General features: G+C 56.3%; 58 protein-coding genes (1 of these 58 only partly in view). 22 read left to right on the top strand and 36 right to left on the bottom strand.

Going from position 1 to position 56,199, the window contains the following annotated elements:
• The 26 genes from B7X65_RS17945 to B7X65_RS17820 all read right to left on the bottom strand — a co-directional run.
• On the bottom strand, positions 1–106 hold the 5' portion of the coding sequence (locus tag B7X65_RS17945) for a type 4 pilus major pilin (RefSeq protein ID WP_293595664.1). 428 nt of this gene lie to the left of the window's left edge; the window shows 106 of its 534 coding nt (coding positions 1–106); it begins with the start codon at positions 104–106; the stop codon falls past the left edge of the window.
• Positions 107–140: 34 nt separating this feature from the next.
• Positions 141–1,214 carry a type II secretion system F family protein gene (locus tag B7X65_RS17940; RefSeq protein ID WP_293595663.1) on the bottom strand — a complete coding sequence of 358 codons (1,074 nt, stop codon included), beginning with the start codon at positions 1,212–1,214 and terminating at the stop codon, positions 141–143.
• A complete protein-coding gene (locus B7X65_RS17935) occupies positions 1,211–2,698 on the bottom strand; it encodes an ATPase, T2SS/T4P/T4SS family (protein WP_293595662.1) in 1,488 nt (495 codons plus the stop codon). The genes B7X65_RS17940 and B7X65_RS17935 overlap by 4 nt, the downstream gene beginning before the upstream one ends.
• Before the next feature lie 33 nt (positions 2,699–2,731).
• On the bottom strand, positions 2,732–3,370 hold the full coding sequence (locus B7X65_RS17930; protein ID WP_293595661.1) for a type IV pilus biogenesis protein PilP: 639 nt from the start codon (positions 3,368–3,370) through the stop codon (positions 2,732–2,734).
• Entirely contained in the window at positions 3,357–4,655 is a 1,299-nt protein-coding gene (gene pilO2, locus B7X65_RS17925) for a type 4b pilus protein PilO2 (RefSeq protein ID WP_293595660.1), read from the bottom strand. Before pilO2 ends, B7X65_RS17930 begins: the two co-directional genes overlap by 14 nt.
• A gap of 23 nt (positions 4,656–4,678) precedes the next feature.
• Positions 4,679–6,373 carry a PilN family type IVB pilus formation outer membrane protein gene (locus tag B7X65_RS17920; protein WP_096670342.1) on the bottom strand — a complete coding sequence of 565 codons (1,695 nt, stop codon included), beginning with the start codon at positions 6,371–6,373 and terminating at the stop codon, positions 4,679–4,681.
• Positions 6,370–6,792, bottom strand: a complete 423-nt coding sequence (locus B7X65_RS17915) for a TcpQ domain-containing protein (protein WP_293595659.1) — start codon at positions 6,790–6,792, stop codon at positions 6,370–6,372. The genes B7X65_RS17920 and B7X65_RS17915 overlap by 4 nt, the downstream gene beginning before the upstream one ends.
• Positions 6,789–8,111 (bottom strand): TcpQ domain-containing protein, encoded by a 1,323-nt coding sequence (locus B7X65_RS17910; RefSeq protein ID WP_293595658.1) that lies wholly within the window; start codon positions 8,109–8,111, stop codon positions 6,789–6,791. The genes B7X65_RS17915 and B7X65_RS17910 overlap by 4 nt, the downstream gene beginning before the upstream one ends.
• The gene (locus B7X65_RS17905) at positions 8,108–9,484 is read right to left on the bottom strand and encodes a TrbI/VirB10 family protein (protein ID WP_293595657.1); all 1,377 of its coding nucleotides are present in this window, start codon (positions 9,482–9,484) and stop codon (positions 8,108–8,110) included. Before B7X65_RS17905 ends, B7X65_RS17910 begins: the two co-directional genes overlap by 4 nt.
• Positions 9,484–10,347: a TrbG/VirB9 family P-type conjugative transfer protein gene (locus B7X65_RS17900; protein WP_293595656.1), complete on the bottom strand. Its 864-nt coding sequence runs from the start codon at positions 10,345–10,347 to the stop codon at positions 9,484–9,486. Before B7X65_RS17900 ends, B7X65_RS17905 begins: the two co-directional genes overlap by 1 nt.
• Positions 10,344–11,090 (bottom strand): type IV secretion system protein, encoded by a 747-nt coding sequence (locus tag B7X65_RS17895; protein ID WP_293595655.1) that lies wholly within the window; start codon positions 11,088–11,090, stop codon positions 10,344–10,346. The genes B7X65_RS17900 and B7X65_RS17895 overlap by 4 nt, the downstream gene beginning before the upstream one ends.
• Before the next feature lie 286 nt (positions 11,091–11,376).
• Positions 11,377–11,802, bottom strand: a complete 426-nt coding sequence (locus B7X65_RS17890; RefSeq protein WP_293595654.1) for a hypothetical protein — start codon at positions 11,800–11,802, stop codon at positions 11,377–11,379.
• Between the two features lie 81 nt (positions 11,803–11,883).
• Positions 11,884–12,525 (bottom strand): lytic transglycosylase domain-containing protein, encoded by a 642-nt coding sequence (locus B7X65_RS17885; RefSeq protein WP_293595653.1) that lies wholly within the window; start codon positions 12,523–12,525, stop codon positions 11,884–11,886.
• Entirely contained in the window at positions 12,522–14,621 is a 2,100-nt protein-coding gene (locus tag B7X65_RS17880; protein WP_293595652.1) for an ATP-binding protein, read from the bottom strand. The genes B7X65_RS17885 and B7X65_RS17880 overlap by 4 nt, the downstream gene beginning before the upstream one ends.
• Positions 14,622–14,709: 88 nt before the next feature.
• Positions 14,710–16,122, bottom strand: a complete 1,413-nt coding sequence (locus B7X65_RS17875) for a type IV secretion system protein (RefSeq protein WP_293595651.1) — start codon at positions 16,120–16,122, stop codon at positions 14,710–14,712.
• Positions 16,119–16,898: a hypothetical protein gene (locus B7X65_RS17870; RefSeq protein WP_141396385.1), complete on the bottom strand. Its 780-nt coding sequence runs from the start codon at positions 16,896–16,898 to the stop codon at positions 16,119–16,121. Before B7X65_RS17870 ends, B7X65_RS17875 begins: the two co-directional genes overlap by 4 nt.
• Positions 16,885–19,425 (bottom strand): type IV secretion system protein VirB4, encoded by a 2,541-nt coding sequence (locus tag B7X65_RS17865; RefSeq protein WP_293595650.1) that lies wholly within the window; start codon positions 19,423–19,425, stop codon positions 16,885–16,887. Before B7X65_RS17865 ends, B7X65_RS17870 begins: the two co-directional genes overlap by 14 nt.
• Positions 19,426–19,442: 17 nt before the next feature.
• A complete protein-coding gene (locus B7X65_RS17860) occupies positions 19,443–19,748 on the bottom strand; it encodes a VirB3 family type IV secretion system protein (protein ID WP_293595649.1) in 306 nt (101 codons plus the stop codon).
• A gap of 21 nt (positions 19,749–19,769) precedes the next feature.
• Positions 19,770–20,147: a hypothetical protein gene (locus B7X65_RS17855; protein ID WP_293595648.1), complete on the bottom strand. Its 378-nt coding sequence runs from the start codon at positions 20,145–20,147 to the stop codon at positions 19,770–19,772.
• 37 nt (positions 20,148–20,184) lie between these two features.
• Positions 20,185–21,183: an ATPase, T2SS/T4P/T4SS family gene (locus B7X65_RS17850; RefSeq protein ID WP_293595647.1), complete on the bottom strand. Its 999-nt coding sequence runs from the start codon at positions 21,181–21,183 to the stop codon at positions 20,185–20,187.
• 263 nt (positions 21,184–21,446) lie between these two features.
• Entirely contained in the window at positions 21,447–22,091 is a 645-nt protein-coding gene (locus B7X65_RS17845; RefSeq protein ID WP_293595646.1) for a DUF4400 domain-containing protein, read from the bottom strand.
• 2 nt (positions 22,092–22,093) lie between these two features.
• On the bottom strand, positions 22,094–22,711 hold the full coding sequence (locus tag B7X65_RS17840) for a hypothetical protein (protein ID WP_293595645.1): 618 nt from the start codon (positions 22,709–22,711) through the stop codon (positions 22,094–22,096).
• Positions 22,708–24,666: a conjugative transfer system coupling protein TraD gene (gene traD / locus B7X65_RS17835; RefSeq protein WP_293595644.1), complete on the bottom strand. Its 1,959-nt coding sequence runs from the start codon at positions 24,664–24,666 to the stop codon at positions 22,708–22,710. Before traD ends, B7X65_RS17840 begins: the two co-directional genes overlap by 4 nt.
• Entirely contained in the window at positions 24,667–26,526 is a 1,860-nt protein-coding gene (gene mobH / locus B7X65_RS17830; protein WP_293595643.1) for a MobH family relaxase, read from the bottom strand.
• Between the two features lie 223 nt (positions 26,527–26,749).
• Positions 26,750–27,418, bottom strand: a complete 669-nt coding sequence (locus tag B7X65_RS17825; RefSeq protein WP_293595642.1) for a FlhC family transcriptional regulator — start codon at positions 27,416–27,418, stop codon at positions 26,750–26,752.
• 29 nt (positions 27,419–27,447) lie between these two features.
• Positions 27,448–28,098, bottom strand: coding sequence for a hypothetical protein (locus B7X65_RS17820; RefSeq protein ID WP_293595641.1), 651 nt, complete (start codon positions 28,096–28,098; stop codon positions 27,448–27,450).
• A gap of 178 nt (positions 28,099–28,276) precedes the next feature.
• Here B7X65_RS17820 and B7X65_RS17815 point away from each other — a divergent pair, with 178 nt between their 5' ends.
• Entirely contained in the window at positions 28,277–28,990 is a 714-nt protein-coding gene (locus tag B7X65_RS17815) for a hypothetical protein (protein WP_293595640.1), read from the top strand.
• A gap of 157 nt (positions 28,991–29,147) precedes the next feature.
• Here the strand turns inward: B7X65_RS17815 and B7X65_RS17810 are convergent, their stop codons facing one another.
• The 9 genes from B7X65_RS17810 to B7X65_RS17770 all read right to left on the bottom strand — a co-directional run bounded on the left by B7X65_RS17810 (position 29,148) and on the right by B7X65_RS17770 (position 41,416).
• Positions 29,148–30,209, bottom strand: a complete 1,062-nt coding sequence (locus B7X65_RS17810; RefSeq protein WP_293595639.1) for a primase-helicase zinc-binding domain-containing protein — start codon at positions 30,207–30,209, stop codon at positions 29,148–29,150.
• Between the two features lie 269 nt (positions 30,210–30,478).
• Positions 30,479–32,845 (bottom strand): VWA domain-containing protein, encoded by a 2,367-nt coding sequence (locus tag B7X65_RS17805; RefSeq protein ID WP_293595638.1) that lies wholly within the window; start codon positions 32,843–32,845, stop codon positions 30,479–30,481.
• A gap of 52 nt (positions 32,846–32,897) precedes the next feature.
• Positions 32,898–34,028 (bottom strand): DUF3150 domain-containing protein, encoded by a 1,131-nt coding sequence (locus B7X65_RS17800; protein ID WP_293595637.1) that lies wholly within the window; start codon positions 34,026–34,028, stop codon positions 32,898–32,900.
• Positions 34,029–34,348: 320 nt separating this feature from the next.
• A complete protein-coding gene (locus B7X65_RS17795; RefSeq protein ID WP_293595636.1) occupies positions 34,349–37,267 on the bottom strand; it encodes an adenosylcobalamin-dependent ribonucleoside-diphosphate reductase in 2,919 nt (972 codons plus the stop codon).
• A 558-nt stretch (positions 37,268–37,825) separates the two neighbouring features.
• Positions 37,826–38,059: a hypothetical protein gene (locus B7X65_RS17790; protein ID WP_293595635.1), complete on the bottom strand. Its 234-nt coding sequence runs from the start codon at positions 38,057–38,059 to the stop codon at positions 37,826–37,828.
• A 65-nt stretch (positions 38,060–38,124) separates the two neighbouring features.
• Positions 38,125–38,649, bottom strand: coding sequence for a single-stranded DNA-binding protein (locus B7X65_RS17785; protein ID WP_293595634.1), 525 nt, complete (start codon positions 38,647–38,649; stop codon positions 38,125–38,127).
• A complete protein-coding gene (locus B7X65_RS17780; RefSeq protein WP_293595633.1) occupies positions 38,649–39,629 on the bottom strand; it encodes a hypothetical protein in 981 nt (326 codons plus the stop codon). The genes B7X65_RS17785 and B7X65_RS17780 overlap by 1 nt, the downstream gene beginning before the upstream one ends.
• A gap of 12 nt (positions 39,630–39,641) precedes the next feature.
• Positions 39,642–40,358 (bottom strand): hypothetical protein, encoded by a 717-nt coding sequence (locus B7X65_RS17775; protein WP_293595632.1) that lies wholly within the window; start codon positions 40,356–40,358, stop codon positions 39,642–39,644.
• Complete coding sequence (locus tag B7X65_RS17770; RefSeq protein ID WP_096670174.1) at positions 40,355–41,416, bottom strand: MoxR family ATPase; 1,062 nt, start codon at positions 41,414–41,416, stop codon at positions 40,355–40,357. Before B7X65_RS17770 ends, B7X65_RS17775 begins: the two co-directional genes overlap by 4 nt.
• 280 nt (positions 41,417–41,696) lie before the next feature.
• Here B7X65_RS17770 and B7X65_RS17765 point away from each other — a divergent pair, with 280 nt between their 5' ends.
• Positions 41,697–42,053, top strand: a complete 357-nt coding sequence (locus B7X65_RS17765) for a hypothetical protein (protein WP_293595631.1) — start codon at positions 41,697–41,699, stop codon at positions 42,051–42,053.
• A 277-nt stretch (positions 42,054–42,330) separates the two neighbouring features.
• Here the strand turns inward: B7X65_RS17765 and B7X65_RS17760 are convergent, their stop codons facing one another.
• Positions 42,331–42,462 (bottom strand): hypothetical protein, encoded by a 132-nt coding sequence (locus tag B7X65_RS17760; protein WP_255250065.1) that lies wholly within the window; start codon positions 42,460–42,462, stop codon positions 42,331–42,333.
• A 599-nt stretch (positions 42,463–43,061) separates the two neighbouring features.
• Between B7X65_RS17760 and B7X65_RS17755 the strand changes: the two genes are divergently transcribed.
• The 20 genes from B7X65_RS17755 to B7X65_RS17660 all read left to right on the top strand — a co-directional run bounded on the left by B7X65_RS17755 (position 43,062) and on the right by B7X65_RS17660 (position 55,727).
• Complete coding sequence (locus B7X65_RS17755) at positions 43,062–43,967, top strand: hypothetical protein (protein WP_293595630.1); 906 nt, start codon at positions 43,062–43,064, stop codon at positions 43,965–43,967.
• Between the two features lie 51 nt (positions 43,968–44,018).
• On the top strand, positions 44,019–45,776 hold the full coding sequence (locus B7X65_RS17750; protein WP_293595629.1) for an ATP-dependent helicase: 1,758 nt from the start codon (positions 44,019–44,021) through the stop codon (positions 45,774–45,776).
• 817 nt (positions 45,777–46,593) lie between these two features.
• Positions 46,594–47,079 (top strand): hypothetical protein, encoded by a 486-nt coding sequence (locus tag B7X65_RS17745; RefSeq protein WP_293595628.1) that lies wholly within the window; start codon positions 46,594–46,596, stop codon positions 47,077–47,079.
• Between the two features lie 76 nt (positions 47,080–47,155).
• Positions 47,156–47,350 (top strand): hypothetical protein, encoded by a 195-nt coding sequence (locus B7X65_RS17740; protein ID WP_293595627.1) that lies wholly within the window; start codon positions 47,156–47,158, stop codon positions 47,348–47,350.
• Between the two features lie 92 nt (positions 47,351–47,442).
• A complete protein-coding gene (locus B7X65_RS17735; protein ID WP_293595626.1) occupies positions 47,443–47,709 on the top strand; it encodes a hypothetical protein in 267 nt (88 codons plus the stop codon).
• Positions 47,710–47,721: 12 nt separating this feature from the next.
• Positions 47,722–48,297: a hypothetical protein gene (locus B7X65_RS17730; RefSeq protein ID WP_293595625.1), complete on the top strand. Its 576-nt coding sequence runs from the start codon at positions 47,722–47,724 to the stop codon at positions 48,295–48,297.
• 12 nt (positions 48,298–48,309) lie between these two features.
• Positions 48,310–48,702 carry a hypothetical protein gene (locus B7X65_RS17725; RefSeq protein ID WP_293595624.1) on the top strand — a complete coding sequence of 131 codons (393 nt, stop codon included), beginning with the start codon at positions 48,310–48,312 and terminating at the stop codon, positions 48,700–48,702.
• Between the two features lie 497 nt (positions 48,703–49,199).
• A complete protein-coding gene (locus tag B7X65_RS17720; RefSeq protein ID WP_293595623.1) occupies positions 49,200–50,039 on the top strand; it encodes a DUF6036 family nucleotidyltransferase in 840 nt (279 codons plus the stop codon).
• Positions 50,040–50,699, top strand: coding sequence for a site-specific integrase (locus B7X65_RS17715; RefSeq protein WP_293595622.1), 660 nt, complete (start codon positions 50,040–50,042; stop codon positions 50,697–50,699).
• Between the two features lie 436 nt (positions 50,700–51,135).
• Positions 51,136–51,354: a hypothetical protein gene (locus tag B7X65_RS17710; RefSeq protein ID WP_293595621.1), complete on the top strand. Its 219-nt coding sequence runs from the start codon at positions 51,136–51,138 to the stop codon at positions 51,352–51,354.
• A gap of 3 nt (positions 51,355–51,357) precedes the next feature.
• Positions 51,358–51,651 (top strand): type II toxin-antitoxin system RelE/ParE family toxin, encoded by a 294-nt coding sequence (locus tag B7X65_RS17705; protein ID WP_293595620.1) that lies wholly within the window; start codon positions 51,358–51,360, stop codon positions 51,649–51,651.
• Complete coding sequence (locus B7X65_RS17700; protein ID WP_293595619.1) at positions 51,651–51,950, top strand: hypothetical protein; 300 nt, start codon at positions 51,651–51,653, stop codon at positions 51,948–51,950. The genes B7X65_RS17705 and B7X65_RS17700 overlap by 1 nt, the downstream gene beginning before the upstream one ends.
• 8 nt (positions 51,951–51,958) lie before the next feature.
• A complete protein-coding gene (locus B7X65_RS17695; protein WP_293595618.1) occupies positions 51,959–52,222 on the top strand; it encodes a hypothetical protein in 264 nt (87 codons plus the stop codon).
• A gap of 43 nt (positions 52,223–52,265) precedes the next feature.
• Positions 52,266–52,418, top strand: coding sequence for a hypothetical protein (locus tag B7X65_RS17690; RefSeq protein ID WP_293595617.1), 153 nt, complete (start codon positions 52,266–52,268; stop codon positions 52,416–52,418).
• Between the two features lie 151 nt (positions 52,419–52,569).
• Positions 52,570–52,851 (top strand): hypothetical protein, encoded by a 282-nt coding sequence (locus B7X65_RS17685; RefSeq protein WP_293595616.1) that lies wholly within the window; start codon positions 52,570–52,572, stop codon positions 52,849–52,851.
• A gap of 13 nt (positions 52,852–52,864) precedes the next feature.
• Positions 52,865–53,095, top strand: a complete 231-nt coding sequence (locus B7X65_RS17680; protein ID WP_293595615.1) for a hypothetical protein — start codon at positions 52,865–52,867, stop codon at positions 53,093–53,095.
• Between the two features lie 423 nt (positions 53,096–53,518).
• The gene (locus B7X65_RS17675) at positions 53,519–53,674 is read left to right on the top strand and encodes a hypothetical protein (RefSeq protein WP_293595614.1); all 156 of its coding nucleotides are present in this window, start codon (positions 53,519–53,521) and stop codon (positions 53,672–53,674) included.
• A gap of 219 nt (positions 53,675–53,893) precedes the next feature.
• Positions 53,894–54,379 carry a toll/interleukin-1 receptor domain-containing protein gene (locus tag B7X65_RS17670; RefSeq protein WP_293595613.1) on the top strand — a complete coding sequence of 162 codons (486 nt, stop codon included), beginning with the start codon at positions 53,894–53,896 and terminating at the stop codon, positions 54,377–54,379.
• A gap of 331 nt (positions 54,380–54,710) precedes the next feature.
• A complete protein-coding gene (locus B7X65_RS17665) occupies positions 54,711–55,415 on the top strand; it encodes a YkgJ family cysteine cluster protein (protein WP_293595612.1) in 705 nt (234 codons plus the stop codon).
• A 9-nt stretch (positions 55,416–55,424) separates the two neighbouring features.
• A complete protein-coding gene (locus B7X65_RS17660) occupies positions 55,425–55,727 on the top strand; it encodes a hypothetical protein (protein ID WP_293595611.1) in 303 nt (100 codons plus the stop codon).
• Positions 55,728–56,199: the final 472 nt, after the last annotated feature.

The raw sequence follows: 56,199 nt of genomic DNA, 5'->3' as shown, positions 1-56,199 counted from the left end.
ACAATGCAACGCTAACGACGACAGCAAGAATGGACAGCGAGACGATGGTCTCGATCAGCGTCATACCGCCCTGCCGCGCAAATTTGCGATTTCGAACGAAAGTCATATAAATCCCTCTGGTTGGTTAAAAAAAAACGAAATTAAATCGCACTGCGTTGCATGATCTGCGCAAGTTGAAGCATCATTCCCATGAGCCCGGCTACGAGGAAGAGAATGAAGCCGCCGACAACGAGCATGGTCACGATGAACACCACGCCCATGAGGCTCTGAATCCGTTCTACTGACTCAGTAATCCACTCGTTCCCGATCAGGCGAAGGGCTTCCTGGAATCCAGATTTCGTGGAATAAACACGTATGTCCGCGTTGATTTCCCTGTCTGGGAACTCAAAACCAGTTCGCTCAAGCGAATCGCCGAGGTTGCGGCCAGATCTGAGCCCGGCCAAGGCACCGTCCATCCGCACCCTTGCCCATGCTGAGGCACCATCCCCAAGCTGCTGTATTGCCACCTCAAGGCGCACGCCGGCCTGAACCAGCGCAGCAAGGGCGATCAGCCAGGAAGAACCCTGCATCACGCGATAAATGCTGTAGGGTGCAAATCGGTCGAGCGCCACCCGAACGGGGGAATTCCAATTGGGCAGCGAGTAGAAGAACGCAACAACGCCTGCACAGAAGCCAACAATGAGCGCGGGGAGCCATGCCCTGACGAAAACAGACAAGTCGATCATTACGCGCGCGACACCGGTCCAGGAGTCGCCACGCGCGACCTTGGTAAAGGCTGGAATTATCTTGAAGCCAAAGTAGTAAAGCATCACGAATGCAAGAATCAGGATGAAGGCCGGATATGCGATACCTCCAACTACCGCTCCTTGAATCTGGGACTTTGCTTTTGCTACGGTCACCACGGAGGCCAGCGTGTCAGCCAGTGTTCCTGATTGCTCCCCCGCCATGATCAGCATATATTCCTCCGTGCTCACCCAAGTACGCACGGCATCTGCGAGCTTTGCTCCGTTCTCAAGAGACCGAATCCATTCACCTATCGCAATTGATTCCGCTGCTTTCGGCCGTCGCAAGCCCCTGATTTCCTCAAGGCCAGCGATCATCGGGATACCGTCTTTCAGAAGCTTTGCGAGCTTCCGCCACACGCGCTGACGAACCTTCGTTCGGAGTTTGAAGCGGAATCGGACGTAGCCTGCGTCAAAGTCCTCGAAGTTCATGCTTGCTCCAACAAGGCAGGATCCAGCTCAAGCCCCGCGTCGAGTAGTCCGACCACCAATTCCGCCTGGAACGGATCAATCAGGCCCGCGACAATCTTGTCCTTCGCTACATCGAGCATTGTTTTGCCTCCGGTCTCCTTCCAGTAGGCGTAGGCGCGGTCGCGGTCGCCCCGACGGATGTGCATCATTAGCTTCTGATCGGGCACGATAATTTCCGGCACAACCGTCCGTCCAATAACCCCCGTTTGTTCGCAATGCTTGCAGCCCGGTCCTGCCACGTGAACGTACTCACAAGAACCGAGTCCCATTACCCTCCGCTGCTGAGCGTCGGAATAGCGGTCCCAAACGTCCTGGATCGGAACCCGGCAATGGGGACAGATGACTTTCACAAGCCTCTGGCAAATTAGGCCTTTAACGATCGAAGGATCAGCCATCAGATTGGGTGGAATCCCGAGGCCTATCAGTCGGTCAAAGATTGCGAACACGTTGTTCGCATGAACAGTTGTCCAGACCTGGTGCCCGGTCATCGCGGCCTCAAAGGCAAGCTTGGCCGATGGGGGGTCACGCACCTCACCGATCATGATGACGTCAGGGTCTAGACGCATCGTCGACTTAATTGCGTTCTGGAATGCTTCTGACCTCTCGTCGGACGACGACACATTGGCCACGGGCGTTTGAACGATGCCCGGCATTGGATACTCGGGCGGATCTTCAACCGTGATGATGTGCTTTGCCCCCCTGCTTTCCTGTTGAATTGACAGGAGCACCCGTTGCAGGGTCGTCGACTTCCCCGAGCCGGTTGGGCCAGCGATGATGTTGATCCCCTCTGGCCGCGACTTCATGAATGCAATCAGTTCGCGCTGGTTCTCTGGGTATCCAAGCGCCGCAAGGTCCGTGGCCACGGTTTCGTCCTGATACAACAAGCGGAGCACCATCAGCATGCCATCGACTTGCGGAGTTGTCGCGATACGTATTCCGTCAAGGCCCGCCGGCAGATTGTCACGCTCGGATATCCGTCCATCCTGACGTTTGAGGACCTCAAATGTCGCCGCAGAAATGCCCGCCATCGACGTGTATATCGACGAGCAAAGCAGCTGACCCATGGCCCCTGGGTGCTGTTCGAGCAACTCAAGATCATTGTTGACTCGTATGAAGATCTTTGTTGTTCCCTTGTTTTGCACGCGAATGTGAATGTCGGACGCTTTCCGTTCAGTGGCCCGGCGAAACAAGTTGACCGCGATTGCCTGCATCTCGCTGAGTCCCAAGTCACGATTTGACTCGTCGTCCTTCTTGTCGAGCTTTCGCTGAATGTCATCCATCGAAACGTCGACCACCTCGAACTTCGCAACCTTTGCTCGCAAGAGCCTTACGTAGCTACAAACCGAGGCATGAAAAGTGTGTTGCTTCGAGACGTACAAGACCGCTGCGCGCTCGTCGAAGAACACTAGTTTTTCAAGGTCGGTTCCACTTGCTGGTGCGTTCATGGTTGACTCTCAGTTGATTTCAAGTGCAGCGATTTAGCGAATTCCGGGGATGTTTCCGCCGGCGTTGAACGGCATAGGGACGGAACCTCCCCCTGGCATCCCTATGGTCCCCTCGCGAGTTGCCAGCGGTGAGTTGCCAAATGCGAGGCGTTGGGGATTTGCGCCCTTCAGATCGGTTAGAACGACTTCGTTAAGAGCAATGGTCTGAACCCTGCGGTCACCGATCACGTCTCCCGCGCGCACCCGTTGCTCCAGGCCCCCTGGAAAGGCCAGCAAGGCCTCAAGCTTGCCCTTCAGTCCAGCGACTGAGATTACCGATGGCGTGCCGGTTGCGGTACCCAACGGACTGAAATTGCCACCTTTGTTGGCGGCAATCTCTTTCTGCTTCGCAGCGATCTTTCCTTGCATTTCGAGCTCACTCAGTTGCGCCGCGAGAAGCGTCATGTTCTCGTTGATCGTTTGAATCTGTGCCGCCTTCGCGGCGCTCAGTGGCGAGAAGGGTACGGCTGCAGCCGCGGGTTGGACGCGGCTTACTGCTTGTTCCGGTGCGCCGGGCTGCGCTTGTGCCGGCGACGGAGCTTGAGGCTGGGGTTGGGTTTGAGGTTGTGCAAATGCGAGCGCCGATGCAAACATGAGCGCGGCAACTGAAACCCGAGTCTTAGGACCTGACATATTGAACTCCTGAAAATTGAAACTGCATCACACCGGCCTTGTAGGTAAAGCTCAGTTTTTGAAATCTGAGGCCGGGATACGCCAGTACGGCCGCGGCCTGAACTGGATCGATATTGGTGGTCACTGAAACAGGCATCGCAGCCCAAGACGGAAGCGTGACCATCGCGGCAGGTGGAACCGCTTGCCCTGGCAGCGCTTGCGGCTGGACTGCCTCTTTTGGCGGATCAATTCGAACGGACATTCCGTAGCGGCTTGCCAAGTCGTAGTAGCGCAGCCTCACACCCTCTTGTGAAGGCAGCCTTTCCGCGAAGTCGTTTGAAGACGCGGCCGGAGCAGGAACGGTGATGCTGGCCGACATTCCGTCAGCAAGAAATTTGGCATCTGGTCGAACGGCCAGAAGATGGCTTATCCACGCGCGCTCATCGGCTTTGACCCAACGGACGGTCAAACTACCGCTCTCACAGTCGATCGAGGACAACTGCCAGTTGCCGGCACTAACACCGGTCTCCTTCAGCGCCTTCGAGCAGGCGTAGGCAAAATCAATCCCATAGGGCATCGCGGGCCACGGTTTCGGAGGCTCTTTAGGGGCCATCCTCTGCCCACGCGCGACTTCTTCCTCTTGGATCCGGAGCGCCTCCGCAGCGGCTGCCTTCTTCTTGGAGTATTCCTTCCAGGCGAAAGTCCCGCCAGCGGCCAAGGCAAGTATCAGCGCGGCTGGGATCAGCGCTTTTTTCCAGGCGATGGAGATTTCGGCCAACGCCCATTTCTTCCTTTGTGCCCAAAGGGCCTGCGGGTTGAAAAAGTACTCGAATTCATGTTCTTTTGAATTCGGGATGCTCCATTCGCCCGGACAGACAATCGTGTCCCAACCACCAAAAGAGACGTGTTGACCAAGAAGGACTCGAATAGCGTCCCGTTCGCCTACCCGGTCACCCTCCGCGAGAATCACCCCGTCCCGGACCTGCACGTACAGGAACGCGTCACCGGCGTCCCCTGGTACCCTGACAGCCGCAAGCAAACTGCGCCCAGCGCCTTTCGCCACAAGGACGTCAGCAATCACGGCCGCCGCAGCGAGCTGTCCGGCCTTAGCGCCATCTGATCGATTGGCGAAGCCAACGTGCACACTTTGGGTGCCACGGATCACTTTGAAATCTGCTTGCGCGGCCAGCGCCAGTGCAGTCAGCTCCTTGACACGCGCGGACCCTGTTTTCATCAACGGGTGCCACTGGAGGCCCGAGACTAGCTCCAGCCGCTTCTTACCCGAGCCAACCTGAATAATTCTCATATCGAAGTTCTGCTTGATTCGAGTTACTGCGAAATAATCGGCTGGATCAGCACGACAAGCAATGTCCGCTTGGTCGCGCCCTCACGGGAGCCGCCCAGCGCCACGTTATCGGGCGTGCCTACTCCACCGGAAACCGCCGAGAGGTTATCCTGGTCGTAACCCGCAACGACGAGAGTTTCTCCAGTCTGGATTCGTACGCGTTGAATGAAGTTGCTCGTGGAGATATCCGGCGCCTGAATGGAGCTGTTCCCCGAGGTGATCGTTGACAGCTTGAGGAGAGACGAAAGATCCAGCGAATACTGGAGCAACAGTTCCTTGCTGTCGATGATGTGCGGCACGAGGGTCATCGAGAAGCCGGTCTGGATGCTTCCTGGCGTCAGCGCTGTCGTGGCACCAACATTCGCTGTCTGCGTGGTCGAGCTCGAAGCAAGATAGGAGACGCGGCGGCCAACATTTACAGGAGCGGCCTGATTGTTCAGCGTGATTAGCGTCGCAGAGGTCAACTCGCGTACTCGGCCTTGCGTCGACAAAGCTGAGAACATTGCGCTTGACCCGGCCCACCGGCTTGTCGAAGATGCCGGTGCCGAGAGAATCATGTTCCCGGCCCCAGCGGCAAATGGGAACGCAGTTTTCATCGCGAGGGAATACGGGTTCGAAGCAGAGGCAAGATTCGAATACACCGCGTCCCAGTTGACGCCGTAGTTGTCCCCTTCATTGAGCTCCACTGACAGGACGCGCACTTTGACCGTAACCTGACGGTTCAGAGCCTGGTTCTGGCCATTGATGAACTCGCTGACCCGGGCGAGCACTGTCGGTGTGTCGGTGACGGTAATTGTTCCGGTAGCTGGCGATGCGATTACGCGGCCGCCGGTGCCGAGCATCTGTTTGATGCCAGTTTCCAGCGCTGACCACACCGAGAGTCCGGCGAATGCCACTCCGGTGGAATTTGCAGATGCGCCGCTTTGGGTTGCGCCGGTACCGGTGCTTGCTCCCGCAGATCCAGACGAGCCATTCGAGTTCGAAGAAGATTCCACCGTGCTGGACAGGCGGGTGTCCCCAGGGAGCGCAGCAATGCGAAACGTCTTCGAGTCCATCAAGAACAGTCGCAGGCTTGAAGAATCTGCCTTCCAGAAGATGCCGTAATAGGCTGTCACCTTGTTCATGAACCCGGTAAGGCTCCCGGAGTAGTTTGCAGAAAACGGTGAATTCACGCCGATCTGCCCATTGTTCGCGGGCGAAGACATACTGCCGGCACCACCGGATGGGTAAATCGCTGGAACAATACTTCCACCAGGCATCCCTGTTGGCATGCCGCCCGGACCTTGAGGAGCTCCCGGCATTCCAGGCATGCCAACCGTGGCAGATGCGACTGGAACATCTGGGGCGATTGAAACCGGGAAGCCCGTGAGCGACGAGATGACACTTGCGACCTCGTTCAAGTTCTGAAAACGCTGGTTGATCTCGATCATCGCGGCATCGGTTTGCTCGTTGGCGGCCCCTCTGTCTGCTCGCTCAATCTTTCGGAGGGCAACCCAGCTTTGCTCAGAGAACGTGATGTTCGAGAACTCCGGTGCCGGCGCTGGCCTTGTAATCAGCTGCAGTGCCTCAGCCTTGGAAGCCTCGACGGCAGGCTTAACTGCCGCAATTTGGGGGTTCAAGCTTGTTGCGCAGCCGGAGACAGCCATCGCCATTGCGAGGAAAAGGGGAGTGAGTTTCATTTTTGAGTCTCCGTAACGCGCACGATGTTGTTGCCGCGATAGAACGTCGCCTTCAGGTTCGCCCGATCGAGATTGGCGGAATCGATGACAATTCCGACCGCTTTGATGAAATCCGAGCTGATCAACACCTTGTTTACTGGGGTGAAGTCAGATGCCTCCCACACCAGTGACCACCCTGCAAGGGCGGCCATTTCATGCAGCTGTGTCGCAACTGACTTGGTCGGCAACAGGTACATGGTCGGATTGGCGTCGACCGGCAACGCCGCTACGGACGCAAATGGAAGGTCCTGTGCAGATTTGGCCGGTGCAGCACCCTTCGGGACATAGGGGGCATCAACAGTTTTGACTGGCTGGGCCACCGCCGCCAGGCCGACCGTCAATATGATTGCCGCCAACGCGGCCTTGCCTTGATAACTCATTTGCTGACTCCCGTAAAACGGATTACTCGGTTGCTGTAGACGGTGGCCTGGATGTCGTAGCCCTTTCCCTGCAGGCCTGAAACAACTTTTTCCAGGGCATCCTTCATGGATGCCGACTGCATGACTGCGTCACCATTGATCGGGGCATCCGAATGCGCGGGCGCGTCCCACACGACCTGGTAGTTCGTCGATGCGGCCCAGCGCCTGATCGTGCCGGCCACGGTGAGATCGGACGCCTTGAAGTTGAATCCGTCGGCAGGAACGTCGACCTGCACGGACACTAGCGGCGCCGGCGGTGCCGCCGCGGCTTGGGCCGGCGCCTGTTGCGACGACCGCTGGAGAATGGCCAGGGCCTGGTCGCGTGAAATGGCTCCTGACCTGACCAGTTCGTCCACATTGGCCTTGACGTAGGCATGTTTGTTGTCGGCGGCGGCCTCCGCCTTAGGCGTAGGCTGCGCGATTAGGGTTGGGCGCATCGTCTCAATCCGTACATCTGACGGCCATAGGCGATTCTTGGCCTCGCCCTGGACACCCGTCTTCACGACGATCCGATCGGCAGCTATGCCGGCCTTCAACATTGCGTTGCGCAGCGCCTGGGCCCTCGCCATGTCAAGGCCTTCTTTGTAGGATTCATCATCGCGCCCAACAATGGTGATCCGTGTCGCTTGCTTTAACGAATTCGCCAAATTGGTGATCTCTCGCAGCGCTGCGGGTCCTACTTTTGGTGAGCCGACCGGGAACCAAAGTTGGTGTTCTGAAACTTGACTCTCGCCACCCTTCCACGTCACCGAATCGCCCTTCAACGGAGTTGCGTAGCTGTTCGCTTCAAGGGCGTTGGAGCCAAGAAACGCCTGCGCCTTTCCAAGGGATGCGACGAGCTGGACACTTCGGTCTTTGGGGTAGCCCCCACCCGTGTATTCAGCTTTCATCCCATTCGGCGCGACGGCGCTAATCTGCGGTACGTCTGCGCGCCCAGCACCCCCATAGACGACCGTCGCTTGTGCGCGTCCAAGCTGCAGGGTAAATCGCCCACCAATCTCCGCGACCCGGATATAGGGCCCTTCCTGGGTCGGCACGAGCAACCCGATCTGGCCATCCTTGTTCTGGAAAATGGCGGGAATCGCTTCGCCGGCGCGGAACTGGAAGTACGTAGTTTTGCCGTCGTCAAAAACCTGAACCGGCGTTGCTCTAGAAGCCCCATTGGTCAGGTAGCTAAAGTCAAACTGACCTACCCGCTCAGGAGACGAGCCGATTGCTTGCGGCGCTACGGCAAGGAGCGCAGCTACCGCCGCGTTGAGCAAAAAGAACTGATACCTCATTGCGTCCTACTCCTCATATACGGGCCACTGAATTCCATGTCCTGCTTCACTTCAATGTTGATTCGGGTCCCCTGATCCACTGTGATGGTCGGAGGGATGTTCTTTTGGCGCTCGAGGACTGTCTTGGCCACGTCCACAAGTACCTCCCCTGCAGGAGACTGAGGAGCCTGTCCACCGTAGATGTTTACGTTGGAGGGCTGCGCAACTTTGTCTGCCGTCCAGGCAATGAACAGGCTGCTCACGAACATCTGGAAGAAGTGGTTGTCCACGTCACCGGTGATTCCGGATGCGCCGGCGAGATCTGAACCCTGAGCTGCGGGAAGGTCAAAGCCTTCGCCATTCGGCATGATGAGCCGCTGAAATGCAAAGAGGACTCGCTCCTGCCCCATCTTGATTCCAGAGCTGTATCGCCCTACAACACCAGTTCCCTTCGGAATGAGCAGGTGCCCGTTCCCGAGGCTGTCATAGATGTCGACAGTGGTGTAGGCAGTGATTTCCCCGGGAAGATCGGAGTTGAGTTTCCGACCAAGCACTGCAGGGATCACTTTTCCTTGGTGGAGTGTGAATCGTGAAGACGTACGGTAGCTCTTGATCGCCTTGTTGGTCTTCTTCTCTTCATCTGCATACTCACTCAGCCACGCCTTATCGGAGGCCCCTCCCCCGGCTGTGGGTGAACGTGTTTGGGCGGCCTTGAGCGCAGCAAGCTGCCCAGAGCTCATTGCCATCGCGGAACTCGGCGCACGTACCTGCGAGAGGCCCTCAAGGCCAGGCAATGCCATAGACGTTGGCGCGCGAGGTTTGTCCTGCGCCGCGGGAGCACCTGTTGAAGTGGAAGTAAATATCCCGTACCCTGATGCCCCTCCGCCAGCACTCTGCCCCTCGTTGTCGAAAACAATTGACTTTGAAGACCGCGAGCCGACCTCGGTCTCAACATCACGGTCCGACACCGCGCTGCCGGCACCGGACGCAACCACACGGGGTTTTACGCCAGTCGCTGCAAAGGCTCCTTCGGCAAGCGCTGCATCCGGGTTGTCCCTACGCAAGTTTGGAGGTACAGGGCTGTTCGTTGGATTGACCGGCGAAGAGTCCCCGGCCGGCCTTGTCCTGCGGGCCTCTATATCCGTGGCCTGCCGAGCCTTCCGCTCTTCCTCGTCGATTGCCGCGCGACTGCCGGAATCAGAGGGTTGCGAGTCAGCCTTCTTTTCAGCCGTAGGCTGAAGCGCCTGTTGTTTGGTCCCGCCACTGAGCAGCAGCGCGCTCACGAATGTGCCAATAAGTAGCACAAGGACAATAGCTCCCAGAGTTCCCTTTCTGATGGGAATCCCGGGCTTGGGATCATTGGGATCGATGATCGACTTTGTGCCGCTTGACATCAGCCACCCTCGCCCGAACCGATGGAAGTGCCAAAAAGACCGGTCCTCGCTTTGTTTTTGGTGACACGGACTTCGGCCTTACCCAACTTCAGGACGGCCACCTCGAGCAGCCGCTGGGCGACCATGTAGTCACCCTTGATGTGGTAGTTCACAAGCGCATAGTCCTGCCCCTCAATAACTGCGAAGAGGGCAGGAAGCTCTTGCAGATCCGCTGGCATCTTGAAATAGGTGAATCGCCCATCATCAAAGACCATCACAGGCCTAAATGCGGCACTTCCGCTGGTCGAGTAGCTGAAGCTGAGGCTCTCCGGCTTGAGGCCGTCGAGCTTGATGGGATCATTGCCGGCGCCGAGACCGAGAGACATTTCCCCTAGTGCCGCGGGCTGCGACGATTGCCTCCCACCCTTTCCAGATGGCAAAGGAGCCGCATCGAGCTGAGCGTCAGACTCCAACAGCATGGTGCCCGAGTAGAGCCACGACACTCGCTGGTACCACTTCTTCCCATCGCCCGTGGACTTCAAGACGAATTGATACGTGCGTTTGTCGGTAATCACCGACATCGACGTCTCAAGATCCTCGTACTTCGGCTTGACGAACAGGTTCTTGCGGTTCTTTGTTGGGGTCAGTTCCCACTGTGCCGTGTCACCCGCAGCAACGGACTGGAGTGTTTCGTCAGGTGCAAATTGAATGTGCGTTACAGCTTTTGGCTTGGTCAGGACAAGGAACGTGTTGTCCTCGTCATATCCAAACTGGACAAGTCGCGAGTCGCCCGTGAGCGGAGTTGCGATCAACTCTGCATGCGCCGAGGAGAATCCAAGACACAAGAGAGCTGTGGCCAGTGCCACTAATTGCTTGAATTTCATCGCGCAGCCCTTTCTTCGGCTTCATTGAAGAAAACCACATACATGCCGAGAGGATTGGCCAGTAAATCGGTTTGGTTCTTGGGGGGATCAAGCTGGTAATGCATCGTGAGGCGGAGACGCTTTTCTTTCGGCTCCGAGTCACGCCCGACCCGCTCAGTAGTGGTCAGGAATGCAAAGGCAATTCCCGTCTGGGAGGCATCAACTGAGGAAACCTTTACTTCGCGGATCAGCCCAGGCTCCCGCTGCAAGCGCTCAAAGACACGCTCGCGGACCCGAAATTCAGTGAATTGACCAATGGCCTTCTCGCGCGAACGAACGTTCGCATATTTGAAGAGTTCATTGGTACGTAGTGGGTCCAGTGTGTAGACAGCCTCGATCCAGCGCGAGAGCTCTGCCTGCACCACGGCGATGTTCGGAGTTACCTTTTGCACCTCAATAGGTTTGTTGACCACCCCTGTGCGGGCGTCTACTTCAACCAGCCATGGCCTCACCTCCTTCAATGGAAGCAGCACGGTCACGGCACCGACAGCCGTCACGGCGAGCATCAACGCGACGAGTGAGAGAATGAACATGCGGTTCGAGGAAACCATGCTGCTGCCGTAGATTTCCGCGAACTTGTTCGCGCCATCTTCAAACGCGGCCACTGGAGTGTTCGGGTGCGATTGGAGTGTTTTCGGTGTGCCGATGGCTATCACGTCGCGGTCCGGGGACGGCTTTCTTTGTAGCGCGGAAAAAATGCCCATTGAATTTGCCCTAAAGTACTGAGCAATGCTACGGACTCAGGGTCATTTCCATTCCCGCTCAACGCTGCAGAAACGGTGCATTGAGCCAAATTCTTGGCTCGTTTTGCTGGCCAATGGCGCAGGGGAGTAGTTACTACTTCCGAGGGTGACGCCAGCACCGTGTCGGTCTACCGCTTTTGCCTTGCTTCGGTCCGCTCACCGGCCGCCTACTACCCGGCGGGAGGCGCCCAATCGGGCACAAAAAAAAGCCTGCAGCGAAGCAGGCACTTGGTGGCGAAAGGGAGACCTAAAAAACTATTCGCCAGGCACCCTTAACTGCGGCCAAGGTCAGGAGGATCAAACCAAACCCACCCAGGCAGATAAGCACAGGGTGCTCATAAGCATATTTAGTCACGGAAACTTCTATGGCAAACAAGGGGTCCGAGTTCGTGAGATTCGACATCGCTACATGGATGGCTTCCCGTTCACTGAGAGACGGTTCACGTCCAAGCGCATCCTCCATTAAGGCAAAACGCTGCCGTTTGGGTAAGTCGCCGATCGCCTCGAGCCAATTTTCCAAGGTGTCCTCACCGGGCTCTTCGACTATGACCTCCGCTGCCGGCAATGCCCGGCCAGCAAAGGCGACCGCTGGGTCAATTGCCGACCACGCGCTCATCAACGCGAGTCTTTGCTCGTGCGGGAGCACCATGATCTGCTGCAGCTGATCGAGCATCGCAGCAGATCCAGGGGTTGGGTTCGTTGGGTTGTTGAGCATTGGCACTTTCAAGCGTGTTGATCCGTTCAAGAGGGTAGGCTATTCGCCGTCGAGAGCCAAAACGGATGTCCCGGCCGAAGAAGTCCGCTGCTTGCCCGAACTGGCAACTTGGGTTGACCCACAAGAGTCAAGGGATCCTGGCGACTCCTTCTTTCCTTGAACCACTCCCCAAGTTCGAAGCACATTCCAGACGAGCCCCGTATACCGCTTGTTGAAGCATGGAGTTGCAGAGTGGTACGCCCCAATCGCAAACCAGGTGTTCCCATACGCCTTTATCTGCTTTTTTAAATGCCATGCCGCGACGTAGCTTGCAATGCATCCGTCGAGCAGGTCATCGGGCGCGATTCCATGTGACTTCAGCTCCTTAAAGTGCATCGAATTGATCTGAGCCATCCCAACGTCAGTTGTTCCGTTTCGATTCTTGTTCATCGCCTTGGGGTTGAAGTTGGATTCAACCTTGAGAATCGCCCGTACGATCCACGAGTTCACTCCATGGAAATCACCGGCCTGAGAAACGCAATCATTCGGTTGAGTCGGCTGACTGGTCTGAAATGTTGCTGCCCGTGCAAGCTGAGCACCGGTCGGGCCGATGCCCGCAGGACCCATTGCAGATGCGTGCGGCGCCCAGAAAAAGACCTGCACAGCTGCAGCGCACGTAGTAACTAACTTTCCCAATTTCATCCTCGATCGCCTAAAACTGTTTGAATTGCAACGTCCACGTCGCCCCGACTAATAACGATCTGGTCCCCGTCAGTTTGGCTTATCGCCCTGTTGACAGCGTGCTGACAGATTGCCTCTGCATTGGCAATACTCTGATCGCCCATCAGCTGAACCAGTTCTTCAACGCTGAGATCCTGAGCCATAGCTACCTTGCGATGGGCCAGCCATTGTGTAAGGTGTGCCACGAGCTGCGTACCGCTTGGCCTGACAAATTCGACCTTCTCGGTGAAACGTCCGCCACGCAAGAGGGCAGGATCAATCTGATCGGGGTTGTTCGTTGCCGCAACCCAGAGCACGTCCCGCACCCGGTCGTTCACGCCCTCCATGAGGGTAAGCAGCTTGTTCGTTGCTTCCGTGTTCTGTGAATATTCCCGCGAGCGCAGAAGCTCATCGGCTTCGTCTATGAAGATGAGTGCCGGCCGCAGTTCCTTGGCCTTTGTATAGAGCTTCTCCAGCGCCTTCGAGTCGCGGGCCAAGTCGGCGCCAGTAGCAATCAAGAAGGTCCAGCCGACTTCCTTTGCAAGCGCCTTGCACGCGGCCGTCTTCCCGGTCCCCGGGGGGCCAAAGAAGAGCACGCCAGTCGGAAGGGACCCGCCCAGCCGCTCAACACGAACTGGATCCGCCAGGCGACTGGCGATCATCGCCAGCGCGTTCCTGGTGAAGTCTGGGAACACCATCTCGCTCAAGCTCTTTACATTCTCAGGTTTCGCACCACGCTGCCCCTGAATGCGGCGCAGAGCATTCATGAAATCATCAAAGGTCAACGGCTCCGTGCGCCCACCAGCACCGACCTTGTCGGCGAGGTACGAAGGCATTTCCTCCGTAACGGCGAGAATGCGTTTCACAGAAAAGCCGTTCCAGCGAAGCGCCACGCTTCGCAGCACGTCCGGTGATACTTGCGCCTTTGGGGTATGAGCCTTGATGCCGCTCTGGAGCAGGCCTACCCGGGCGTCCTGATCCGGCGGTGAAACCTCAATTTTGAAGTCGAATCGACCTTCACGAATAGCGGCGCCGTCGAGCCGGTCCATGTAGTTCGTCGCGGCAACGATCACCACCCGGTGCCTGCGCACGTCAACCAGTAGAGTCAGGAGCGAGTTGACGACGTCACTATCCTCCTTGTTCTGGCCGGCCGAATCGCCCCGGCTGGGAAGAAAGCTGTCGATTTCGTCTATGAACAACATACACGGCTGATTGCGGATGGCCTGGTCAAATGCCGCCTTGATCCGCACAGTGCGCTCCCCAACCCACTGGCTCGCCACATCAGAATGCGTGAGGGTGAGGAATGGCAGCTTCAGTTCCCCGGCCAAGGCCTCTGCGAGCACGGTCTTTCCGTTGCCCGGGTCGCCTCCGAGTAGGATGCCGTTGCGAGGCTTCACGCCTTCAGCCCGTGGGGCAGTGATTGCGTGTCCGGCAGAAAGGAGGCGCTTTTTGAGGTCTGTATTGCCGTGGATATCCTTGAACGTGATTTTCGGCACGATCACGCGCGCGACTTCTGGCACTGCGACCTCGCCAGCGTCGTTTTGGGCACGAACCCTAAGTTGAGAAGGCTTGGCCTTGAATCCATAGAGAAACTCGCTCTTAACGAGCCACCACGAGGCAATACCAAGGGCAATGACCGAAGCGAACGGCCAGTAGCGTTCATGCGGGCCATGGTCGGCCAGGGCGAGCCAGATGGCAAACGTTGCCCCATAGAACTTGACCACCCAGGCGCTTGCTGCCGAAAGCCCGACGGAGGCGGTCATTGGAATAGCAACCCCGGCTTCTCCACCGGACCCCAATAAGGCTGTGACGAAGCGGAGTAGATGGAAAGCCAGGAGAAATGCCACTGGGCCGGAGAGGAACAAAAGTCCTCGCGTAGGAAGAACTTGGCCTTTATCACCCAGGCTCCAATCAAACGTCGTCATCGTGCCTTGGAAGGCATTAACGACCCAGGTTAGCCAAATCCCAACAAGTGGAAAGACGACAAGCACCACCATCAAGGCGAAGGTAGCGAACATGCCAACTCGACCAGCCGACTCCTGAAGTGCGCCCATGAAGGAAAATTTGTTGTTTCTCATGTTATCCCGTTTCTGTTCTACCAAAAGTATCACAGAAGGCACGGCTGTCAATTGCCGTGACGGACACGCTCACTGGCATCGCTGAGAGTCATTTTTGTGGGGGCGCCGGTTGCTCCTTGGATGGTGCGTTCGCCCTGTAGGATTTTTGATACGCCCGATTCTGGGAGTTGTTGTTGAAACGAGTGGCGCCAGATGGAACTCCATTTCTCGCGTCACTTGCCCCGAGTGACGATGCGCGCTGCGCACCGACAGTGCTGTTGTAGGCTGATGAGACACCAGATTTGGCCCCTTGCCCGGCGGCACCTCCGGCATAGTTCGCAGCGCGTGCACCGGCACTCTGTGTGAGGCCCTTGATCCCACTAAAGCCAGCACCACCAGCACTGCCCTGCAGGAGCCCAGTGGCGATTGAGGGCACCTGGGCCATGAATAGCGCAGCCATCACGGCCAGCAACACCATAAATCCATAAAGCGTTACGTCGGCTGTCAGCGTGTCCATGGAAGCCGTTCCCGCCGAGTCTTTTGCAATCTTTGCCGCGACCTTGGCCAGCGCTTCAAACAGCTTCCCAGTGATCAGGAACATGAATGCTGCAACCAACTTCATCATGCACGCGCCCAAAAGGAATCGGAGCCAGGAATCGAAGACCCATGACATTGGCTTGAATATCAGAAAGGGGACCATGACGGGCGCAAGGCATACGACAAGTTCCACACTAACCATTGCCATAGCCGCGGTGGCCAGAAAAACGCATCCTGCAAGCAGAACCAGGAAAATGGTGACCATTTTCATGATGTTGACAAATATGAAGGATCCGACCATGTACATGATCTTCCCGGAGAGCAGGTCAGCGGCTGACCCATCCGTGGCCGAGCTCGTGTCAGCAATCAAATAGATGCTGTTGAAGATGAGCTTCGTGGAATCCCCAAGAAGGGAGGTTAGGGTACTCACATCGGCCCCCGTGACCGATGAGGCAAGCGAGTCCATCTGGCTTACGATCTGCCGAGCGCCTCCATAGGCTGGATCGATAATCGCAACGACCACACCGGCGCCAACGAAAATCGGAACCCATTCGCCAATCAACTCGCCAATTCCCTTCCCCCCTGCCATGGTCTTGAACGCACCCCACATCATCCCGATAAAAACGCCCAGCCCGAGGAGTTTGTCACCAAAGGACTTCATCGAAGCATTTGACTTGAGCTTCTGCAAGGCCTGATCTAGCGCCGACGTTATCTCCTGCGCCATCTGTTGCCCAGAAATTCCGCCGGTTGGGACTGTCTGCGCCACAGCCTGGGCGGCTTCCAACTCCGCACCCTCGGCCGGTGGGTTTTGTGCCGCCGTCAGGGTAGCCCCAAGGGCCAACGTCACACAAAGCAACGCGAGCAGAAGGCGTTTCCGCTTGCCGGCAGCTGCAACGTTCGCGGCGAACTGAGCAGCCTTGAAAGCAGCCCTGCCGACCAGCGAGGCAAACCAAAACCGGACTGGGCTTTCGTAAATAGTGTTCACCGCTGCATCATTTCAAGTTGCTGGGCCCGAATCGCCTTCTGTCGCTTCTGGACGAGGTCGAACTCATTTGTCGTCTTGAGTTTGTCGTTGGCAGCATCTACCTTCGCGTCCACGTCACTCTCAGCCCTTGCCATCATGGCGACCATGCGGGCATTCTGTTGGACCAGACGGTTCATCTGGTTGTTCAGTATCTTGATCGACTCGTGTTGCCCTGTTGCCGCCGAAATCGCGCTACCCTGCTCCTGAACGAACTTGTAGTCCTCGTCCACCTGCTCCATTGTTGAACGGGCGGTTTGGATCCTCAACTTTGCACGCTCGTTGCCAAGTCGCGCGTCATTTGCCGTTTTCAGTACGTAGTCCTTCCAGGACATATTCATGAGCTTCGCAGCCATCTGGTTCGAGTCAAGGTTTTGCAACTGGCTCGAAAGACTTCCGGTCAAACCATTGATGGACTGCTGGTAGTTGCGCAAGGTGTTGTAAGCCTTGTTGGCGTCAACAATGTTCCCCGCAAGCACCGCCGGGTCGACTCCCATGGTATTCAGCAATTGGTTTCGATACTGCTCGATTTGCACCATGTGTGCCTGAACTGTGGTCATCGCGGTTTCGGCCGAGTCAATCGAGACTTTCACGAGTTCCCCATTGTTCAGGAGCTGCGTGATCTCCGTGCCGCCGCCGAAGCCAGCGACTGTGCCGGTGTGGGCCGGCAGCGACATGGACGAAACGCCCATAAGAATCAGCAGATGGGCCAGGGGTGTTTTCAATTTATGCAGCAACATGTAGTACCTCTTTCACAAATTTCAGTTCCCAGCCGGGCCCGCCCCGAATGGATGCCTCGATCACGGCCTGCCGCATAGCGGGCTGGGTGGTTGCCTCGTTGATGGCAATGAGTAGCGGAGGCATTTGAGTGCTGACCAGCCGGGTGACTGATGGCTTCACCAGCAAGTAGTCACGCTTCGGAATCGCATGCGCGAGAAGATTGAGCTGGCTCTCATTGATGTCGAATACCTGGCTGTACAGGGCAGCCTGCTGGTGAACAGACGACTTGACTGCCGGCAGGAGGATCTGGCACGGGATGTTTGTAACGAAACTTCCAATGTTCGGGAGCCGAGCAAGTTCGTCCAGCGCTTGGGTCACGAACATCACAAATGCGCGCTTCTTGCGGAACGTCCTCAACCAGTCTTCCATCTTCGCTGCAAACATCGGGTTTGCCAGCATGTACCAGGCTTCCTCGATATAGATGAGCGTAGGTGTGGTCCCGTCCAACCTGCTTTCGATGTTGTAGAAGGCGTAGTCCATAAATGGACTGGCGAGCTGAGGAGTCTGCAGAATTCCGCCACATTCCATTCCCACCATGCTGGAAAGCTGGAAGTTGTCTTCGTCGTTGTCGAAGTACGGCGCATAGGCACCAGCGCCGGCATCATCGTCGTCGGTTCTGTCCACATAAGGCGCCAGCTTTGCGGCAAGTGTTTGGTCCGCACCGGCGATGAGCGCATACAAGGCTGAGAGGCGCCACCCAGACCGATGGGAACGGCGCAGCCCTTGAATCGCCGTAAAAATTGCCTGCCCTTCAGTTGCCGAGACCTCACTTCCACCGGCTGCAATGAGCACTTCGACCCACTGCCGCAATCTCATGTCGTCGTTCGCATCGAGCATGACGCGAACGGGGTTCATCCCGATCTTCCTGCCGCCCTTGCCACCGAGATCAATGTGCTTCCCGCCCAGGAGCACAGTGGCAATCATGAGCGAGTGGTCCTTGTCGAAGATGAACGTTTGGGATGGCGTGTACTTCTGAAACTGCGAAATCAGAAGGGTCAGAAGTGAGGTCTTGCCCGAGCCGGCGCCGCCGACGATCGCCGTGTGGCCAAGGTCCGTTTCGTGAGGATTGAAGTCGTAGGAGATTCCGTAGGGTGTGACGAACCGGCAGAGTGGAGGAACGTCGTAGCCAAGCAGGCGCGAGAAGAATGGGTGCGTCTTTTCCCCTGTCGAAATCGTCCTAATTGGAGCGAGATCGGCCAGATTCGCCGTCGATGCGAGCTTCCACCGCATGATGGCGTTGGCGTTCCCAGGCATCGATGTAAGGAGTGCGGAGATAAGCCCCTGGCGTTCCCGTATGATCGTGTACCCACTTGCGCGCAGATTGCTTGCCATCAGGTCGGCCGCATTCTCAGCCTCCTTCTGGTTATTTCCGAGTGCCAGCACCGTCATGTTGTAGTAGCCGTAACTCACATTAGAGGCGGTCAGCTCGACCAGTGCCTCCTGTGCATCGTCAGCAAGCTGCAAATTTCCGGTGTTTACCTTGTCGGAGACGGTATCAAGTAGGCGCTCAGCTGCCCTTGTGAGCACAGACTTAACTTCGCTGCGGTAGAACATCTCCGCGTCCTGAATGGCCTTCTCTGCGATCGTCCGATCCATGAAGCGATAGCACTGTATGAGCACATACTCGCAGTCCACCCCCATGAGGCGATCGACGTCTCCGCTGAACGCTTCCTGCGGCGTACCCGTGGTCGACAGTGCGGCTACAAACGTACTTTTGGTCGGCCCCTGGAACTCAATCTGATCGTGCCTTCTGATCAAGGTGTCGGTTGCAAGCGCTGTGTTGAGATAGGTCATGCCCTTGCTGATGCTCACCGGCCCCCGTGGCGATGCAAGATTTGCCCGTGCGTAGAGCTCACCGAGCATTTCGTCATCGCGCAAGCGCGAGAAACCCAAGTTCAGCTCAACGATCCCCGAGAAGGTATCAAGAACTTTCTCGAATTCGACGGTCATGTCGCTCAACTGGCTGCGCACCCTCGCGACTGCGCCTTTGTCGGTCAGTCGACGTCGAATGAGACCAGAAACGGCGGCGAGAAAATTCCCGTCATTCTCACTTACTTCGCTTCGAATCGCTTCGAAGAAGGCCTCGGAACGGTTTGGGAAGTTGAAGGACAGAAACATGCACTGGGTCACCGCGGCATTTCTTTGTTTCGTGCATGCCTTCTCCCACTGCCGATCGATGGCTTGGGCGATTGGGTTCGTGAAGTCACCGGACGGATAGCCAGTGACAAACCGGCGCTCCTGAATTGTCCAGAGAGTAATTCGGTCGTTCAGCGCCCGCAATGCAGTTTGGAGCTGGGAAATTCTTTGGTCAACTTCGAAATCCTGCTTTCCCTCAACGTCCGCGCCCTCATAGGTGTATCCAGCGAGCAGAGACCCGTCTTGGCAAAGCACGAGCCCAGGAGCGACCTGCGTGAACCAGGGCAGGAGCTCCGCAAACGAGCGCGCCGCTTTACGCGGCTTTGTGAATAGATCTTCGAAGGAAACCATGTACGCCTTTTGACAAATTAGAGGGGAAGTCCCCTACCCCAACCCTTCGGTCGGGATTTGGCGTCTTCGAGCCGGGGCGTTGCGTCATAGACGTGCCCCTCGCGCAGGTAGCGCATCAAGATCCCGATGAATTGATCATCACGTTTCGAGAGCCACCTTGCGATCAGGTAGCCAAGGAAGACGATGGGAATGCCCCAGTAGCTTTTGGCCACGATGAGAAAAGTGCCTACGAGCGCAAGACCCGCGAAGCTGCTCTTCTCAACCCCCATGATCAAACGAGGGCGGTGTAGCGACTGATGAAATGGGGACGAGCGGGAGGCCATGTTTCGGAGCGAATGCCCTACTTAGGACAAGCAGCTTGGAAGCTGAATAGTCCCGGTGCTCAACAGAATGGAGACCAGACCCTGGATGATGCCGAACACAATCGCTACACTGATCATGCGGCCCCAGTCCATCTTGGTGATCAAGCCGATGACCAATGTGGCAATGCAGACGACGATGAAAATCAGGATCGCGAGGGGTCCTTTCATCCACATGGCAACCTGGCAGCCGACGCCTTCAATAAAAGGCATGCTCATGGACTGCGCCATCGCTTCAATGGGAACCGCTGACAGGAGGAAGGCCGCCGCCAAGGCAAGTGCGATTGCGACGGACGGATTTTGCTGCCCCGTCGGCACTGTTGCCTTGAACATGCTGGCGAGACGGCTGATTGATGCTTTCATAGGGAGATCTCCAGGGTTTTCAAAAAAGGGGAAACTGTTAAAGGTGCTCAAGGGAGTAGTCGCCACTCGCACGGTCGAAACCGTGTAGCCGGCAAACCTCGGAAACGGCGCGCTTACTGCCTTCTCGTTTGATGTAGAACATCCACTGCAACGTGTCGGCGATTGCGACACGGATCGCCTCGTGTGGAATGCCCATGTCTGCCATCAGTACGAGGTTCTCAAGGCGGCCGAGCGCGCGACTTGCGCTGTTCGCATGGATGGTTGCCGCGGAGCCAGGATGGCCAGTGTTGGCGGCATCCATCCAGTCATAGGCTTCGGGTCCGCGAAGCTCACCCACAATCACGCGCTTGGGTGCATATCGCATTGCTGTCCGAACGGCGCGGCGGGCAGTCATGCCCTGCTCATCGTCACATTCGACCAAGACAGCGTTCGGGGAAGTGATCTTGAGTTCGTGTACCGTCTCAATGACGAAGAGCCGCTCCTCCTTTGGGACCATGCTCAATGCCGTGTTCATCAACGTCGTCTTCCCCGAACCGGTACCGCCAACGATAAGAAAATTCTCTTTGGCAGCAATGGCTTGGGCCATCAGCCCGGCGTACTTTTCGGAAATCACGCCTGACGCGACATATTCCTCAATGGAAAACACACGGGCGGCATGCCGGCGAATGCACATCGACGGTCCGTTTACGGCGACAGGGGGAAGCAGCGCCTCAATTCGAAAGCCGGGGAGCCTGGCCGACAACACGCGTTGTTTCGATTTTTCCCCCACCTCTTTTTCCATCAACCCGGCGATCAAAGTAATTGCGGCCCGAATATTTGGCGCGCTCAGCTTTACTCGGACCTTTGTGTCCTCGCCGTGCTTGGAGATGAAGACGTCGTCGGGCCCGTTGATCATGATTTCATTGATCTCGCCATCGGCGAAGTACGGCCGCAGGACGTCCAACGTGTCCATCAATTGAGCAAGAACCCGTTGAGTATTCCCAACGCGAGCGACCTCGTTCAAGGATCTGTCGCCGGTGGGGTTCGCAATTTGCATGCACCCTATTCTGTTGATAGACAGGGAATTTCCGTCCCGCTCAACGCATGGAAACTGGCTTGTTGAGCGAACGCGTTCTGAGGGCGCCCGGGCTACTTCCTGGAATGGCGGCGAATAGACGCCATGGTTATGAGCGCTCGCCAAGCAGCAGGTAGGTATCGCCCGGACCCAACGCGCCTGGCCGCCGGCCCGTCAAGCTTGCGCGTGATAGGCGATGACACTTGCCGATGGAGCGGCAAGGCCAGTTTTGCTTGTCATTGGTGTCAGCGCCCGAAGAGCGGCTGGGTGTTTGATATCAATACAGAAAGCGGGATGGCAACAATTAAGGCCCAGGCGGGGGCCAGGAGCGGGGAGATGCTAAACGGGACGACGAGGTATACCAGAGGTAAGACGAGCAGGGGGATAACCAGAAGGCTTGCGAGTGCAAATGTCGCAGGCCTTAGTGCCCCGAACTCAGCGCGTTTGATTTTCCTCTGCATAAATCCATCGTAGACCGCAGCAAACAATAGCGGGGCGAGGATCACAAACCAGACCAAAACAATGGCAAATCGCATCGCCATGACATACGCCTGCAACATCAGACCTTGCAGGTAGCTGTTGTACATGGATGACATAGCTAAGCCAACAGGTCCTGCCACCCGTCCTCCAAGGTCACGGTCTTCCTTGGAGTGCTTCAAGCCGCTTGCGGTCTGTGAGACCATTCCAAGAGGAGTGCCAGTAAAGATTCCGGAGGCAAATCCGACAATCCTGACTGCAACCGTCTCCCCCAATGCATCTCTCGTCTGCTGAATCTCGGTCTTCACGAATTGCTCCATGCTAGAGCCGGTACGCATGACCGGTCCGAGGAGGAAGCCCACGGCGATCACACCGAGCCAAAAGCCAATATGCTGGCTACTTTTGACGGCCATGGTTATCCTCGCGGCGCCAGGAGTTCAAGGTAACCAGCATCGACGGGATCATCGGTAAGCCGTGCGATTAGGTGGATTCTCAGACCGGCTACTTCTTCGACAGTCGGCTGTTCCGTAACCAGAACGGTCTCCAGCTCCTTCATGCCGTGGGCTAGTGCCCACGAGTGCAGCGGCTCAGAGAAATACCGCCACCGAAGCAGCTGCCCATCCTTGTTCTCGCCATAGACCGCCAACCGGGCGACCTCTGCAACGCAGTTGGCAAGCCAATAGAGATAAATTGCAACAACGCGGCCCTCATACGATTCGCCGCGGCGCACAGCAGCATCGACCTTGGTAACTGCATTTTCAATCGCACATGCGAGCAGCGAGTCGCCTGCCAATGTTGGCCACATCGGGGTCAGCAGCACACCAAGGCGCTCTGTCGCCGCCCTGAGCTGCGGGTGATGGGTCCAAAGCGAAAGCGCAACAGAAGCGTATGCTTTTCCATCAATGGTTGCATCAAGCCACGCGCCCGGTGAGGCTTGCGAGAGGCCGCTGAGCGGCCAAATACCCGAGCCACCTATACGAACTCCTCCGCCAGAAGTAGCTTTCGAACGATCGAAATTGATCACTTGACTCATTGTTTTTTTACCTTCGCATCTTCGAGGATTACCGGTATCCGGCCTTTGATCAGTTCGCCACGGTTGAATATGCCGATGTAGTGCAGATCCGGTAGTGAGGGTAGAAGACTCTTCGGGAAAATCTCCATGACAACGTCTTCTGCCTTGTCACTCTGGTTGGACGAAAATTCAAGGCCTGCATCTTCAGTTTTGGACCCAATGCCGGAAGAGGAGCTGCGCACAGTAATCGCGGTTTCACCCAACTTGTCAATGATCAGCTTCATGGTGTCCGGATCCTGGGTTGCACCAACGATCATGTTGTTCATGTTGCCGATGAATCGCCTTGCACGGGCTTCGTTCCCACCGAATTTGTCAACAAGGTCAGAGAATGTTTGCCCGAGCGCCCAGATGAAGAAGCCAGCTCCCCGGCCTTTGTTCGCCTGCTGAATCAGCGGCGCGCATGCTGCATCGCCCCACTCGTCGACCACAACATGCACGCGTCGCGGTTCTTCTCCACGATCTGAGTCGAGCCCGTGGTTGTAGATCTCTGCAGCCACCGAGGACATCTCGGCAAGGAGCATTGTCGACATCGCCTTTCCGACCGATTCGTCTGCTAGGGTATCGGTGCCCATATACAGAATGTGGTTTCCTTCAACGAGACGCTTGCCGTCCATGATTGGCCTTGTGTCGGCAACATCCTCATAGTCAGGGGATAGGAGACCCTTCAAGTCATCCGTCGTGAGCTTGGTCAGCAGGGGGGTGATACTGACGATCATTTTCCCGAACCATTCCTTATTGGCCTCAAGGATGGACACCAGCCCTCGGACTTCTTCTGGTTTGACGGGAATTCCGAGCTTCTGCGCGTCCTCTGCGGTTTCAGGAACGTCGGATTGGAAAACCTTGATCATTGCACTCAAGGTCGGAGAACTTGTTTCAACCGCATTCTTGCTTTGGGCCCGCTTCCCCGCCGCATTCGAGGCGTTGATTTCCTTCTCGATTACTTCGAGCAGCTGGGGACATTCCTCATTGAAGAACTTCACCAGCACGGCCTCTGCCATTTTCTCAACCGACACGCGCGACTCCATTGCGATCTTGAGCGAGTAGAGGCTAACGCGGCGTCCGACATACTTCATGCCGTTGGTGATCCGATGTACGGCCATCCAGCAGAATTCCTTGAAGTTGTCGGCCTCCTGGGCGTCCAAAACCATCGTAATTCGGGACGCAACCTGTGATACCTGATCCCAGTTCTTGATGAGATCCAGGCGCACGGATTCTGAGGCAAACGCCGGATGGATCATCAGGAACCGCTCAGGGTGACCAGCAAGCCGCGCTCCCTCGCGGCAGATTTCGCGTAAGTCCCGATCCCCTTTTGGATCAATCACAATGACCGTGTCACCGCGCATCGCCAGCTGGAAAATCACCAGCGCCGCCAGGCGTGTCTTGATCGCTCCGGTTGTCGCAATAATCGCGCAATGCCCCTTGAGCGAGTCGAACGGTAGGAAGATGTCAACCTCCTTCATATCGAGCCCATGGATCCACGGCAGTCCCTTTGCCTTATAGGGGTTTTGTTTCAGCTTCGTCCACTTTATCCACCAAAGGGGCGGGTACACATCAACAAGATCCCTCTTCATAATCTCGTACGCGCGCTGAGTATGGCGCGGCTCCCACCGGTATCCCCAACCGAGCCAAAGGTTGTTGCCCATGTCCTTCATCGCCTTCTGAAGGGTGCTTGTTGGAATCACACGCACGTCCTTGCCGGCAAGGGCAAGCTTATAGTTCAGCAGCCGTCTGGCGCCGACCATCCTCAACATCGCCATCGCTGCGGCCAGCGCCGCAGAAGAGATTAACGTGACGGTGGTTGCATTGATGATGAGGGCACACAGGGCCATCCAAACCGCCGCCACGAGCCACGCGACGGTGGAACGCGCCTCATAGATCGGGCGCAATAGTTGCTCGAATCGTTGTCCATTTGCCATTTAGAGTCCCAGCTTCTTGCACCCATAGCGTGAAATGACAATTGCCTCACGCGGTTTCGGCGAACCCTCAGGTATCGCGACCTTCATAATTTTGAGACCGGGTGTCGCTGGAGCGGTGTAGACAAGCCCGGCGACGGCAATTTCGTTTACCCAATCCGGAATGTTGCGAATCATTGAGGACAACAGTTCAAAGCTGATTGCGGCCCCGTTGTCCGTCATCCGCATCGTCGTACTGTCCTCGCCTCGCTCGCGCCAAGTCTTAATTACCTTCCCAAGAAGCTCGACCGAAAGCGGGGTCTTCATTTCCCTGCGAATCTCTTCTGGAACTAGGTCACTGAACTTGATCTCTGGCGCCTCTTTTACCTTTCGCTGGTCCTCAGGAGTACCGTCAGGCACCGGCGTAGCGCTAGCTGATGGACCTCGAGTCGCATCTCGGTTACCAGGTTTCGAGTCACTGGCTTCCGCCGTTCCGGATAGCGCGACCGCATCCTGGTGGCTCGAGCCTTGAGCCACAATGCGCGCATCGTCCTCGACACGCTTCGCTAGATGCGGTACCGCTGCGCTTGATGCGGAAGGCTCATGGTTAAAGATTTCCCCGGACTCCTGATCAATGGACGTGCCCTTCCCCGAGGATTGTGGGGCAGCTCCGCTGCCTTCAGCATTTGGCGTTTGAGACTGTGCTGCCTGAGCGACTCTGCGTTCCACCGCCGCGATCGGGTCGGCCGCGAGTACCGCGACAAGAGTCTTTGGTGGAGACTTCTTGTAATCGGCTGGGTCGTACGATTCCATCACCGCGAACGGGTTCTTCAGCTTAAACGCCTGGTGCAGATTGCCTTCGAAGTCGACAACCTCGATTTGCCCGCTGTCATCGCCACGTGCGGTGTCAAATATGCCCGCCGCTTTAAGCAAATCGGCCAGAACGGACGGGGAGGATGGCCAGCCCTCGTGGCCGTCAACTTTGCCCTGCTTCACAATATCGTGGCCTGCCTGTGGCCACACCAGGTAGAGCCCAGTCGCGTCCACGATGAACGGAATGCCGTTGGGCACCCATGTGCCGGCGTCTACCATTGCACGCATCGCACCGACAAGATAGGGCGTGAGGTGGGTGCCGATGGTCAGGCGACCGTAGTTCTCCGGCATGCGTGCTTCTTCTCGGGTCCTCACCTTTTGCCACATCGTGGCAATGACATCGCGAGCAATCTTTGCAGACGTATCGGCTCCGCTGACGACTTCAAATAAGTCCCGGGTCAGGTGCGTCGAGCCATCCTCCAACCACGCGAGGTTGTCCGGGCCGAGGATCTTGTGGAGAATAGATGCCGTGTACGGCGAAGGGCCGATTTGAATTTGGCCTTGCTCTGCCTTGTCCTCGGGCCAAGACACATATATCCGGTCGGTATCACTCGCGCGAGTCCACTCGACAAGGCTCTGATGATGCTTCTGCCATGCCTCGCCGCGAGCGTTGGTCACGATCATTCGACCCAACGGTTTACCAATCGGATAGAGAAGTGCCGCGGCAAAGCAGAAATATCGCCACCGTGGCTCCAACTTGTGGCGCCGCTCGACACTTTCGGCACCTGTAAAGATCCGGCCATCGGAAGCCTGGAAGCTGAGAAACGCCAGCTCAATTGAAGCGCAAAACAGCCCGCCTTCTCCGGAAAACAGACCCGACGAAGTAGCGGGAAGCGCGCTGATGTGTTCTGCGAGTCGCTCAAGGGGTTTGATAAACCTCTGGTCAAAGTGGGCTTCACTGGTGGCGGCGTGGAGCTTTAGGCGGCCCAGTATTTGTGAGTTTCCGTTGAGGAGGTATTCGGCATCACGGAGCGGCAGTCCCGGATCGTCAGGGGGGTAGATATTTTTCACCCGCGACACAGGTATGCTCGCCCGAGCAGGCTGACGGGCAGCGGCGGGAGTTGGTGATGGGCGTCTTAGGAATGTCTTCTGAAACCAGCTCGAAATCATCTATTGATTGTGCTGGGAGCGCGATTTATAGTTCGTCGCTCTACGAGTCGCTTTTAGGCCATTGAGCCTAATGAGTGTTCAATGACTGCCGGACGTAGCGCCTTTCCAGTGCGGTCCGTCTAACTTACGATGCAGCACGTAGCGAATAGCAGTTGTCAGTAGGCTTGCGGCCGAGGAGCTCCGCGAGTTTCCGCCGTGACGATTCGATGCTTTGCTGATGAATGGCGCAGACGGGGCAAGTCGGCCGCACGTTGGATGCCAACGTCCAGACGAACCGCGAAGAGCATTCCTGGCACGTATGCACGTCGACTACACGATTTCTTACCCCGTCAATTAGCACCACGTAGGTTTCAAAGCTCACCCGGGCGTCATCGGGATTCTCATACAAGGCCGACCTGTACTGAAGGTAGACCTCAATTCGTTTGTCGAGCGCCGCGCCCAAATTTGTTTCGGCCTGGGATGCTGCACCGGGGCCATTGGCGCCATAGTGCAGGTTGACCAAGTAGGCAGCGTCGTACTTGTCCACCAATTTGCTCAGGAACCCCTTGGCGGTGTAGGACTGCCCAATCCCCCTCGGTCTTGCTATGTCACGCCCCATTGCAGCAACGCGTCGGTCCACCGCATCCTTGAGACGTTGCGGGCGCACGTCAGTGCCAGTAAGCGATTGAATCAGCTGAGTACGCTGAGTGAGTCGGATAAGGACTTCGAACCGCTCTTCCCATCTTGGATCGTCGAAAAGATTCAAGCGGTTTCTTGCGGCCAGCGCGCGGCCCATTGCGATATCTTTGCTCATAGTTTGCTTAATGTTCGGCTCGTGACCGATCAGTGGGAAAGCGGGTGGTTGCGGCGTGTAGTTGCCGCAAGCACAGTCCTTTCGCGCGAAGTCAGTTTCGACATCGCAGCGATGGTGAAAAATTCATCGGTAGAGGCTGGGATCAAGCCCACGGCCGGATCAGTAGCGACAGCGTAAAGCTCTCTTGGGCTGTGCCGTGAGAAGAAATTGGCTTGGGCCGAATTCAGGTCGTACAGAATGCGTCCCTGCATGTGCGAGGTTCGCAACGCGTCAAGACGGGTGACAAGCGCCAACGCGGCCTCTTCCAGGCACTCTGCCTCAAAGTTGCTCGACGGGAGAGCCTTACGGAAAACCCCATCAGACGAAACGACGGGGAGTCGCAAGCTGAACAGCGGCATGCGGCAATCCGCCAGGTCGACCACTTGCTCTTCCGTAAGAACCGAGAGAATTCTGAAAAGCTCGCGCTGCCCGGGGAACCACCGATTCATTACTCGCGGATCGTCGATGGGAACGACGGTGGCAGCTTTCCAACGCCGCATGAGCGCGAAGGTGTTTTCATCAAGGATGCTTCGCTCAACCGTAGGAAGATGCATCGTCTGCGGATGAAGCGATGCTCCTGCGAAAGTTGAGTTACTTTTGGTCATAGTTGAAACTGGAACACACAAGCCGTGTGTATTCATTACGGCATCTTCACCCATATTTTTAACCCCCTTCCTTCAAAAAGAAACGAAAATTGCCAACAAATCTCCTTTTGAGCGCCGCTTTGGGCCCCTTTTAAGGGTAAATCGGCTCTAATCTGATATCGAGTCAACCATTTGTATGTTGGCGGCGTTGGTTCGGAGTTGTAACGATCAATCAATGAATTCTTCTTCTGAAACTTCCCCAGATGCTCTCGGGCGCCGGTTTGCCAGCAGGTTGCAGGCAATCCTTGACCAAATGCGCTATCCAGCCACCCCCCTCGATCGAGCGCGAATGCTTTCGCAGAATCTCGCCATTGACGAGGGCTTGGCTTCAACCCTCCTCAACGGACTGATGCTTCCCGACTGGGACTTGTTTCTGGGCATTTGCTCCCTTACCAAATGCCAACCTGGCTACTTCCTGGATGAATCACTAAATCAATATCCGCCTGAAACACGCCTTGTCAAGCCCCTTACTTCTGGGGAAAACATTGTTGTTCGCATGCCCCCAAGAAAGGGTCGGTCGTGGGGCCCTTCGTCAGCCGAATGGACATACCTCAGATCAAAAGACGCAATGGGTTTTGGAATTCAGACGGACGACTTCGTGGTCAATTTCAGTGGCCCGGCCGACGCGCAGCATGTGGCTGTCGACAATCTCTACCTGCTAGGGGTCCGGAACCGATATGAAGTTCGGACCTGCATCGAAGTCGCAAATGGACGTGCCGTGATGGCAGGGCCGCGGACCAGCACAGACGCGGCCGAATTCCTGATCCTTCCGATAACAAGCGCGCTAACCGTAGACGGCGCTCGGATGAATTCTTCCGGCATTCACCATTTCGGGGAGATTGCATCTCTGCTTCGCAGCCCGGACGGGATGTTGGCCACGGCTCACTGATCGGGCACGAGCTGATGCCTCGCTGCTGCAGCTTGCTGCGCCCCCAGTGATGGCCAGGGCAAAAAAAAAGCGCCCTGCAAATGAATGCAGGGCGCCTTGAATGTAAAAACTCTGTTTGAGAATGTGGGGCGCATAGGCCCCACGTCTTCAGCTGCAGCTAAGCAGCAATTCGAGCACTCCAGTAGTTGGCCATGTCATGACCAACCTTAGCAGGTCGAACAATCATCGTCCTGAGATTCCGCGCACGGGATCTTTCGGCCAATTTGTCGGCATATTCGCTACCCGCCCTCTTCCATTTCGTCCCACCACTCTGCGTGGAACCCGACGGCTTCAACTCGTCCGAATCCGCGAAGATGATCAACGTGCGGACCTGCGCGCACAAATCGCCTGGCACTTCAAACGCCGCTAAGGCTGGCCCATTGAGACAAGGCCAGATGGGAATGTTTTTCAACATCGCCGAAGCCCAACCCGTTTCGATACCCTCGCAAACGCCAAGCGTGTCCCCGCGCATCTCCATCATCCGAACGGCAAAGGAATTTACGCCAACGCCTAAGTCGGTCTTTTTGGCCACTGGTACATCTGCCTTTTGTCCTTCCGCGGTCAGGTAAGTCTTGTGCAGTTGCACGAGCTCACCAGTCGACCCTTGAGCGTAGGCCAGCATCGCCGGATACTCTCCTAGCAACACCGGCCGATCATTGGCTGACTTCCCTGGCATCCAATACTGCAGCGCAGGGTGGAATCGTATGCACTTTGGCATGAAATCCATGCCTCGCACCCGGTTCTGCATGTACTTGTCCACAGGGTCGCCATTGGTGACCTCGCAAGCCTCGTTCCAGAACTTGAGCATCCTTGCACGATTGCGCTGGATCCGCTCAGGAGTCATTTCATTGGACATTGCAAGCCGCTGAAGCCTCGGAATTGGTTCAACCGAGGGATTGCATCCAAAGTAGTCCCGAACGTCGTCAGCTGCTTCACGAAAGGTTGTAAAGCCCATGTGTCGCATGAGCATCGCGAAGCCAGACGCGTACTTCCCGCCAGTGCATCCCGCGCTGCAGACCCACACACCGCCGTATTTTTTCTGAGTCCAGCGGTACCGATCCTTGCCCCCGCAAAAGGGGCAGGGTCCATTCCTTCCTGAGAAGAATGCACTGTCCATCCCTCTCGCGGTAAGAATGTCCGGCCATCGGCCGAACGCGAGATCTTCTGCTTTATCGCTCATGATCCCTCCGATAAAAAAGAGGACCGAGCTCCCCTGTTGGGACGCATGGCCCTACAGGGTTAAAGATAAATGCAGCCTCAGGAGGCTGCGATGTTCGCGGAATAGCGAAAACAGTGAGATTGTCCATCAATTCCTATCCTCAGTCCAACGATCACGACCCCCACCGAAGTCCCGCTTTCCCTAGTCGCACGCCCGGCTTTTTACAGGGGCCTTGTTGGGCCGCTGTAAAAAGCCCCCACCTCTGCAACGCAGAGGTAGAGACTTCAATTTCAAGCTGTCAGTCTTTCGGCCATTCGGCCACTGAACAACTTTTCCAGTCCATCGGGCAACTCGGAAGTTGACCCAATGTGGATCGAGTAAGGCAGTAGCCTCTCGATTTGGCAATGTTCTCCCATGCCGATCCCCATGAATTCGATACCCTGAGCCTGCGCCTGCGCAATTAGCACCTGGACCTCCTCAAAGCTGTTAGGGTTTCCGTCGGTCACGAGGATCACAAGGTACTTCTCGGCCCGCTGCTTGAGCAAACGTGGAAGAACCTCGCGAAGCGCAGCCGCGAGCGGCGTGCCACCAGCGGCATTGATCTGCCCCAACCGCTTTACGGCTTGCCTGGCAGACTCACCAAATGACTGCAGTGTCATCGTCGCGTCAACAAATGCCTCGTAGCCGGGAAACATCTCAATTGACGTTCTCACCTTTGAGATTCGTTCCAATGCCTGTGCGCACGCCACGCTCACCTCCGCGGCAGCCACGATCTCGTGCTCCATCGAGGCCGATCGGTCAAGCAGTACTGTCACGGCCGCATCGATCCCAGCTGCAGGCCTGCGGATGCGGAACACGTTGGTATCGCCCAATCGCTTGAGACGCCACACACGGTCCCCGGCCACCTGCCCACCGGTTTGCCCGTATTTCGACGGGCGCCGGCGCTTGTCCTGCAGTTCTTTTGTGAAGACGCGAACCAGCTTACTCAGGACACCTGATAAGCGGACACCAAGATCCAGGTGGACCTCTGCGCCATTGCCGTTTCCAGTTCCTGCAGCTGTACCCGCCAGCCCCAAAGACTCTTCCGCCTCCTGTGCAGCAACTGCCAGTTCAATGGCTGCGAGCACCGCTTCCAGTGGTTCGCCGCTGGCTTCCGCGTCACTCATCAGGATTCTGAGGTGCGCTGTAAGCTCTTCGTCCGCCTCCGTTGCCTCTGCCGCTACTTCAAGCTGCCCATCAACGTCCGGTTGCCCGAACTGGTCAATGTATGCCTGCTTAAGCAGCATCCCTAGGTCAAGGCCGTTGATAGAGGCGAGATCCAACGGCTTGGCGGAATCCTCCGGCGCATGCGCCGAATTTCCCGCCTCACAGTCCTCACTCGGCACTGGCAAGTCAATCCCAACAGGTGCACCGGACCCGGAAGGGTCCTGGCCTCCGCCCTCCTTTGCCGGCTGTGGTTGGTCTGTTTGTCCCTGGTCTCCTGGTTGCCCAGTGGACGCCTCAGTAGCCTGCCCATCGCCGTCACTTTCAGTCGTTTGACCGTCTGGACCTGAATTGCCGGGTGACGATTCAGCATCTTCGTGCTTCGCGTTTGTCTCTTGGGTCTCGTCCGCTGCTGGTTCTCCTGCCCCCTCACCCGATGCTCTATCGGTCGTTGAGGAGCCAGGTTGCCCATCCTGCGGACCCTCGGCCGACTCTGGTTCCGCGCCCTGCGACGATTCAGCTCTTTCACCGCTGGCAGCGTCATCGCCTTCCGGGCCGTCAAGCTCCCCACCGTCGTTTTCGTCGGAACCATCAGGGCTGCCTTCTGCAGCCCCATCATTAGGCTCAGCGGAATCCATTCCATCGCTTCCCGGTGCGTCGGCATGTTCAGAGGCTTCGGCCTCGGGCGTGTGCGCCTCATCGGCCTTACCCTGCTGATCTTTCTCGCCCGCTTCGCCACCGGTCGGCGGGGTAGCCGAATCCTTCTCGCCATCGTTAGGCACCTCCGGAACCGCTGGCTCTTCGGGCGCCTCGCTCTGTGCGGGTTCGTTCAATGCGTTCAAAAGCACATGCGAGAGAGCGACAACATCGGCACTGTTCGCGCAGCTGGAGAGCCTTGCTACGGCCGCCTGCACTGCATCGTGCATTTGGGGCGTGAGAGCTGATTCGAACCTCGCAAGGAATTGCGGACCATGCTCCCGCACGGAGTCATGGGGTGCAATCGCCAGAAAGCCCCTGGTGAGCGTCGTCACCGCAAGAATCATGGCCTGGTGCTCTACCTTCGAAGCGTCGAGCTTTGCGAATATGGATTGGTACGTCGCATCAAGTCCTCGGTTCAGGATCAGAGAAGCGCCCCTGAATTCCTTCATTTGCTCCGCCTCGATTCGCGGATCTTCAAGCGTGTTGAATATCGTCTGAATTTCCGCGCTGACACCATCCAATGCGGAGAAGTCCGTATGGCTATCATGCCCCGCTTCGTGCACGGCCTGCCGTGTCAGCAGTGCAATTTCATCTGCCTCGCCCGTTTTTGGACGCGGAAGGCTAATGACTCCGTTCTCACCGCAAGAAGCCGGCTGGCCCCATACGATGACGGCCTTGCGACCGACGATTAACGAGAGGAAACCGGCTATGGTCTTCATCGCCGTTGCAATCTTCATTTGTACCAAGTTGGTCATTGTGTATTCCAGGCTCCCCTGACGCCTGCGCGCCAGGGGGTGGTTTATCGGATCAGAACAGCCCGATGAACATCGGCTGCTCTGCTTCAGCGCCCGTTCGTTCCAGCTGGTTCCCATGGAACGCCGGCTGAACAGGTGCGCTGTGCGGTTGATCCAGGAATCCAGCGTCAACGCCGGTCCCTGGATTTGAAGTCTCCACTGCGATAGCTGCGGGAGATTCAAAAGTTGCGGCAGGAGCGCCGCCGAAAGTCAGCAGCTGCTCGAACGCGTCGGCCGGTGATTCCGACTCGAACGCGAGTCTGGCGATCCGCATTGCCTTGCCGGGATTGGCAAGCGTTTGACTGATTGTCCAAACATGCATCAGGTTCACGCCATCAATCGGCCCGTCATTCGGCAAGAGCTTCAGGACGTGGTCGATCATCCGTGCCAGCGGCTCGCAGGTGGGATCCAGAAAAGAAAAGTTCTGGAACTTCTCACCGATGCGCTTGAGCGGCCGCAGGGTCTTCCAGGTCACCTTCTCGCGCTTCGTGATTGCCCCTGACCCGTTGTCGCCGGTCAGGTACTTGGTAATCAGGATCTCCGCCTCCTTTGCCGCATCTGCAAACAACTCGCCCTTGAGGCCAGTCATCTGTTCTGCGTACATCGCGTTGGCATCGCTGAACTCCTCGCTGCTCGGCGCGCTCACGCGGCAGAGGTAGAAGCCGAAGGAAAGCCGGCCGGCAACATGTTCCGGTGTCGGGATGTCGCTGATCAGACCTGACCATTCCTTGTTGTCGGGATGGTCGCGCCAGAGCTCGATGGCCGTTTCGAAACGGCGTTTGAAGCTGGTCGCGGTCTGGTCAAACTCGGCCTTGATGCGAACCAAGGATTTGTAGACATCGTCAAGTTTGCCCTGCGGGATGCCGATCGTCCCCAGAAGGGGCAGACCGTTGTAAGCAAGGAGCTTTTCCGCTTCACGCTTCAGGCTCAGGAACGGCGCAAGATCGTCGGTGTCGCAGATCTTGATCGAGCCTAAGGTAGCAAGCGTTTCGGGGGGAAGGTTCGCGAACTCCGGGTTCTTGGCAATCAACGCTTCTTTTTTGAGGCGTTTACGTCCAGACCAGAGATGCACATCAAGACTCACACAAACCAGTCCATCAACGGACTTTTTCGTGATTGCTTCGTCGACGGTTTTATTCGTCATTGGGTTCTCCAAAAAGGAAAGCGGGAACCCAATAACCCCGTGCGGGATGGATTCCCGCTGGGGTTGATTTGAATGCAGAAACTAGTTCTGCGGACGGCATGGCCGAACGGTGCCAATATAGGCCAACGAAACGAGGGGTGCAAACGATGGCGACCAGCCACGTTTGGAAAGCAAACTACGGTTTGCTGGGAGGAGGAAATCCTGCCACAAGACTCGGAATGTCTTGTGGCAGGACTCTCTTTCGAGAGCCTGCACGGGTCCGCATGTGCGAACCTCTTCTTCTATCCCCTAGGCGCTTTCAACGCCGCCCAGGGCCTGCTCTAACCGCAGCTGCCAGTGTGGCCGCAATTCTCGCAGATATCACAGCCGTCACGCTTGTGCAACGACATGCTCATGCAGCTCGGGCACTGGCGCCCAGCTGCCTTCAACACTGGAGGGTCAACCTCGACTGCTACGGGAACAGCCTTCTTAAGGGTCGTTTCACCGTTGATCAGGCCCAGCGCCTTCATCCTGGCCAGAAGAACAACTGCCACATAGGCCACCGTACTCGGGTAGCTCTGCTGCTTGCTCTCGCCTGGCACCTGCGCCAGAAAGTCGCCCCTGAGTTCACCAAACGATGTCAGCTTGCTCAATTTCATTGCCACCCAGGCCGGATCACTGATCCGCATGTCGATTGACAACGTCTTCATCAGGCCGTCCAGCACCTTCGGGTACTGCCCGGAAAGCCAGACCGAGTACGGCCTGATCTGCCCGTTCGGCAAAACGAGCTCCTTCGTGTGAAGAAGAAAGTCATCGCCAGTCACCGGATTAGAGATGTCAACGTGCCAGCCCAAAGCCCCCATCGGGCCGGTCTTGGGCTCCCGCTTGGAGAACAGGGCATTCATCATTGGCGAGCTCTCGCCAACCTCCAGCGCACCGATCTGCATCAGGCGATGCTTCACGACACTGGCAAATCCTGCTGCCAGGCTTGGCATCATCACAGTTTTCCCGGTCTCCAGGTCCATCGTTTCGTAACCATCATCCCCCCTTGTGCTCAGCAGGGAATCAAGCTTCATCTGTAGCCACGCGCCGTCATCGGTCCTCATGTCCACGCTTAGCGCCTTGGCAATCGCTGCCAGTGCGCGCGGCTGTTCATGGCCGGCGACATAGACCTCAAGCGGATGCTTGCGGCCGTTCTGCACATGATTCACCACAATGGCAAATCGCCCAGCTGGATGTTTGACGTTGTACGTCACACCTTCCGCGGTCACGTCTGGCCGGTTGGGCCAACGCAGCACTTCGGTAATGTTCGGCACATCTTTGAGCTCGACACGCCGATCCGGATCGTCTCCGCGCAGATCCTGCACGACATTTGTCCCAGACTTCACGCCGACACCATCGGCTGACTCGATCACCGAGCCGAGCATGCCGCTCGGCCGATAGGTGGTTATGCCTTTGAGGCCCAACCGCCATGCATCAAGGTAGACCTGCTGGAAATCGTCGAACGAGTAGTCCGCCGGCACGTTCACAGTCTTGCTGATGGCACTGTCGATAAACGGCGCCACTTTGCCCAACACGCGGAGGTGATCGGCAACTGACATTTCCAGCGCTGTTGCGAATACGTCTGTCTCAGCGCCTTCGCCCTTGATTTGCTTGAACAAGCGGTAGGAATAGTTCTCGAGGTCGAACGTCTGTCGAGATTGGTCCGCCATGATCTTCGTGCGCTTCTGGCGCAGGCTGAAAATCGGCTCTATCCCCGACGATGCATTGTTGCCAAAAGCCATCGCTATGGTCCCAGTTGGCGCCAGTGAAAGTAGGTGCGAGTTCCGGATCCCGTGCGTGCGAATCGCGGCCTTGATGTGTTCTGGCAACCTGGACGCGAACGTCCCTTCTTCCAGATATTTCTCGGCATCAAAGAATGGGAATGCACCCAACTCCTTCGCCAGCTCCACAGACGCCAAATATGCCGCATCGCGCATGACTTCTGTAATGGAAGCCAACAGATCAGCACCCGCTTCTGAGTCGTAGCGGATGCCCAGCATGGCGAGTGCGTCACCCGCTCCAAAGTAGCCCAGGCCGATTCGCCGCTTGTTCATGGACTCGCTGGCCTGTTGCGGAAGCGGCCAGTTGGTCCGGTCGAGCACGCAATCCAGGATCTCAACACCGATCGCCACATTCGCAGCAAAGGCTTGGTAGTCAAAGCTCGCTTGGGGTGTGAACGGATTCTTCACGAACTGCGTCAAATTGGCCGATCCCAGGTCGCAGGCGCCGTGCGGAGGCAGAACTTGCTCCGCGCATGGATTTGTCGCCGCGATTGTCTCGCAGTAACGTAGGTTGTTCTCCTCGTTGATCCGGTCGATAAATAGCACGCCTGGCTCAGCACCATCAAAGGTGTTTCGCATGATGCGCATCCACACGTCCCGTGCGCGAACGGTCCGGTAGACATAACGCACCTTCCCGTCTGGGCATTGCTTCGTCGCGGCTTCGAAGTCCGGCCTGGCCTCGTGAATGAGGTCAAACATCGCGTCATCGATCACCGCTTTCATGAAATCCTCGGTCACTGCGACCGAGATGTTGAAGTTGCTCAACGTTGCAAACGCCTGCCGCACGCTCCAGCCGAAGCTAGGCTTGTCTTGCATCAATGACTTCAGGACTGCCGACTGTTTGGAGTCGAGGCCCATGGTTTCGAAGTCCGGCGTCTTCTTTGCGTCAATGAAGACTTCAATATCTGGATGGTCCACACGCAGGACACCCATCTGAGCGCCACGGCGTGCACCAGCCGACTCGACCGTCTCGCATGCGCGGTCGAACATGCGCATGAAGGAGACAGGCCCGGAAGCGCGGGAATCGGTACCTTTCACCTTTGCGCCCATTGGGCGCAGCGGGGTAAAGTCATATCCCACACCCCCGCCCAAGCGCATTGTCGTCACGGCATTGGCCAGAGCCACCATGATGCCAGGCACGCCCTCGATACAGCCGGTCATGGTGTCAGCAATTGGCCCGACGAAGCAGTTGATCAGGGTTGACTGACGCGCTGTTCCGGCGGCGCTGTTGATTCTCCCGCCCGGCACAAAGCCTGCAGCGAGCCCAGTGACGAAACGTTCCCGCTGGGCGGTGTTTGACGCAAGCGCATTGGCCACTCGCTGCTGGATCTCCAGCGCCGTCGTTTCGCCCGGTGCTGCGTATTTTTCAAGCAGCACGTCAAAGCAAAGTTCCTGCAGGGCCATAGGCGCTGCAGTGTAGTTTTCAGTAATTTCCATTTTGGACTCTCCATTTACAAAAGTGGGTCTCCTTGAGACCCGCCAATGCGCACACCCATCGTGGGGATGCGCATTGGCTGGCCCCACGTGGGTTCTGACAGAGAATTCGACAGGGGAGTTGTGCATTTCCCCAAGGGGAGCTACTTCACCCCTGAGGACCGTTTTAGGCTGGATTTACGTCTTGATCGCGGGTATCAACACGTCACGGAACTCCAGCTCCGTGGTTTGCTCATAGAGCAAAAATTCTTGTAATGAATCACTGCGGCCTGCGGTAGCACATGCACCAGGACCTGCAGAGGAAATAGTCGACCCGCTGTCTGCTGCATCTGCAAGCGCGGATCGGTGGTTGCCGCGCTTGGCTCGGCGGGCGGAAAAGCAATAAGGCTGGGTTCACTGTCGGTGACAGCCACGGGAAACCAGCTCCGTGTTGATACTGTCAAAAGCGGCAGGTGCTGGCGCTTTGGGCAGTATTCTGGAATGCACCAGAATTTTCTATTAAAAAATTAGTTAATGCAAGAAATGGGAGCCAAACACGCGGTTTGGGCTCCCATTCTCGACTCAATGCAGCAAAACCGGCGGCCATTGCAGAGGATGAAAGTCCTCTGCTTCCTGGAACCACAGCAAGCCGGGAGGCCTGCCATCTACCAGAAGCCCCATGTGGGCATCGAAGCCCACATGGTGAATCGCCATTCCGCTGTCTCGTCTCTCAACGACGACGACCATTGTTTGCTCGCCCGTCGCTGACTGATAACGCTGAACATTACTGATCAGCCTCTCGCCAAAGGTTGTCATAAAGGACTCCAGAACTCCGGCGCCCTTCCCTTCCGGGCGTGTGGGCCCGGAGGGGTTAATAAATATCAGCGATGCTCAAAGGTCGAATGCATGGCTCCATCGAAGAAGCCTTCGTCATCCGGCGGGCCCGCTGGTGGCCGTTCCGGCACCCGCTGTTGGGGCTGCTGTCTGGGCGCACTCTCGTTCGGTGAACGGCGTTGATCTGCTGGTTGTCCGTTCCCGGATCCTCGCTGCTCGCCATGTCCCTGTGCATGCTGGTTGCCTCCCGATGAACGCTCACCCATCGGTTTGCGCCCTCGCTGGAACCAGCTCATTCGATATTTCACGAATGTCTTCGTCTCACCAGCTGGTGGTGTGTATTGCTGGGTTTCCTGATGGCCAGTCGCAAAGATCTCTTGACCTTTGACGGTGGTTGAACAGAATTCCTCAGCAACTTCCCCGTAGCAGAAGAACGTTGCCGCCTCTGTTACTTCGACGCCCTTGGCAAACCTCGAAGTCAGAAGCCGAAACTCACAGACCACCCCCCCACCGGGAAGTAGCTTGAGCTCAGGCTGGTGCCCCAGGCGTCCGTGTGCAGTCATCATCAACATCAGTGTGCTTCTCCAGTTCGTACAACACGATACATGTTCTTGAAGCCTTCCTCACCACCTGCGAGCGAAACGGGCACTTTCCCCAGAGGGGTAATCGCCACATTTTCACCAATCTTCACACCCATCGCCTGCAGCTCCCGATCAAGCTCCAAGCCGCGAAGTGGTAGGTCCACGCCATTTGCCAGCCGCAGCTTCGCCTCGAAGGTCTCGTACGGGGCGCGGCCTTGCGGCGACATCACCCTCGTTCCCGCGGCAATCAAGCAGCCCTCAAAGGTGACGCCTGTCTCTACCCGAGGGGCAAAGGTCTTTGCAGGCGGCAAAGGCTTGGATTCGCGCATTGCCGATACAACGATCTGTGGAGCTGGCGCAAGCGCCACCTTCACTTCTGCCTTTGGCGCCGGTTTTGCCGGCGGATTGGGCATTGGCTTAGGCTCAGGTACAGGTTTGAAGGCCTTGACTTTCGTGTTGCCCTTCAAGTTGATCAAATCCTGCACCAGATTCACTGTCTCATCCTTGATGTCATCGAGTCCCATCGCTGGGTCGTATTTGGCATCCGTCAACGTGTGCCGCCTGCCCTGGAGCAAGCCCCGCAGCCGTGGCTCAGTCACAATCATCTCGCGTTTCACCAGGCCTTGCGACTTGTAAACACGGAGATGCACCACCGCAACTGCTGGGTCCAGCCGAATCGTAACGATACGGTCCGCTGCGATGAACTCCTCCTGCTGATTCGGATTTGCGCCGACAGCAGCTGCGGGCGCGAACTCGCGTTCAACTGGAACAGTCAGGTTTGCACCGGACTGTTGGGCTCGAGCTGTTACTGCTTCTCCATTGCTTTTGCGCAAGGCGTTGGCTTTGGCTACTTTCGATGCCGTCCATAGTGCCACCTTGAGTGCGTTCCGGACTAACCAGACCACACCCAATGCCACCATCGAGACGATCATGATGCCGGCAGCAAGCCAGCTCATTTTTCCACTATTCATTTTTTGTTCCTCTTAAAAGGCTACTGATGCGGCGTCGGCTAACCAGCCGCCATCGTTACCACTGTTTAGAGAAGCGATCGCCTGGTTTGCAAACATTGCATCCCTGACCGACCACCCGAGCTGCACTAAGGCATCACGTGTTTCGTTATGTTTCGTGAAGAAGTAGGCAAGCCACTCCTCCCATTCCAGTGGGACTTCCTTCGGAACCCTTTGGGGTACGCCAGGTCGATCACTGATCAACATTCGCCGGCCGTCAACAACCCAATCCGCAACCACCAAGGCAATTGCAGGATGGGAAGCGGGGACTGCGATGTACTGGCATGCCCGGCGAACCCGGGTCAACCATGCTTCAAGTGCTTCAGGCCTAACATCGGTCGTTTCGAGGACCGCCTCCCACTGCTGGGCGAGTGCGGCCACATCGTCCCCAATGCTGACGGTCGTAAAGAAGATCAACTCCTCACCAATCGCAAGCTCGGGATGGTCCTCAGTGAAACGCCCCTTCAAAAGCCCGTTCTCCTCGCCATCGAGTTGAAGGTACTTTCGTCGGGTAATTTTCTTGAATCCGGCCCTCACCCGTTTGCTGACCACTGGTGCCAGGTTGTGGGGAAGCAAATTTGCCTGCCTGACGAGTCCGCCGGCAACTTCAGCCGTCAGAACCCTCATGCTTTGAACCGAAACCCCCCAAGCGCCCTTGGTTGGGTGTTCATAGACGTCATAGACGCCGCTCATGGTCCGACCTTGCTGCGACAGTTCTCGTCGTAGCCAGCAACAAGGGTGATCATCTCGTTCACCGCGGACGCCATCGTCACGGGCATCTTCAGGGCGCGGCGAAGCGCGTAATGAATGCCGCTACGCGTCTGCTTGCTGAGCACCGGCTGGTACATCGCAGTGAGCTTCGCCCACCGCAAGACCGCACGAGTCGATATTGGTTTCTCGATCCCATCGGCGCCCTCGCGGAAGGCCCGCCGCACCTTGTTGGCCACGGCAACCGTCATCGACGCAATGGTTTCGGACAGTGCAGTGCTCACGCCACCGGCTACGAGATTGCGGATGACCAGTTCGGTTTCCAGGTCTGGCCGCAGATAGTCAACTTCCATATAGAAGCAACGGTCCTCGTTGGCCACGTCCATCACATTGCGACCGGCAACCGCAGCAAGCGAGTCCACCGAATTCTGCGTCCCGAAGATCCTGGTTGTCGGCGCAGGCTGGATGATCTCCCCGGTTTGCGGGATCATGAATGAATACCCTTCCAGCACGAGGTTCAGCGCAGTGGCTTCAGCTGGATCCAGATTGTTGTATTCATCGAGCAGTACCGATGAACCCTCACGACAGGCCCTTGTCACAGGTCCGTCATGCCACTTCAAGCTCCCTTCACTTGTCGGCAAGTACTGGCCAATCAAGTGATAGTTCTCGGTCGTTGGACCGCAGGAGATCTTGTACAAAGGCACGTTGAGCCGCGCATGCCATTGCTCAAAGAGCGAGGATTTGCCGGCCGATGGGTCGCCTTCGATCACGCAGAACGTGAAGCCCCCCACCCAGAACATCGTTAGATCACGCAGGCGTTCTGTTTCGAAGACGTAGAACGGGTCGATTCGGGGCACTCCGTAGAGGCCCGGCGCCATCCCCTGGATTTCTGCCTTTTCCGGCGCCTCGGGAATGTTGAATGTCGAGCGGATTGGATACCGCTGGAACAGGGACTTCGGCAGGGCTTGTGGGCTCTCCGCTTTCGCTGCTTCGTTTGTTGTCGTAGGCGCGACTTGCGCGCCGTTGTTTGCATTGCTGTGCATCGTCAATCTCCTTAAAGAGTTCAAATAGGCCAATGTCTTTGAGGATGGGTACTAAGCCCTCTCTCAAGCGCTCTGGGCTCTTGCCAGTAAGTCGGCAGGACAGCTCAAAGCTAAATGGCACTTCAGATGGTTGGATAACCTTCCAGACCTTGCTACCTGACTCGCTAACCGTGGCGTAGGCCACAGCAGGAGGGGCAAAGATCCAGCGAAGGATTTCTTTCTTTTCTTTCCCGTTCCCTCTGGCCCGTAGGAGCCGGAGGGAATAGAACACGAGGCCTTCGTGCAGCTGCGCGATTGCGTCTTCAGTCCACACAACCTTCTCGTCGCTTTCAGAACCTGGGCATTCCGTGTCACCGATGTCGGTAAACGGATCGCCAAGATCTACAAGCTCTTTGTCGGGAGTGAGACCGAGCGGCTGATCGAGCAGAGACTCGGCAAGCAAATCAATGGCAACGGCCTTTTGCGGATCCCGAGGAATCCAGACCGTCGCCACCTTTTGCAGGCGCTTCTCTTTGCGCTCAAGGCGTTTCTGTTCGTGTTCTGTCCATACCGCAATTTCGTGCGACGTGAACATGGGGAAGAAAAGCTGTACGTGTGGGACGCGGCTAAGCGTTTTCGCGTACATGACAGGCCTTGAAGGGACTGGTCACAAGAAGAGATTTCATTTCGTCTTCCTTTGGCTCGAACCGGCAAAGGAGACCCCCAACAGGGAGTGCTCCCTGCAGGGTTAATGAAAGGACAGCGCGAGCTGTCCAGGTGAATGCGAACACGGGGTTCGCGCTAATCGATTTGCATCGAGAAGTGCTCACGGCGCTGTTGTAAAGCAACGCCGTCAGCAGTTCTCACGCTGAGAAATGAGGTAAGTGAAACGGAAGGGATGGCTAAACGAGTAGAGACCCGAGGGCCTCTACTGTTTACTTGGCTTCGTCCAAGATTTTTTCAATCTTGGAATGGTTTGCCGAGATGGTGTTGGTGCCGTTTTTGACGGTACCAATGGCGAAGGTAGCTACGAGAGCAAGACCAGCCAAAACGATGATTACTTTCATGAGAGTCTCCTAAAGAATTAAGAAAAACCCAAGAAAGCACCACACCCAAGGGGGTAAGTGCCCCGAGGGAATGAGAAAAACCATGATGAACAAGCGATAGCAAGTTCACCTCAATAAGGCGTGTACACGACACGCAACCATGCATTGCTGCACGATCTTTTACGACAAACGTCGAGAAAGACCTCACAAGTCGCCTAAGACTTGTCAGGTATTGCCCGAGTGGCCACGTTAAGCGGATGAGGTGCCGAAGCACCTCGCCCCAGAAAACCGAAATTCGGTCTCCACAATATTTCTTTACCCTTGCGGGCTGTCGGCCGCCGTCGCGGCTGACTATGAAGGATCGAAAAGTTTAAGTGTCCCATCTGCACTGCAGGCCGATTTTCGACCTACGCGGCAATTATTGAAGCGGCCAATCCATCCGTCAATTGATCGCGACCAGTTGCGTGAGGTTGCCTTCAGCCTCAAGGGACTTTATCGGCTGGAGCCGGCGACTAAGGCGTTCAACGAGCTACTTTTGCTACGTTGGCCGGGCTCGTACAGCACGGGGGTGCTCTAAATTCAAAGTTGTCTTTGTACAACTATTTTTGGAGAGTTCCACCATGGCAAACGATTCCTCTGCCAACAACGCCCAGCCCGTTGCCGATCAACTGTCGCCACAGCGCCGCCAGGCGATGGTTGATGTTTTTGGCGAGGCGTTCGCCAATTCCTACCGCGGCCCGATTCACTTCATGGACGGCGAGATGCTGAGTTCCCCGACCGCCATGACCTTCTACCGGCGGGACTTCGGCTACATCTCGAAGGTTTTGGCCTACGAATACCAATATCGTTCGTGGCATGGCTACAACCAGGAGCTGCTGGACCGCTATGCGGAGATTGTGACCAAAAAACTCACAAGCATGGCGACGCTCCTCGAGAACTGGTCAAACAGGTTTGAGAAGGTCATGCAGCAAAACGGTACCAAGATGGAAAGCACGGTCTATCCCAACGGCATTGTGGCAACTGTCCCAGTTATCAGCGGCTTCGCTCGTCGTTACTTCGCTACTCTCAAAGAGCTTGACCGCTTCAACCTGCTGGCCGGCACCGCCAACCTGATGGGCGTGATCGACTCGACACAGCGTGCCCAGGCCGAATACATGTGCAAAAACGCTGTGCGCGCCTTTGCGGCGGCACTGCGCAACGAAGTCGTGCGGCTCTATCGCGAGGCCGACCGAATGATGCAGGAACAGCGCCACAAAGGGTCGTCGAGCCCGGAACAGGCGGCCCAGGTCGAGGCGCAAGGCCAGGAGCTGCAGGCATTTGCGAGTTCGATGGAAGCCGATGGCAAGACCGACAGCGCACTCAACATGGGCGACGCAGATCCCAGCAAAGTCCTGGACGATGCGGTCGCGGCAAGTTCTGCGGCAACCAAGTCAGCCTCGAAGGCGCGCAAGCCCAAGCAGGACCCCGCGCCGGCCACACCCTCAGGATCTCCCGCTGTTGAAGAACAGCCCGTCGCAGCGGCCTGAATGCCCTGTACCCAATAGGCCGCCTCGAGCGGCCTTTTTTTTAGGCCTGCAATGGGATTCACACTCGCCCAACAAGATGCCATCGAACATGATGGACACCTGCTGATCGTTGCCGGACCGGGGAGCGGGAAGACCACGACCTCAGTTGCGAAGGCACGCCGAATCCTCGCCGATCCCGCGCGTAGGCTGCTCATGGTGACGTTCACCAAAGAAGGGGCCGAAGAAATGCGCCGCCGCCTGGACAAGGCGCAAGAGGACGCGGGGGGGCGCCCTTTCAGCCGGGAAAGACTACGGGTCGGAACTTTCCACAGCATCGCGCTGCAGCACCTAAACAGTCACCGCCCCGCCCAGAAGCTCCTAAGCCCCGTACAACAGGGCATCCTGCTGAACGAGGCACTCACCCCTTACGCATCCGACAACGATCACGTAAAGGACATCAGGGTCGAGTTTGAGTCGTACATGTATGCGATTGACCGGGAAAACGTGGAACTCACGCCGCCGGCAACAGAAGTGATCAAACGGTACATGGAGCGCGTGAAGGCAAGCCGCGCGACTGATCTCTACACCGTCATGAGGGACTGCGCCTTGCTCGTCCATCAGGAATCCATCCCCGCGATGAACTTTACCGACATGATCGTGGATGAGGGACAGGACACCGACGAGCTACAGAGGGTTTGGATATTTGCCCATGCGAGGGCTGGACTCAACGTGACGATAGTGGGAGACGACGATCAGTCGATCTACGAGTGGCGCAATGCCCTTGGCTACGCCGGCATGAAGGACTTCATGGATACCTTCGGCGCGAGGCGAATCGAGTTGGGTGACAACTTCAGATGCAGGGAGGAGATCCTCTCGCATGCCGTCACCCTGGTGGCGCGCAACGAGAAGCGGCTGAAGAAGGCTCTGGTCGCAACTCGCGGCCCGGGTGGGAAGATAGCGGCCTACCATACCGGTAGCATCGAGACCCAGTGTGAGGAGCTCGCGGAGCTGATCCACCTAACGCCCGAACGCCACACAAACACTGTTGTGCTTTCGCGCATGAACCACTCCCTCAACGAGCTGGAACTGGCCTTGACGGCATGCGAGGTGCCGTACATCCGGATAGGGAAGTCGATCTGGGACAACGCATGGGTTGCGACCTACCTTAGCCTGCTTCAGTCTTTACTCGACAACTCACCAGTCGGCGTCCTGGGCAGCCTACGTTGCATGGAACTCGACGATACAGTCAAGACGGAGCTGCTTCATGTGATGAAAGGGGATGCCGCTGGGTTTCTATCCGGTGAGGTCCCCAGCCTAGATGCAGCAACACCGCAGGACGCCAAAATTCTCAAAGAGTTTGCCGAGTCCTGTAGGTACTGGCGCAACCAGATGCCCGCGGGGAGCCACACTGAGGTGGTCCTGGATGTGGGAGCCTGGCTCGCGTCAAAGCAGCGCTCACGCCGCACACGCGAAATCCTCACCAGGGCATCAGGCATCCTCGGGAAGCTCTCCGGAACCATCTCGAATCGCCTCTACTTCATCAACCAAAACAAGAAGGCCTCCGGTACCGCCCCGGTAACGCTCATGACGATGCACGGCTCCAAAGGGCTTGAGTTTGAGACCGTACACGTCATTGATGCCACGAAACCAGAGGATGGCTCCGACCTGATCCATGTTGAGGCTGAGCGCCGGCTGATGTATGTGGCCATAACGCGTGCGAAGGACCGAATGTTCGTCTGGTACAGCGGGCCGCCCCACCCTACCATTAGCGATGCGGAATTGCCCGTTCTGCACCAATTCGAAAAGCTTAAGGAATTGGTTGCTTCATAGGCAGTGGAAATGCGGGCGCAGCCCGTGGGTCGGCCATCTCATGGCGTCCAGGGAGTGGCGTGCATCAAATAGAAAGCAGTGAATTGCGTGCCCACGCCCCCAAGACTCCTAATTTCCATTCATAACTCCTGACTTCTGGCCAGATGGCCTGACAGAGCGCATAGAAATCGCTAAAATCCTACCACTTCAGCGCAAAGCTGACTTGCTAGCCCAAGTGCTAGCCTTTCAACAACGGCTCCAATCGCGGAGTCGCATTCAATTACTGCCTTGGGCGATGACATCGCCTTTTGGCGAGCCTAGCGCACAAGATCCAGGCCTAGATTGAAAGTCTTCGGAATAGACGTAGTTTCTTCTTCACTCGCGGCGGTGTATTTGCGCTGCCCCGCGAGTCGGTAGGGACCGTGTCTTGAAGGCATACGGTTAATTTCAGAACAACCCAGATGGGCACCAGTTGCCCACCCGGGCCGGTGCTCTCCACACAGGAGATCAATTGAAATGAGGACATTCGCGTACTTACGCGTCGACACCCCCGGCATCAAGGATGAGCGATTCGTCCGGACATCCAAGTTAGTTGACGATCCGCAATTCAATCAGTTGCGCAAGGACGAGCACAGGACATTTCCATTCCTGGTCTTCGATCTGAGGACCAAGACGGAAAGCGAGAACTATGTGCAAGTTTTGTGCAGCAGGCTTCGCGCTGTCTCGACCTCGAAAACTGACGAACTAGTCCACGCTTGGAAGTAACAAACCCAGATGGGCACCAGACGCTCGAATGCGTTAGGCGTCCGTTTACATTATGAAAGAACGGAAAATGCTCATGAAGCAACATAAATACCCACTGGCGACGGATTTGCAAAACACCCCACCGGTGCCGTGTGAATTCAAGGTCGGCGACGTGGTGACTTTCACGAATGACTACGGCGTGAAATTCCACGACAAGGTTGTCACTGGCTTCGCGCCTTCGGTGGAGAACGGTCGGTTCGTTTACTTTGATAGCGATGCCTGGTGGTTCCCAGTGAACCCATCTCAGTTGTCACGTGCAGTAGCGGAATCCATCCCCAATGCGCTGCCCGATGCGAAACGGAAACTCCAGAAAATGCTTCCCATCGTTTCCAAACCTGACAACTTCGACGCATTCAACGGCCGCGAATCAGCGCCGTATCGTATTGCCCGAAGCGAAGCCGCGGCAGGCCTGCGCTTGATGCGAGCTGCTGCACGCCGCGGAAATGGACGCATTACACAACACAGTCGTGGCGTGTACACACTCGTGGGCCACAACACCTTGGTGTTGTCCACCCGATAGACCAACCAAAACCACCCCGGATGGGCACCAGTTGCCCAACCGGGCCGGTGCTCTCCATTCATCAGGAGATTGAAAAATGGTCAACGACCAATTGATGCCGATCACGTTCTCTGGGGGAGTCAAATCCGTCAGTGACGACGACCTCTGCGCCACTTGTAAGAACTGCCAGTACGTGCCAGGTGAGATGAGCGAATGCTCTCTGAACTGGCCCGGCAATGAGGATGGTGATGGATACGTGCAGGAATGTGCGGAATTCAAATCCGTCGCGTAGGCAAGCAACAACTAACCCAGACGGGCACCGCAAATGCCCGAAAGGGCTTGGTGTCCGTTCACATTATGAAAGAACGGAACATGGAAATATGCATGCAAACGGGGCCAACGATGCTGGAGACGCCAAACAAATTGTTTGAGCGCCTGCAGCCGCTGGCCAACAAGCAACACAAAGGAGATTTCAAAGCCTTTGTAGCGCGCCTCAAGCGCCCGTACTACCGACTCTCTGAAGAGGACTGCAAGACAGTTGAAATTCTCGCGGGTGATTCAGATGTGCTGGTTCTGGATGGGAAAACACAAGTCACATGGGGAACCGCAGACGGCGGCTTCGCCCTGATGCCTCTGCACACACCGCTGTGAAGGAATAGGAAAATGACAACACTAACCATGAAACCCGGTGAGTGGGGTGAAATGGACGGAAAACCGGCCATTTCTTGGTGGCGGTTTGGTAAAGCCGCCAAAGGGGAGCCATCCATAGTGACAGAAGTTCGCACCTACGCGACAGAGGTCGAACGTGTTGATTCCGCCTTTCCCCCAGAACTGGGCGCCAAACCAACTCGATTGGGTGAAGGCTTCCAGCTAGATTCTCCAGCTTCCACAAACACGAAGCGGGCGACTGACCGGAAAATGGAAAACCAACAAGGCGAAATTGCACGGGGGGTCTACCTGGCCGACAAGGTGCAAGGGGATCCCGTGCTGGCATCTTTCGCAGACGAGGTGGCGCCCGAGTCGGATGTCGAAGTCTACGCGGCAAGCGGGCCGTTACGGCTGAAGGAAGGGACCATCCCTCCGGTGCAGCCAGAGCAGCATTATCTTGCCGATGGGCGAGAAGCCTGGGTAAGCAGGTTTCCTGTTGTGCAGGCAACAAAAAGGCCCTTTGTGCTAATCGTTGTCGAAGGGAATTCGACTGACGAGATGCTTGAGTCAGCTGAACGCCATCGCGGCTGAAGGAAAAGGAAAATGATGAAAAACATTGAGGCAGCCCAGCCGCTGTGTGACGAACTGGAGGCATGGTGCAGGGCTCAAAAGCTTCCATACCTCAGAGCCGACGACCTTGCTGCCAAGGGGTACCTGACGCCTGAACAAAAGGAATGGATTGCCAACTTTCGCCAGCGCTGGGATGCCCTGAAATCGATGGACATGGCTACCCCACTGGTTTCAGCATTTAAGCCGTCGTTTTCGACCCCTGCGGTTTGGACCGATGAATTGATTGCGAAACGGCAAGCCGAGTTTGCAGCCTTCCAGAAAACGCCAGAAGGAATTGCAGAAGACCAGGCATTTGACGCTGCCTATTCCGAACATGAAACACACCGTGAGAACGGTGCGTTTTCATCGCAAGCGCCTCACGGCTAATTTTCAAAACCTCAAGAGCCCTCAGTCCTAACGGATTGGGGGCTTTTTCTTTGCCTGATAGTTCCAGCCGGTTTTCCCAACTTTCCTTGATGTCGCATGAATGCTGGGCTTGCGACTTGAATTTACCGTGAATCACAGATATACTCTATGTAATTGCTTTAATTAGCTCTATTACATGAATCTCAATCATCACGGTCCGCAGGATTATCAAAGCCTCCTTATGCACCAGGAAGCAGTGCGGATGATCCAAGCCGATCCATCTCTGACAGACAAGGCGCTAGAAATATTGGCACGTTGGGATACGCATGTAAGCGTGCGATCAAAACCCTTGAGAGACAGGTGGATACAGATCATAAAGAGTCGGGATTGGGCGTGCGCAATAGAAGACTCTGAGCGTGGAAACCAATTACGGCAAGCATCACCAATGGCTACCCTGTTGCCCAACCCAGTTCGGCTTGCGATCATTCGTCAAGTGAGAAAACTCAAGGATGAGCAGCATGCTTAAACATGAACTTGAACACATCATCCGTGCAGCATCAGCCATTACCAATCAATACGAAATTATTGTTGTTGGCAGTCAGTCAATTCTTGGCTCTGTTGACTCTCCACCCCAAGAATGTTTGGAGTCAATCGAAGCTGACATCATCATTCCGGGCAATGAGCGATTGTCTGATTTGATTGACGGCGCGATCGGAGAGGGATCACCTTTTCAGGATAGCTTTGGGTATTACGCGCAGGGCGTAGATTCGACCACTTGTATGCTTCCCGCTGGTTGGCAAGATAGGCTTGTGCGCTTGCAGTCTCAAAATACAGATGGCAAGATTGGATTTTGCTTGGATGTGACGGATTTGTTTTTAGCAAAGTGTGCCGCAAACAGGGAGAAGGATCGGGAATTCAATCGGGCACTTTTGATCCATGGAATAGTGGATGAAAAAGCTGCTCAAGAGCGAGTCGCGTCCATGCCCGTCGATGAGCCCGCAAAGAAAAGAATTGAAAACCTGATTGCTCGTTTGGCATCTGAGGCGCGCACTCCGGTTCAAACACTACAAACGGAGTCTGCGAAGTTGGCACTGATTGCAGAACTTCAAACGCAGGGTGTTGAAATTAGAAAAGTGGAAGACCGCACGATGTATCTTGGTCAGATCAAGCGAGTCACAGACAAATTTGTAGTGCAAGGACTTGGACGAAATGCCGTAGTGATTCACGATTTAGCCCAGCTAGATGGCAGCTTTGTGGCGGGGCAGAATGCTGAAATCAAATACGCTGATGGTCGGGGTCATGATTGCCTCCAGGGTTTGGAGAGACGACAAAACGACCATCCAGGATGTGGGTTGTAAATGGCTAAACCCCCCGTTATTGAAGACAAACAAGTCGAACATCTCATCAAGGCAACGGCGGCCTACAGTCGAGTTCCAGAGCGCGACACTGCGCTGCTTCTAACTCTGTACGGAACAGCCCTGAATGTCACTGAGCTGGCCACCATCACTGTTGCTGATTATTTGGATGCCAAGGGTTCGGTGAAGATCACCAGCGCCGTCCGCGTGGATGTCGCCCACAACGGCGAAGCGAGGCCGCTGTACTGGTCGAACAAGCGAATCGTGGCGGCGATGGACAAGTACCTGGCATGGCGTCTTGAGCGCAAACAGGGGGCGACTATCAAAAAGGGGGCATATCGCGGCCTTGATCCTGATAGCCCGCTTTTCCTCACCGAGGATGGGCAACCCTACTCCCTAACCAAAAGAACGCTTCCATCGGGCGTTTTGAGTTATTCCTGCAACACATTGGGGGCGTACATCTCACGGCTGCATGCGAACGCTGGCATTGAGGGGGGGAGTGCTCAATCGGCACGCCGTACCTTTGCAGTGAAGCAGCACAGGCAGGGCCGCGATCTTGTTCATATTGCCGCCATCCTCGGGCACAAGAGCATCACAACAACTAAGCGTTTGGTGGATGGCGATCCGGTACGGCTGGCCGATATTGTGGCGAGGGCTGTCTGATGGCGACACAACAAGAATTCCTGCGTAATGCAGCGGCACAGGCCCTGATTGACATGGTCATGGATCACTGCGCGGCGATCACCTTGCGTCGGATCAAGAACGGGGAGTTGTCGCTTCTCCCCAATCGGTTTTAACCAAACAACGAGGAAAGACAAGGCCTGCGACTCCCTGCAAAGCCACGTCACCAGGTTGTACAAGCGCGCTGGCATCAAGGGCTCAAGCCACAGCGGGCGGCGCCGGTTCGCCGGGAAAGTCCTGATCGCGACAGGCGACATGGATACCGTGGCGGTGCTGCTGGGCCACAGCTCAACGACTGCTCCCAGAGGTACGTTGATGTCGATTCAAGTATTCTCGAAGCAATGTTTGCCAATGCGCTATAAGTTGCAAAAGGTTGCTTATGTCGTTACAATACAACCAATTCAAAGGAGTATCCCTTATGGCTGTCGCAATGAAACTTTCTGATGATCTGGTGGAGGACGCAAAGACCGTTGCGGCGGCTGAGCATCGTTCTGTTCCCAAGCAGATCGAATACTGGGCGCGTATCGGCAAGGCTGTTCTGGACAACCCCGATCTCCCCTTGCGGATGATCCAGGACACGATGCTGTCCCTTGAAGAGGCTAAGGCTGGCCAGGTTTCGGCCTACCAGTTCGGGTAAGCCATGGCGTTGAGGGCTCTATCGACTGCCTCATTCGACAGGCTTGCAAAAAAACTGCATGCAAAGGACAAGAAAGTGCTCGATGCTGCGGTGCATGAAGTCGCAAAGAATCCTTTCATTGGCGAAGAAAAGCGCGGCGATCTGGCGGGGGTGTTTGTTCACAAGTTCAAGCTCAACAACCAGGAGACATTGCTGGCCTACAAGTTGCAGCCCGACAAGAAGAAACCCGTCGAGTTTGTCTTGCTGTCGGTTGGCCCGCATGAGAATTTTTACGCCCAATTGAAGCGGACGAAGTAATGAAGGCGAGCGCGCATATTCCGAGCAACCTGCAGCAGGTGGTCAAAGAAAACGGCTATTCCGAGGTGCGGGATGTGGCTGGGCAGGGTCGGTGTGGATTGCTCCCGTTCGCGTACGCCTGGACCATTGTGGTGGGCCTGACGCCCGATTGTTACGGGCGCCGGTATTGCTTTGAGCATCAGGGCGATGCATCGCAGGCCTTTGCCGCGTGGACTGGGCAGGCTAACCCCTCTGGCCCATGGATCAAATGCAAGGGCGCGGGAATCGATTTACTCAACCCTGCGTTGGAACTAATTTGAAAGTGGAGATGGCAATTACCAAGCAGAAGGAAGCAGCCAGCACCGGCAAGATAACGACAGGGCGAGGTGGGCCTGGACGTGGTGGTGGACGCAAACTTGAATCTGGTGCAAAGGCCATTCCGAAGACTGTGACCATGGACCCCGCAGACATTGCATTTCTGATCAGTCCAGGCGTTGGTGACGGCGAGCTTTCACGCGGCATTCGCAGGGCAGCGCAAGTTATGCGAGAGAAGATGCAACGCGACGCTAAAAAGACCATGCAGAATGTTTGATTGATACGTATAGTTCAATTAACAAAACGAACAGGAATATCCCATGAGTGAATTGGCTTACCGACTTGGATTGCAGCAACGGGCACTTTCCCGCCAGCGCTTGTTTAAATGTGATGCAGCAGACCGCCGCTCCAGGGAGTTCCACTTTGCTTGCGCTCAGCGCCTGGCCGGTCGCATTATCTCTGGCGAATACTGAAAGGAAAGACACATGCCGTTGATTGAAGACCTCCGTTACTGGGTGGCGCTGCATTTCAAAATGACATCCGAGGCCGCAAAAGCACTCTCCGACTCTGACGTCTTGGCGCAGTACCGCGCCATCCCTCGTTGACCAAGGAAACCTCACTGCGATGACCCCCGCAGAACGCGATGTAGCACTAAAGCGGATGGACGAAACCATCCAGCGTTTTTACAGTTCAGCCATACAGATTGGCAATCACCCCTTCATCGAGTTTGCTGGCGTGATGACGGCGTATTTGAAATCCTGTCAACGGGCTCACGACGCCGGTATCGACTTCACTGAATGCAATCGGCACGCGGGCAACCCGTTGCCGATGGAAGGATTTGAAGTCTCGTATCTCAACGAGAAGCTTGATTGCATCTTTGATGGCCGCATAACGGCTTCGGATTAAAAGGAAACCACGAATGTCCAACCCAATGGCCTCGGCCCACAAGGCCAATCCATCCATGCAGGTTAGCTTGAATGAGTTTCTTGCCGTTAAAAAGGGACTGGATAAGGCGCGGCATGGTTCTTGTAACGCTTGCGCGCCATCGACCCAAACCGAAGAGTATTCAACCGTGACTGAAGTGGAGTTGCGGGGCCTTGTGTTCCGGCTGTGCCCAGCATGTGCCAACACTTTGAAATTAACCCTCTAAAGATCAGGGAAACCTGCTATGACGGATATCAACAAAATGTGAAGGAAATCAAGCATGCCTGGCGTTCGACCAATCTATTGCCCGATCTGCGCAAGTGAATGTGATCAGCCTTTGGGGCGTGGCGTTAGTTGCTCGCAATAGGGTGGCTTCACCCCACAGCTGCAAGGCTCAATCCGAACTGCTGTCTATGGCGTTGATTCGTCAAAGATCGAGCCGCGAAAGCCGGCGCTCGCGGCTTTGCTCTGGTGTCCAAATTGCACTGGTGAGCTTGACGAATACGACGAACTAGGTCGGTTCTTGCGATGCCCTCAATGCGCACTACACCTGCGCGGCGCAAGTCTGGCGGAGCTCATTGAACTGAAATCTGAACATCCCAAGCCAGATGCTGAACTCTGGTAGAGCGCATTACATCAAGGAAACCACATGGACACCGTAACCATCGAAGACATGATCATTGAGGGCTCTTGCACGGCTGAATGGGCAATGCGAGCCGGGTACCGCTGGGAAGCCCTTGTCGTGGGCGGTGATGCACTACACAAGCGCCAAGCCTGGCTTGCTTCCCGCTCGGCCGCAAAGTAGGAAACCGACATGGCTAGATGCACAGCACCAGTACGTGGGCACAACTCTTCAGCGGCAGCAGCAGCCTGCCCCGCATGCAGTTCCCGAAGCAGTTATCGCTATGGCGGATACGGCTCGTCCTACTCCTCGTCGGGTAGCACCGGGAGTGGCTATAGCGGCGGTGGTAGTGGCAGGTCCAGCGGTAGCTCAAGGCCGCGCTGGTCGAGAGCAGGTTCTTCCGTGTCGTACACGTCTGCCCAAGTGCAGTCACTCACGCCAATCCGCCAAACCGTTGAAACGCGTGCAGCGGCGCAACCTGACCTTCGTGACGTCTTCCTGTGCCACGCATGGGACGACCGGCAGGGACCAGCCAAAGAGCTGCACGATTTGCTCGTGACGGCGGGTGTCAAAGTTTGGTTCAGCGAGAAGGACCTTGGCCTCGGCGTGCCGATGATGCGCGCCATCGACAAAGGCTTAGCGAATTCGCGAATCGGCCTCGTCCTTGTGACCCCTGCGCTGCTGGCCCGCCTCCCAAATGAGAGCGTCGCCGACAAAGAGCTTTCGGCACTCCTGGCGGGTAACCAACTCGTTCCCATCGTGCACAACACGACGTATGGCGCTCTCCGCAATGTCAGCCCCTTGCTCGCTTCCAGAAGCGGCCTAGACACTGCAGAAGATTCAATGGCCGTGATCGCGGAAAAAATCGCCGAGCTGGTCGCTATCTGAAAGGAAAACATGCATACCCTCTCAAATTTCCTTAGTGGTGATCTTGTATACACCGCAGTAACCCGTTGGTTGGACAAGAAAGTCGATAAGTCATTCGGCTTCCGGCGCGCTCAGAAGGTTGGCGCAGGGCTGTCCTTCATCAGAATTGGTCGCTATTACGAGGAGCAGGGTTATTGCGAACCTTGGCGGCTAGCGCTCAAAGAAACCTTATGGCATCAAAGGCACAGCACGCTACACGATGTGAACCGGTTTTCGTATCCCACACAATCGTTTAGACATGCCTGGTTGAGTCAGGGCAAGTCTTGACCCACAAAGATAGGAAAACGGCCCAATGGATGAACACAATTTCCGCCAGGAAGTGAGAACGATAACGGCTGATCTGCAAAGGCTGGCGGCTGTCGGCCAAACCCACGCGCGTGAGGTCGCGGTACGGATGTTCAGCAGAATGGACGCGACAACCCACCCACTGGAATTCGGCATTGCCTGTCGTCGCGGTTGCTCGTATTGCTGCCATTACCACGTGTATGTGACTGCAACAGAGGCCTTTGCGCTGGCTGAATTGGTTGGAAAGCTGGAGCCATCAGGCAAATCGCAAGTCGAAAAACAGCTTGAGGAAAATTTCCGTGCCGTTTCAAGCATGACAGTTGACCAGCATATCCACACCAATGTGCGCTGTGCGTTTCTCAGCAATGCGGGGGAGTGCATGGCATACGAGGTTCGTCCAAGTGCTTGCCGAAGTCACCATGCCACGGATGTAAATTCCTGCAAGGTAACCTTTGAAGACACGCGCTCGCCACTACAAAACGCGATGAAGGCCGATTTGAAGATGGCCTCGACGATATTTGTCTTGGCACAGGAGATGGCTCACATTGAAGCGGGTTTTGACGACAAGAGGTATGAACTCACTGCGGCAGTAAGGGAGGCCAGGGCGAATCCGGCAAGTTTCAAGCGCTACAAAGCAGGGAAAAGAGCATTCCCTTCGGTCCGCGATGTCACTGAGCCAAACGCACGCGATTCAGAAAAAGGGCGCGATTGAAAGGAAATCATGGTTTCGGAACAGCATCATTCCCGGCCTGTGGTTCGCCAGCAGTTGACACGCAAGAGCGTTCGCGAGCTGCTGCAGGCCCGGCTTAGCGCCCAATTGGGTTGGGAAGTCGCTTTGCCGTCCCGTACCTACGCCGGTAAGCGCCGCTTGGAGCGCTTCTGTCTCTCCTGGTCGGCCCGTGAAGGGGTCAAGGACGAAGTTTGCAGCATCTTCACCATGAGTGAATGCCTGAAGGCAAAAAAGCTAAACATCACCTGGATGACGGCCACGTTTTGGTGGGAAGTTCTGCCTGTTAACGAATGAAATATATCAAGGAACCGGTCAATGCTTTGGTGTCATTGGCTCCCTGCTCGGTTCCATGAATGCAATCGCGGCACGCTGGTTTCTACTGAAGTGGAAGCCAGAATCGGCCATCCAATAGGCGTCCTGAAATAATCGGCCTAAGCAGGGCAAAAAAAAGCCACTTTTCAGTGGCTTTTTTCATGCTTTCCCTCAGGCTGATGCTGCGTTCGCAATCGCCGCTTTCGCATCCGTCCTCGCCTTGATGCTTGGACGTATCACCTTGTGACGCCGGCCGTCTCTGACCACGCCGAAGCGCGCCCAAACAGCAGGGTCCACACGAAGTGGTGTTACCACCATTCGATCAAGGTTCACAAACACCCCGTGCGTGTCAACTGTAATAGTCCGACCACTACCGTTCTTGACGGTCAGTATTCTTCCGGGGCCAAACGTTGGTTGACCTCGGCGACATCGAACGCTGCGGGGTCGAACGACC

It is taken from the genome of Polaromonas sp. 39-63-25, from assembly GCF_002278925.1.
Lineage (GTDB): Bacteria > Pseudomonadota > Gammaproteobacteria > Burkholderiales > Burkholderiaceae_C > Polaromonas.
The sequence above is the reverse complement of the archived record's forward strand: the minus strand, read 5'-3'. Positions and strand labels throughout refer to the sequence as shown.

Excerpts from the sequence above, each read along its gene's own strand:
- B7X65_RS17730 (WP_293595625.1), top strand. The coding sequence starts at position 47,722 with ATGACAACACTAACCATGAAACCCGGTGAGTGGGGTGAAATGGACGGA.
- B7X65_RS17680 (WP_293595615.1), top strand. The coding sequence starts at position 52,865 with ATGTCCAACCCAATGGCCTCGGCCCACAAGGCCAATCCATCCATGCAG.
- B7X65_RS17820 (WP_293595641.1), bottom strand. The coding sequence starts at position 28,098 with ATGAATACACACGGCTTGTGTGTTCCAGTTTCAACTATGACCAAAAGT.
- B7X65_RS17805 (WP_293595638.1), bottom strand. The coding sequence starts at position 32,845 with ATGACCAACTTGGTACAAATGAAGATTGCAACGGCGATGAAGACCATA.
- B7X65_RS17705 (WP_293595620.1), top strand. The coding sequence starts at position 51,358 with ATGGCGTTGAGGGCTCTATCGACTGCCTCATTCGACAGGCTTGCAAAA.
- B7X65_RS17740 (WP_293595627.1), top strand. The coding sequence starts at position 47,156 with ATGGTCAACGACCAATTGATGCCGATCACGTTCTCTGGGGGAGTCAAA.
- B7X65_RS17755 (WP_293595630.1), top strand. The coding sequence starts at position 43,062 with ATGGCAAACGATTCCTCTGCCAACAACGCCCAGCCCGTTGCCGATCAA.
- B7X65_RS17715 (WP_293595622.1), top strand. The coding sequence starts at position 50,040 with ATGGCTAAACCCCCCGTTATTGAAGACAAACAAGTCGAACATCTCATC.
- B7X65_RS17880 (WP_293595652.1), bottom strand. The coding sequence starts at position 14,621 with ATGAGAAACAACAAATTTTCCTTCATGGGCGCACTTCAGGAGTCGGCT.
- B7X65_RS17900 (WP_293595656.1), bottom strand. The coding sequence starts at position 10,347 with ATGAAATTCAAGCAATTAGTGGCACTGGCCACAGCTCTCTTGTGTCTT.
- B7X65_RS17905 (WP_293595657.1), bottom strand. The coding sequence starts at position 9,484 with ATGTCAAGCGGCACAAAGTCGATCATCGATCCCAATGATCCCAAGCCC.
- B7X65_RS17910 (WP_293595658.1), bottom strand. The coding sequence starts at position 8,111 with ATGAGGTATCAGTTCTTTTTGCTCAACGCGGCGGTAGCTGCGCTCCTT.
- B7X65_RS17810 (WP_293595639.1), bottom strand. The coding sequence starts at position 30,209 with ATGAGCGATAAAGCAGAAGATCTCGCGTTCGGCCGATGGCCGGACATT.
- B7X65_RS17840 (WP_293595645.1), bottom strand. The coding sequence starts at position 22,711 with ATGAGTCAAGTGATCAATTTCGATCGTTCGAAAGCTACTTCTGGCGGA.
- B7X65_RS17685 (WP_293595616.1), top strand. The coding sequence starts at position 52,570 with ATGACCCCCGCAGAACGCGATGTAGCACTAAAGCGGATGGACGAAACC.
- B7X65_RS17725 (WP_293595624.1), top strand. The coding sequence starts at position 48,310 with ATGATGAAAAACATTGAGGCAGCCCAGCCGCTGTGTGACGAACTGGAG.
- B7X65_RS17690 (WP_293595617.1), top strand. The coding sequence starts at position 52,266 with ATGAGTGAATTGGCTTACCGACTTGGATTGCAGCAACGGGCACTTTCC.
- B7X65_RS17870 (WP_141396385.1), bottom strand. The coding sequence starts at position 16,898 with ATGTTGCTGCATAAATTGAAAACACCCCTGGCCCATCTGCTGATTCTT.
- B7X65_RS17855 (WP_293595648.1), bottom strand. The coding sequence starts at position 20,147 with ATGAAAGCATCAATCAGCCGTCTCGCCAGCATGTTCAAGGCAACAGTG.
- B7X65_RS17710 (WP_293595621.1), top strand. The coding sequence starts at position 51,136 with ATGGCTGTCGCAATGAAACTTTCTGATGATCTGGTGGAGGACGCAAAG.
- B7X65_RS17885 (WP_293595653.1), bottom strand. The coding sequence starts at position 12,525 with ATGAAATTGGGAAAGTTAGTTACTACGTGCGCTGCAGCTGTGCAGGTC.
- B7X65_RS17660 (WP_293595611.1), top strand. The coding sequence starts at position 55,425 with ATGGTTTCGGAACAGCATCATTCCCGGCCTGTGGTTCGCCAGCAGTTG.
- B7X65_RS17825 (WP_293595642.1), bottom strand. The coding sequence starts at position 27,418 with ATGAGCAAAGATATCGCAATGGGCCGCGCGCTGGCCGCAAGAAACCGC.
- B7X65_RS17780 (WP_293595633.1), bottom strand. The coding sequence starts at position 39,629 with ATGAATAGTGGAAAAATGAGCTGGCTTGCTGCCGGCATCATGATCGTC.
- B7X65_RS17750 (WP_293595629.1), top strand. The coding sequence starts at position 44,019 with ATGGGATTCACACTCGCCCAACAAGATGCCATCGAACATGATGGACAC.
- B7X65_RS17675 (WP_293595614.1), top strand. The coding sequence starts at position 53,519 with ATGGACACCGTAACCATCGAAGACATGATCATTGAGGGCTCTTGCACG.
- B7X65_RS17695 (WP_293595618.1), top strand. The coding sequence starts at position 51,959 with ATGGCAATTACCAAGCAGAAGGAAGCAGCCAGCACCGGCAAGATAACG.
- B7X65_RS17930 (WP_293595661.1), bottom strand. The coding sequence starts at position 3,370 with ATGTCAGGTCCTAAGACTCGGGTTTCAGTTGCCGCGCTCATGTTTGCA.
- B7X65_RS17940 (WP_293595663.1), bottom strand. The coding sequence starts at position 1,214 with ATGAACTTCGAGGACTTTGACGCAGGCTACGTCCGATTCCGCTTCAAA.
- B7X65_RS17785 (WP_293595634.1), bottom strand. The coding sequence starts at position 38,649 with ATGTTGATGATGACTGCACACGGACGCCTGGGGCACCAGCCTGAGCTC.
- B7X65_RS17865 (WP_293595650.1), bottom strand. The coding sequence starts at position 19,425 with ATGGTTTCCTTCGAAGATCTATTCACAAAGCCGCGTAAAGCGGCGCGC.
- B7X65_RS17745 (WP_293595628.1), top strand. The coding sequence starts at position 46,594 with ATGAAGCAACATAAATACCCACTGGCGACGGATTTGCAAAACACCCCA.
- B7X65_RS17815 (WP_293595640.1), top strand. The coding sequence starts at position 28,277 with ATGAATTCTTCTTCTGAAACTTCCCCAGATGCTCTCGGGCGCCGGTTT.
- B7X65_RS17850 (WP_293595647.1), bottom strand. The coding sequence starts at position 21,183 with ATGCAAATTGCGAACCCCACCGGCGACAGATCCTTGAACGAGGTCGCT.
- B7X65_RS17935 (WP_293595662.1), bottom strand. The coding sequence starts at position 2,698 with ATGAACGCACCAGCAAGTGGAACCGACCTTGAAAAACTAGTGTTCTTC.
- B7X65_RS17665 (WP_293595612.1), top strand. The coding sequence starts at position 54,711 with ATGGATGAACACAATTTCCGCCAGGAAGTGAGAACGATAACGGCTGAT.
- B7X65_RS17890 (WP_293595654.1), bottom strand. The coding sequence starts at position 11,802 with ATGCTCGATCAGCTGCAGCAGATCATGGTGCTCCCGCACGAGCAAAGA.
- B7X65_RS17760 (WP_255250065.1), bottom strand. The coding sequence starts at position 42,462 with ATGAAAGTAATCATCGTTTTGGCTGGTCTTGCTCTCGTAGCTACCTTC.
- B7X65_RS17895 (WP_293595655.1), bottom strand. The coding sequence starts at position 11,090 with ATGGGCATTTTTTCCGCGCTACAAAGAAAGCCGTCCCCGGACCGCGAC.
- B7X65_RS17775 (WP_293595632.1), bottom strand. The coding sequence starts at position 40,358 with ATGAGCGGCGTCTATGACGTCTATGAACACCCAACCAAGGGCGCTTGG.
- B7X65_RS17845 (WP_293595646.1), bottom strand. The coding sequence starts at position 22,091 with ATGGCCGTCAAAAGTAGCCAGCATATTGGCTTTTGGCTCGGTGTGATC.
- B7X65_RS17915 (WP_293595659.1), bottom strand. The coding sequence starts at position 6,792 with ATGAGTTATCAAGGCAAGGCCGCGTTGGCGGCAATCATATTGACGGTC.
- B7X65_RS17795 (WP_293595636.1), bottom strand. The coding sequence starts at position 37,267 with ATGGAAATTACTGAAAACTACACTGCAGCGCCTATGGCCCTGCAGGAA.
- B7X65_RS17860 (WP_293595649.1), bottom strand. The coding sequence starts at position 19,748 with ATGGCCTCCCGCTCGTCCCCATTTCATCAGTCGCTACACCGCCCTCGT.
- B7X65_RS17920 (WP_096670342.1), bottom strand. The coding sequence starts at position 6,373 with ATGAAACTCACTCCCCTTTTCCTCGCAATGGCGATGGCTGTCTCCGGC.
- B7X65_RS17700 (WP_293595619.1), top strand. The coding sequence starts at position 51,651 with ATGAAGGCGAGCGCGCATATTCCGAGCAACCTGCAGCAGGTGGTCAAA.
- B7X65_RS17735 (WP_293595626.1), top strand. The coding sequence starts at position 47,443 with ATGCAAACGGGGCCAACGATGCTGGAGACGCCAAACAAATTGTTTGAG.
- B7X65_RS17790 (WP_293595635.1), bottom strand. The coding sequence starts at position 38,059 with ATGACAACCTTTGGCGAGAGGCTGATCAGTAATGTTCAGCGTTATCAG.
- B7X65_RS17770 (WP_096670174.1), bottom strand. The coding sequence starts at position 41,416 with ATGCACAGCAATGCAAACAACGGCGCGCAAGTCGCGCCTACGACAACA.
- pilO2 (WP_293595660.1), bottom strand. The coding sequence starts at position 4,655 with ATGAGAATTATTCAGGTTGGCTCGGGTAAGAAGCGGCTGGAGCTAGTC.
- traD (WP_293595644.1), bottom strand. The coding sequence starts at position 24,666 with ATGGCAAATGGACAACGATTCGAGCAACTATTGCGCCCGATCTATGAG.
- B7X65_RS17800 (WP_293595637.1), bottom strand. The coding sequence starts at position 34,028 with ATGACGAATAAAACCGTCGACGAAGCAATCACGAAAAAGTCCGTTGAT.
- B7X65_RS17720 (WP_293595623.1), top strand. The coding sequence starts at position 49,200 with ATGCTTAAACATGAACTTGAACACATCATCCGTGCAGCATCAGCCATT.